Here is a 57,671-nt window from a genome sequence, read left to right as displayed (position 1 = left end):
TATTATCAAAGAGATAACATTTGAAAAAAGCGTGCAGGTAAATAAATAGACAATCCATTTCCCTTCACTTTCTCCAAAAAAATTTGAAGCAGCTTTCCATAAAAAAAATGTTGTGAGAGTGACAGAGCACACTGCAAAAAAACGGATTCCAAAAGCCGTTTCTCCAAACAGGGCTGAGCCTGCCTTAATCCAATACGCAACCATTGGCGGGTGATCGGGATAACCTAATTGTAAAGAGTGAGACCATAACCAATAATAAGCCTCATCTGGCGTTAGCGGAAAATTGGCTGAAATATATAAATGAATAAGAAAAAAAATCAGAATAAAAACAAAACAAAAATATTTTTTAAAAATATCCTCTATATCCTTCATTTTATTTTTTTTCTGGATCATAGGGGTATTTTATCCATTTATTGTGCAATACAAGTATGATGATATGACAATGCTTGGCAAAATAAAAATCCTACATTTTTAAAAAATTAGTGGAATAATATTTCTTCCAAGAATCATAATTTTGTTTTTTCTATCTGGTGACTGTTTGATTTTATATGTCTACGACTGACTCTCTCAACGTAAAAGTACTTATTATTGGATCCGGCCCTGCTGGTTACACCGCTGCCATTTATGCAGCACGTGCAGGACTTTCTCCCCTTCTTATTTCAGGCCCTCAGCCAGGCGGGCAACTCACAATAACCTCTGATATTGAGAATTACCCTGGATTTGCCACCCCTATCAGTGGCCCCGAATTAATGGAAAATATGAAACAGCAAGCACTGGCTGTTGGTGCTGAAATTAAAGAGGATATTATTATCACCTCCTCTTTGGATAAAGAGGCAAATGATGGAAAGCATTTTGTTTTGACAGGATCTTCTGGGAAGACATACAAAACAGAATCTCTCATCATTGCGACAGGTGCGCAAGCTAAATGGCTTGGATTAGAAGACGAAAAAAAATACCAAGGAAAAGGTGTTTCTGCCTGCGCCACTTGTGATGGCTTTTTTTACCGCAAGCAAAATGTCGCTGTCGTTGGTGGTGGAGATACCGCTGCTGAAGAAGCTTTATTTCTATCTAAAATTGCCTCTAAAGTTTATATGGTTTTTCGCCGCTCACATCTAACAGCGCAAAAAATTATGCGTGACCGCATCGAAGCTTCAGAAAATATTATCCTTGTACCTGAATATAATGTTTCTGCGATCAAAGGTGGTGGTGAGCATGATCTCGTTGAAGAGCTTATTCTTACCCATGCCGATAATGTACAAAAGAAACATTTACAAGTGACAGGTATTTTTGTCGCTATCGGGCATGTACCGAATACGGGCCCCTTTAAATCACAGTTAAAATGCAATGATTCTGGATATATTTTAACGAAACCAGACTCAACCAGCACCTCTATTCCGGGTGTTTTTGCCGCTGGTGATGTACAAGACAGTATTTTCCGCCAAGCCATCACAGCTGCTGGCAGTGGCTGTATGGCAGCAATGGAAGCCGAACGTTATCTTGAAGAATAACACGACTTCCTTAGCAAAAACTTCCTAAACTTCTTAAAACTCATTGCCATCAGGCAATGAGTTTTTTGACTCTTTCCAATGCTAATGAAAGACGTTCTTTTTCCTCTTTAAAATTTGCCAGACGCATTTTATTCTCCGCAACAACCTCTTGCGGTGCACGTTCTACAAATTTTTTATTACCGAGCTTTGATTCTGTTTTTTTCAACTCTTTTTCGACAGATGTATATTCTTTTAATAAGCGCTCATATTCCTTGTCGAAATCAATCAATCCTTTTAACGGCAAATAAAAAGTTTCTTCCTCTATCTTAAACTCTGCGGCCGTCTCTAATGAATCAGAATAAGAAGGAATCATTTCAAACTCTGAGATACGCCCCATACGATCAAGAGCCTCCTGCCAACGCCCTAGTTTTTCTTTAATCTCTTTTTTCTTTGCCTCCTGTGTCAGCGCCAACAGAGCGCCTTTGTTAGAAGGTGCGATATTCATTTCAGAACGAATTGTTCTAATTTTACCAATCACTTCAATCAGCCAATTAATTTCAGCTACCGAAGCGTCAATATTTAAAGCGATCTCTGACCTTGAAGCTTTTTCTGTATGAAGAGAAAGCTTATCGATGAGCGTTGCTGTTACAAAAGGAATAACAGGTTCAAGCAATTCTAAAATTTCTCTAAATAAATTACTGGAAAAAATTCTAAAAAAATTGGAAAGCGAATCATCTCTATTCAAAATAGGTTTTGCGAGTTCAACGAACCAATCACAAAAAACATCTCGTACAAAATGCATACAAATTTGCGCATAATCTGCAAAACGGTAATTTTCTAAAGAAGTTCTCGCTTTTTCTTGAGCTAAACGAAATTCTCCTTGAATCCATCCCATTAAAGTTTGGATCTGATGGAGGTAAGCGGAATCTGAAGATTGATTCTCTTCTGAAACTTCACTTAAATTATCAGAGAACACGTTATTCATCTCTAGGAAGCGTGCAACATTCCAAAGCTTCGTAATAAAATTACGGTGATCCTCAACAATTTTATTACTAATACGAATATCTCTTCCGAGCGTCACGCCAGCACAGAGTGCCAAACGCAATGCGTCTGCGCCATATTCATCAATAATTTCCAAAGGATCAATACCATTTCCCTTGGATTTCGACATTTTTTGACCATTTTCATCTCGAACGAGACCATGAATAACAATCTTTTTAAAAGGCGGTTTTTTTGTAAAATACAGCCCCATCATCATCATTCTGGAAACCCAGAAGAAAATAATATCAAATCCTGTTACGAGCGTACTTGTGGGATAATAAAAGTCTAATTCTGGTGTTTCTTCCGGCCAGCCCAAGGTCGCAAATGGCCACAAAGCAGAGCTAAACCATGTATCAAGAACATCAGGATCGCGTGTCAGTACGACATTCTTTCCTGCTTCTTTTTGTGCTTCCTCCTCTGTTTCAGCAACATATTCATTGCCATTTTCATCGTACCAAGCCGGGATTTGATGCCCCCACCAAAGTTGGCGACTAATGCACCAAGGCTGTAATTCTTTCATCCATGCGAAATACGTGTTCTCCCACTGTTTCGGCTCAAAACACATTTCACCGGCCTCAACGGAATGAACTGCAGCTTTGGCCATTTCAGGCGCATCGCAATACCATTGCATTGTTAAACGAGGCTCAATCACCGTACCCGTACGATCCGAATGCGGCACTGCATGGGAGTGTTCTTCTATTTTTTCAAGAAGACCAGCCTCCTCCAATGCTTGAACCGTTTTTTTACGTAATTCCTTACTGGAAATTCCCTGAGATTCACGAACCCAGTCATCAACTGCCTCTTGGCGGTTATCAAGATCAGACAGCGTAAAGTTCCCTGCTGTATCCAAGATAATTGGCATTTCCAAATTGTGACGCTTACCAACTTCAAAATCATTAAAATCATGTGCGGGTGTTATTTTAACAACACCAGTTCCTTTTTCCGGATCTGAATGTAGATCTGCAACAATTTTAATCAAACGATTTACAAAAGGAACCTTAGCAAATTTACCAATATATTTCTGGAATCTCTCATCTTCTGGATGAACTGCTAGGGCCATGTCCCCAAATAATGTTTCTGGACGTGTTGTTGCAATATTTAAAAAGCCACCTCCTTTCAAAGGATATCGAATATGATACAGCTTCCCTTGAAGGTCTTTACTTTCCACCTCAATATCTGAAACAGCAGATTGCAAAGAGGAATCCCAGTTTACCAAACGATAATCTCTGCGAATAAGACCGTCTTTATACAAACGCACAAAAGCCGTTCTCACGGCTTTTGATAAGCCCTCATCCATTGTGAAGCGTTCACGATCCCAATCTGCAGAAGCACCAAGACGTTTAAGCTGGTCAATAATGATTCCGCCAGATTCTTCTTTCCATTCCCAAACCCTGTCAAAAAATTTTTCTCTGCCAAGATCCTCTTTACGTTTATTTTCTTTTTCAAGCTGTTTTTCGATGAGTACCTGCGTCGCAATCCCTGCATGATCTGTTCCTGCTTGCCATAGAACATTTTTTCCAGCGGCACGCTGAGAACGAATAAGAATATCCTGAAGTGTAAAGGTCAAAGCGTGACCAATATGAAGCTTGCCTGTCACATTTGGCGGCGGGAACATAATTGCATATGCCTCCCCCCCATTTTCTGGAGAGGATTTATGCACTTTCTGTTCTAACCATTCTTTTGTTAAGGCTTTTTCATAAACAGTCGGTGTGAATGTTTTCCCTAAAGCTTCTTTGGCCATATCTATATCTGTTTCATTTTTAGGAAAATTATTTGACATACATTCTCTCTTATCTAATTTCTATCTTTTAACTTCTGAAAAGAAGTTCATTATTTAAAATAAAATTTTCTAAAACCTAGCGTCCCGGCTGGTTTTTTGAAAAATCACTCACACCAAAAGGAAGCCATTTAACTTTTTTGTAATAATCTGTCTCATCATATAATGGAACCGCAAGCTTTAAATCTTTTGCCGTTAAACGACCAATGGCAGTCGCCACAGCATAGGAATTTGTAACAGCACTAGCTAAAGAGCGAATTAAAGTCTGCTGGGCAGAGAATAGCATTTGCTGCTGCTGCAACATACTCAAGGTAGAGGCCGACCCCAGCAAAGCTTGCCGCTCCACACCAGCAAGAGCGACAACATAGGATGCAACGGCAGTCCGGTTGCTTGAAATGCTATCCTGCGCTGCCTGATATTGATCCCAGCTAGATGCGGCTAGTTGCAAAGCAGTACGGCGCTGGACATTAATTTCATGAAAGGCACCTTGCGCAACCTGTTTTGCACGTCTTACAGCAGAATATTCTTGGCCGCCTTGGTAAATTGGAAACTGAAATCCAAGGGTTGCATATTCATTTTCGCTAGTACTTCCACCATATCCTTGGTTCACACTATCACTATAACCAACATTTGCACTTACTTTTGGCAAAATCGTAGCCCATTGCACGGAAATATTATTTTTTTGTTCCGCTTCTGTGAATTGCGCTTGAATAACATTTGGATTGTTCTTAATGGCAAGCGTAACAGCCTCCTGCCTTGTTTTAACAGGCAAAACAAGTGGTTGAGGTGCCTCTAGGTCAAATGTTGGGGAAATCCCAATAACTTGCCGATAAGTTGCGCGTGCCGCCTCTAGATTTCCCCAGGCCTGCTGCCTTGCCGATGTCGCTGTCGCTAAATAACCCTGTGACTGCGCAACATCTGTTCTTGAAAGCCCCCCCAAACGAAAACGTGTATACACAGATTTTGTTTGCTCTCGTAAAACTTTTTCATTGGTTAATGCGACATTGTATAATTGCTGGTCTGAGACAACAGCAACATAAGCGCTCGCAGCCTGCATTAAAACCTGCTGTTCCGTTGAAATAAGATGGGCTCTCTCAGCACGAATCTGATTCTCCGCCATTTTAATACTGTTAACCGTTTTTCCTCCCTGAAATAACGGTTCAGAAATAACAACGCCTGCATTATAACCCGGAGTTGCATAATTATGATTTGTTTGAACAGTTCCGGTACCGGTTATACCATCCACTGTGCCACTTTGGCTAAATTTATAGCCACTACTCCCCTGATAATACGTTAAATTAATAGGGGCGGAAATTGTTGGATGCCAACCTGACATTGCTGTTGGCATCGCTTCATCTACGGCTCTTAACTGGGCTCTGGCTTCACGTAATTGAGGGTTTGTAAGATATGCCGTTTCCATTGCTTGTTGAATATTATGCGGCACAAAATCTGGATCATCGGCCCTTAAATTGGCTGGTGTGATTTTATGACTCTCAATCAGCGTTGTTTTTTCAACTTGTGAAATTTCCTCTTCGACTGTCTGCGCTGCCCTTGCGGAAGTCTTATGAATTTTTGCAACCTTGCTTGCTTTAGGCGGCGGTGCATTCTGCGCCAACTGCGCAACATTTCGTAGGCCAGAAATTTTTTGGTTATCTAAAGGTGCTGCAAAAAGAGAAGAGCCGAGAAAAAGAGAACCACCTAAAAAAGATATACTCAAAGATAACGTGAAACGCCGACTCTTACCGTATATTTCGCGATAATATCCTAATTTTTTCATGGGTCTCTCTGCATAAGAATGCTTTTAATGTCAGTAATCTCTTTTATCTCTTCTGCAAAAAAAGGACAAATTTATCCTTCATATTCAATATTTTTTATAAATTTCTAAAATTCATTTGACTTCCTCTGTAAAAATTTATAATTAGAACCTACCTCTTGTGATTTTGAAAAGATAGATCAGGTTCGGTGGCAGAGTGGCTATGTAGCGGACTGCAAATCCGTGTAGATGGGTTCGATTCCCGTCCGAACCTCCACATTTGGCTTTTAAAAGAAAACATTCAAAACCCCACTACTTCAATAAAGTAGAATGGGGTTTTCTTTTTTTGAAGCAAAAACTTATATAAAAAATTTCTGTCAAAAAATATATTTTTAGGGGGATTAAAAATCTTTTTCAAAAATTGGCTGGGAGACCTGGATTCGAACCAGGGCTGTCCGGGTCAGAGCCGGAAGTTCTACCGCTAAACTATCTCCCAACAGGCAAAACGATTTGATGGAGACCTAGATAGCTCTCTCGCCTCTTTATGGCAAGAGGAAATCTCTTATTTTTCTTTTAAAATAAACACAAAAGACATTTTTTCCTTTATAAAGTTCCAATGACTAAAAAATTTTTACATCATTTTATGGAGTTTCCCTGTGGTTCGCGCCCCTACTGTTAAATTAAAAAAGGCCCGTGGGCGTACAAACTCTCAACAGAGATGGCTTAATCGGCAACTTAATGATCCGTATGTCAGTGCAGCCCACGAAGAAGGATGGCGTTCACGCGCAGCTTTTAAACTCATTGAAATGAATAAAAAAAACCGAATCATTCCTGTTGGTGGCAATGTTGTTGATCTTGGCGCTGCTCCGGGAGGATGGTCTCAGGTTGCGCTTAAAGAAAAAGCTGGAAAAGTTATTGGCGTTGATCTTCTTCCTGTTGATAAAATTCCCGGAGCAGAAATCATTCAGGGAGATTTTACGGATCCCGACATGCCAGACAAATTACGTACACTTTTAAATGGTGGCGCCGATGCTGTCATTTCGGATATGGCGCCAAATACGACAGGACACGCAAAAACGGACCATATTCGAATCATGGCTCTTGCTGAACTAGCCCTCTTTTTTGCTGAAGAAATTCTAAATCCGGGCGGTAACTTTGTTGCAAAAGTTCTGCAAGGCGGTTCTGAAAGTGAACTTTTAAATAAATTAAAAAAGAATTTCAAAACGGTAAAACATGTAAAGCCACCAGCCTCCCGAAAAGATTCAAGAGAAATGTACGTTGTTGCACTCGGATATCGTCGTCAAGAGTAAGGCTTTAAGCCTTACTCTTTTACTGAAAGCTTTTGTAAAATTTCTAAAATTTTTCTTGAACGAGGAATCCGCTTAACATTCGTTAATTCGCCAACAAGCGCAAGCTTATGATCGGGACGAATACGAACCCCTGCTTTTTCTTTACGCTGCACCCACGCTAACAATTTTTCCGGATTAGAAAAACGGTTTTGAAAAAACTGTAAGACAAGTCCTTTAGGCCCTGCTTCAAGACGCTCTACCCCAGCCTGACGGCACATTCTTTTTAGCGAGACAACTTCTAATAGATTTTCTGCCTCTGGCGGTAATGGACCAAAACGATCCCCCAATTCTATCCGCATGGCTTCTGCTTCTTCTTCATTTGCAAGAGCGGCAATGCGGCGATAAAGACTCAAACGAGAAGATAAATCAGGCACGTAGGTTTCTGGCAATAAAACGGGCAGTCCAAGCATAATTTGAGGTGTCCATTTTTCATCGACATCTTCTTTTTCTCGATTTCTTTGCCGTAAATCTGTCACTGCCTCGGCAAGCATCTGCTGATATAACTCGATGCCAACCTCTCGAATATGCCCTGATTGCTCTTCCCCTAAAAGATTTCCTGCACCTCGCATGTCAAGATCGTGAGAGGCCAACGTAAATCCAGCACCAAGAGAATCTAATGTTTCCATAATTTCTAAACGACGGATAGAAGATTTAGAAAGATTTTGTTCCTGTGGCCATGTCAGATAAGCATATCCTCGATTCTTACCGCGGCCAACTCTGCCTCTTAATTGATAAAGTTGTCCCAAGCCAAAACGATCCGCATGATGAATAATAATTGTATTGACGCTTGGCATATCTAAACCACTTTCAACAATATTCGTTGAAAGTAAAATATCATATTCGCCATCAGAGAATGCCTGCATAATTTCTTCAAGTTCTTTTGGCAAAAGCTGGCCATGTGCCCTTGCAATACGTGTTTCCGGCACCGCAGCCTTTAATCTTTCCTCCATCTTTTCCATATCTCTCAAACGAGGCACAACACAAAAAACCTGACCGCCTCTCATACGTTCCCGTTGAAGAGCTTCTCTAATCATTAGCCTATCGTACGGAGAAATAAATGTTCTAACGGCTAGCCGATCAATAGGCGGCGTCGCAATCAAACTCATTTCCCTGGCACCAGAGAGAGAAAGTTGTAAGGTTCGTGGTAAAGGTGTCGCTGAAAGCGTCAGGACATGCACATTGCTGGAAATAGCTTTTAGCTTTTCCTTGTGCCCCACACCGAAATGCTGTTCTTCGTCAATAATAACTAAGCCTAATCGGTTGAAAGACAAGCTATTTGCAAGCAAAGCATGTGTGCCGATAACAATGTCAACGGTTCCTTCACTTAGCCCTTTTTTAATTTCACGTGCCTCTTTGGCCGGCGTCAGACGAGAAAGCTGTCCAATACGAACAGGAAGCCCCTCAAAACGGTCTAAAAATCCTTTATAATGCTGACGTGACAGCAATGTTGTCGGCACAATCACAGCAACTTGATAACCAGATAAAGCCACAATAAAAGCAGCTCTTAAAGCGACTTCTGTTTTACCAAAACCAACATCACCACAGATGAGACGATCCATTGGCGTCCCTCTTGCGAGATCTTGCAAAACATCCAAAACAGCTCGAGACTGATCTTCTGTTTCAACAAATGGAAAACGCCCACAAAACTCATCCCAAAGCGCCTCTGCCGGTTCTAAAACAGGCGCTGATTTCATCGAACGTTCGGCAGCCGTTTTGATAAGTTCACCTGCCATTTCACGCAAGCGGTTTTTCATTTTGGCCTTTCTTGCCTGCCAAGAAACACCCCCTAAACGATCCAAAGCGACATTACCAGGATCGGCTCCAAAACGGCTTAATAGATCTATATTTTCAACAGGTAATAAAAGACGCTGATCGCCTTCATAACTTATCGTCAAATAATCATGAATCAAACGCTCTTCTTTTACCGTTTCCAGACCAACATAACGCCCAACACCATATTCCTCATGGACGACAAGATCTCCTTCCTCAATTTCGCCAATTTGTGTAATGAAAGAGGCATCTTTTCTTTTTTTTCGAGGTGCTCTGGTTAATTTCTCACCAAATAAATCTTCTTCGGTAAGAAAAACCTCCCCATCACTTTGGAAACCATTAGGAATTTCTAAAGAAATTAAGGAAAGAATATTTGAATCATTCTTTTCCCTCTCTGACCATTTTTCAAGCTGCACAACAGGAATAGAAATTTCCGAGAACAGCTTGCTTAAACGCTCCCTTACCCCACGGCTAGAAGCAATCATATAAACTTTTTTTTGCTTTTGTGACCATTCAAGAAAAAACTGCTTAAAAAGTTGAAATATCTGCTCTCTACCCTCTTTTTCTTTTTTGAAAAAAGGCGACATTGCCCGATATCCAGCGTCTATTTGTTGACCATTTACCGGGGCAAAAGGTGTAAAAATAACGGTATTTTCTTTACTTAGAAGTGCCGCCAGCGCCTCTTTTCCGAGATAAAGCCGGTATGGCGGCAAGGCCCTGTAAATTGAGCTCTCGTCCTCTCCCGATGAAAGACGCTCTTTAAAATGATCTGCTATCATTTCCAAACGTGACGAAAAACTACCTTCTGCATCTCGATCAAAACTAATGAAAGGATGAGAAAAATAGTCTAATAAGCTCTCCATGTGATTGGTATGGTCATCAAAAAAAAGTGGAAGATAATGTTCAATACCGGCAAAAATTCTTTTTTCCATGACATTTTGGAAAAGGGAATCTTCCATCGCATTTGAGCCAAACTGATCAACCCACCCCGTACGAAAACGATTTAAAGAATCTTTATCTAGAAATAATTCTGACGCAGCACCGAAAATTAAGGAATCTGACGCACCGAGAGAACGTTGTGTAATAGGATCAAAAAAACGAATTTCTTCTACTTTATTGTCAAAAAAATCAATCCGTTGTGGCTCTTCTGTATCTGCACTAAAAAGATCTAAAATACCTCCTCTAACAGCGTATTCTCCTTGTTCTCTCACTGTATCAACACGGTGATATCCAGACTGTTCAAGCTTTAGGATAAGTGTTTGAGGATCAAGTGTATCTCCAACCGTAATGCTACCAGACATTTCACTTAAAAATTTTCGAGACGGTACACGCTGCAAAAAGGCTGGAACACTTGTTAAAACAATTCGACTCTTTTCAGAAGGCGGTGCCAAAAGTTTTAAAAGAGTTGAGGCTCGTTGTGCCAAAACTTCTGAAGAAGGCGAAACCCGATCATAAGGCAAACAGTCCCAAGCCGGAAAAAGGAAAATTTCCGCATCAGGTACAACCCAACTTAATACCTCTTTTAAAAAATAAATATTCTCTTCTCGTGACGAAACGTGAAGTAACGTCTTATTTTTCCCAATTTCCTCTAAACGCTTTGCCAACAAAAATGGCAGTGCCCCATCTGGTGCCCCCGCAATAATTTTTGAAGCAAAAAAATTATCTTTAAAAAGAGAAATGTTGGTATTTTGATTCATAGCATTTAGACTTGTAGAGAAGATATTCATAGGATGTTAGGTGCTGTTATTGTGGCTTATTTTCAAAATAAAGGGAAATAACAATTGTCGATTGCCCTTCCTCCCAGTCTCTTTCTCCCCCTTTTAAACCCCATCAAAGACCTGGAAGGTGTCACTGAAAAAGAAGCTTTACGTCTTTCAAAAGCTTGCGGTGGAGAAACGATTACAGACCTTTTATTTTCATTGCCAACAAAGATCATTGAAAGAAACAAAATCTTTTCCATAAAAGAGATATCTTCCTTAGATGAGGGGGATCTTATAACGCTTTCCGTCACCCTTTACGCTATTAAACGCCCGCCTCCAAGATCACGTGCACCATGGCGTCTTCTGTGCGGCGACCAAACGGGAAAAATTGAAATTTCAATTTTCGGGAAGGCCTATCATTCTCTTTTGCAACAGGGAAATGAAATTATTCTTTCTGGAAAGCTACGCTTCTTTAAAAATAAACCCATTATTTCCAATCCAGATCATCTTGTTCTTCGATCTCATAAAGAAATCTTCCCTTGGATTGAACCTATTTGGCCTTTAAGCGCTGGGCTACGTCCAAAAATAATTGAGAAGGCCCTAAAAAGTGCCCTTAGATTGACAGAAAAACTACCAGAATGGCACGACAAAACACTTATAGCGCAAAAACACTATCCTTCTTTTTCCGAGGCACTCTATTGCCTGCACCAACCGATCTCTCAACTCAAAAATGAAAAAAGACAGCAGGCCTTTTCCCTTGCACGTGAACGTTTACAGGCGGATGAAATTCTTGCCCATCAAATGTGCATCTCTATGGCACAATTCTATGCTCTGCGTCGAAAAGGACAGAGAATTATTGGCACCGGAAAATTAGAGGAGGAACTCTTCAAAAATTTTGGCTATACACCGACTTTAGATCAGCAAAAAGCAATCCGGGAAATTAAAAAAGAACTCTCAGCACCCTATCCTATGCAGCGCCTCCTTCAAGGAGACGTTGGAAGTGGGAAGACATTTGTTGCCTTTTCTAGCATGATTACAACGATAGAATCAGGGAAGCAGGCTGCTATTATGGCACCAACAGAAATTCTTGCGCAGCAACATTTTCAAGAGGCCCAAAAAATTTCGCCTGTAAAACCGGTTCTCCTTACAGGAAAAATATCGTCTGAAAAACGAAAAGAAGTCATTGCTGCTATTAAAAATGGCAAGGCGCGCTTTATTATCGGAACACATGCCTTATTCCAAAAAGAAATCATTTTTCACGAACTCGGCTTGGCAATTATTGATGAACAACATCGCTTTGGTGTTGAACAACGTATTTCCCTTGGTAAAAAAAGCGACGGTGTCAATTTACTTTTAATGAGTGCCACACCTATTCCTCGAAGTATCCAACTCACACGCTGGGGGCAAATGGGCGTTAGTCGTCTTCTTCAACGCCCGCCTGGCAGCGGAAATATTACAACGACACTTCATGATATTTCTCACGGCATAGATCTTATTAAAGATTCTCTTCGCAGAGTTCTAAAAGAAAATAAACGGATTTACTGGGTCTGTCCTGCCGTCAAAGAAAGCGAAATGAGCGCTGCCGCAGAAGAGCGCTATAACGATCTCCGAAAAACATTTGGAGATGAAATCGTTGGCCTTGCCCATGGCCAACAATCAGGGGATGAGCAAGAAGAATCTCTTCGAAAATTCAGGGATGGCAAAATAAAAATTCTCATTTCTACAACCCTCATTGAAGTTGGTGTAAATGTGCCCGAAGCCTCCATTATGATTATTGAGGATGCTCAAAGATTCGGCCTTGCTCAGCTTCATCAGTTACGTGGGCGCGTCGGCCGTGGGAGTCTTAATTCCTATTGCTTATTGCTATATCGCCAAACAGAATCCGGAAACGGCTTGCAACGTCTTTCCCTCCTCCGTGAAAGCTTGGATGGTTTTTACATTGCTGAGGAGGATTATAAACAAAGAGGCGGCGGAGAGATCACTGGCAACCGCCAATCTGGCCTTCCTCATTTTGCTTTAAGTCAGAATAATGTTTCAGATATTTTAATTTCCCAATCGTCTCAAGAGGCTGCATTAATCCTCAATAAAGATCCGAGACTTTCTTCTAAAAGAGGAGATGCTATCCGGGGGCTTATGTATTTGTTTAAAAAAACCTCTCCTGAAACAGTGCTTTTATCAGGATAACTCTCCTTTCAAAAAAAATGTGCGCTTTTTAAGCCACTTTTTATGCAAATACTCAGTAATAAATTTTCAGAACGCTTAATCTATTTACACCCTAAGCATAGTTATGCTTCACTTCTTAATGCCGTTATAGGTGTCGGCTATATTGAACTATATATTCTTTATCTTCCGGCCAAATGATCTGAAATTTTTTAACTTATAAGATTTCCGATCAAATAAATTTGAAGTCCAAATATTGTGGAACCAGTGCGTTGAATAATAATAGAAACGACCGTAATAATTTCTCTTCCCGCCGTGGAAGTTTTGAGCCAGATTTTGCTGATGCTGGCCATTTTTACGATAACTCAGGCGGCTTTGGTGGCCGCAACTCAGGAGGTTTTTCTCCTTCTCCCCGCGGTAGTGCGGCTCCATCAGGCCCGGAAATCAACGGTACTGTCAAATGGTTCAATGGTGAACGTGGATTTGGTTTTGTTGGCCTAGATGATGGTAGCGGAGATGCTTTCCTTCATATCAATACATTAAACGAAGCTGGCTATCAGGCACCTGAGCCTGGCACAACGTTACGCGTTAAAATTAGCCAAGGTCCAAAAGGCAGACAGATTGCCCAAATCACTTCCCTAGATGCAAGCACAGCAACACCGGAAGCTGCAGCAGCAGGTGCTAAATTCATGCGTCCTGCTGGCGGTTCCCCTCAACAACGCCCACCTCGTTTTACACCAGATCTTTCTACTGCTGAAGAAAAATATGGTGAAGTCAAATGGTACAATGCAACAAAAGGTTTTGGTTTCATTGCACCAGAAGATGGCGGAAAAGACGTTTTTGTTCACGCCTCTGCACTCGGTAAAACAGGTTTGCAGGAACTTCACGAAGGCCAAAAAGTTTCTATGAAAGTTGCACAAGGTGGTAAAGGCCCAGAAGCCGTTACTGTTGATGCTGCTTAATTAGAGCTTGATTGTAAAGAAAAGGAGGCATTCTTGCCTCCTTTTTTTATGCTCTTTTAAAAGTCCTTTGCTGAATTTCTAAGCAATCGGGCCTTATCTCTTTTCCAATCTCTTTCTGCAATTGCATGACGCTTATCTACTTTTCTGCGCCCCTTTGCGACTCCTAAAGTCACCTTGGCTCTACCTCTTTCATTAAAATGAAAATCAAGCGGGATAACAGAAGCGCCAGCCTTGCTAATTTCTCCCATAAGAAATCTTAACTGCTTTCTATGAAGCAGTAATTTTCTAGGGGCCTTAGAATCAAAAATAGATAAAACACCCCCCTGATAGGGCGGAATATAAGAATTGAGCAGCCAAAGTTCCCCCTCTCTTTCCATTGCATAGGCATCCGTAATTGTCGCACGTCCTAGACGGAGACTCTTTACTTCGGGACCTTTTAAAACCAAGCCAGCTTCAAATTTTTCGCCAATTTCATAATCATGATGCGCTTTACGGTTTTGGGCGGCAATTCCTGTTGTTATCATGGAATTTTTTCCTGTCTTTTTTTTACTCATCGTCTTTTTTCTCCATCAAATGAAGTTTTGTTAAAATTTTTCTGATGGCTTCTTTCGAGGGGGATTGAACAGGTACCAATGGAAGGCGTAAATTCTCTGATATCAAACCTAGATCCGCCAATGCTGATTTTGCAGGGGAAGGACTACTTTCCATAAACATTGCTTTGTGCAAAGAAAATAATGCCCGTTGTAATTTTTGAGCTTCTACAATGTTTCCCTTTTTCCAATATTCGTACATTGCAACACATAGATGCGGTGCAACATTCGCTGTAACACTAATACACCCATCTCCGCCTGCTATAAAATACGGCAAGGAAAGAGCATCCTCTCCCCCTAATTGAGAAAAATCTTTTAAGATTTCATTGGAAAGCACAATCGGCTGTTCAAGATCTCCTGTGGCATCCTTGATACCAACAATATTAGCATGATGCGACAGACGTTTAATCGTTTCTAAAGAAAGCCTTACGCCTGTTCTTCCTGGAACATCATATAACCAAAGCGGAACTGAGGTCGCATCGGCAACTGTCATGAAATGACGATATATTCCCTCTTGGCTTGGACGATTATAGTAAGGTGTAACCACTAAAAGCGCATCTGCCCCTTCTTTTTCTGCCTCTTTTGCCAAAGCAATTGTATAGGATGTCGTATTTGCACCGACACCAACCATCAATGGAATGCTATTTTTTACCTCGGAACGTACATCTTCCATTAAAAGACGCCTTTCCTCTAAAGACAAAGACGGAGATTCCCCTGTTGTTCCTGCGACTAAAAGTCCATGTATACCGGCGTCTTTCTGTGCTTTGACGATTCTTCTGAAGGACTGCCTATCAAGCGTTCCATCCTCTAGAAAAGGAGTCACTAATGCGGTCGTATAACCTTCAAATCGTTTCATTTTGTATCCTTTATTTTCACGCCCATTTTGTCATAAGCGATCCGAACATTTTCTAAATCTTGAGGAACATCAACAGAAATAGGCGCCAATTCTATTCTTCGGCAATCTATACGCATCCCAAGTTCCAATGCACGTAATTGCTCTAAAGACTCTTGTTGCTCCAGCAAAGAAGGTGTAGCGGCAACAAAACGCTCCAAAGAAGATCTTCTCCAAGCGTAAATACCAACATGTTCCCATATTTTTCCAGCACAAGGAACAATATTACGAGAGAAATATAACGCTCTAGCATTCTTATCATGATCCGTAAAAGCACAAGCCACTTTAACTTTTGAAATCGCTTTTGCGGCCTCAAGCGAAAGCGGCGCAACGAGTGTGCCTAAATCCACGGATTGAGAAGAGAGAGTTTTTAAAACTTCTTGTATCAAACAGGGTGAAATAAAAGGCATGTCCCCCTGCAAATTAATCACAATATCAAAGGCTTTCTGAGGATCCACCTTATCTAAAAGCCCTTGAATACGATCTGAACCACTTTGATAAGATTTTTCTAATAAGATTCCTTTAACATTTTCAATATCTTTAATCGCCTCTAAGATATAAGGATGATCGGCAACAACAAAAACAGGGTAGATACCGCCTTGAGAGGCGGCCTCTGCCACATGCCTTATCATCGGTTTTCCACCAATATCAGCCAGCATTTTTCCGGGTAATCTTGATGAATTCATTCGTGCTGGAATGCAAACAACTGGCGGCATCTGTTCAAAAATTTCCTATATATAAAATTCTGAAATTTATAAAATTTTCCTAAAATCCATTAATTTAGAAAATATAGTAGATTTTCCTTTTGTAATATCTAAAAAATCAGTATTTCCTTAGTATCATGGAAAATTCATCCACTGGCTCAACAATAGCTTTTATTCATAGTTTTACATTTCAAGGAATCGATGCGATTCCAGTCACGGTTGAGGTACAGCTAACGAAAGGATTGCCTGCCTTTATTATTGTCGGCATGGCAAATCGTGCTGTTGCCGAGGCAAAAGAACGTGTCCGTGGTGCGCTCAATGCCATGAATCTCTCCCTACCAACAAAACGTATTTTAGTTAATTTAGCACCGAGCAACTTACCCAAAGAAGGTGCGCATTTAGATTTGCCTATTGCTCTTGCCCTTTTAGCGGCGATGGGCGTCATTCCTCTGGATATGATCCATAATACCGCAGCCTTAGGAGAACTTTCTCTTACGGGTGAAATTAAAAATGTCAGAGGTATTCTCTGTGCATCTCTAGAAGCAGCAAAAGAGGAACTTTCTTTTATCTGCCCCCAGCAGCAAGGGGCAGATGCTCGATGGGGGCATTCAGAAATGCCTGTTTTAGCAGCGCCAACACTTCTTAGCCTTGTAAATCATTTTCATGGTAGACAAATATTGCCTCCTGTGGGTGATCCCTTACCTCAAAAACGTCATAAGGGATTGGATATGAAGGACATCCGAGGGCAAGCCCTTGGACGGCGTGTTATTGAAATCGCTGCGGCTGGACGACATTCTCTTCTTATGTCCGGCCCACCGGGTGCCGGAAAATCCATGCTGGCCTCACGTTTACCCAGTTTATTACCCCCGCTAACAAAAGAGGAAATCCTTGAAGCCAGCCGTATACATAGTATCGCAGGCACCTTAGAAGCAGGACATCTTGTTTCGTTTCCTCCCTTTCGATCTCCCCACCACACAGCATCCGGTGTCGCTTTAACAGGTGGGGGAAATAAGATTATTCCAGGCGAAATAAGCCTTGCCCATAAAGGTGTTCTTTTTTTAGATGAACTCCCAGAATTTTCACGCTCTGCTTTAGAAGCGCTTCGACAGCCTTTAGAAGAAGGAAAGATTACCGTTGCACGTGCTTCTGGCCATCTTACCTTTCCGGCTCGTTTCCAATTCATTGCGGCAATGAATCCCTGTCGTTGTGGTCATTTAGGCCTTCCCGGAAAAGAATGCTCCAAAGCACCACGCTGCGCAGAAAGTTATGCCTCAAAAATTTCAGGCCCCCTTCTTGATCGAATGGATATGCGGATTGGTCTTATGCCATTATCCCCGACAGATATTACACACTCCCCCATGGGAGAGGCTTCTGAACCTATTCGACAAAGAGTTGAACAAGCACGGCAAAAACAATATGAACGGCAGAATATTGTTAATGCTTATGCGCCCATTGAAAAACTTCTTCTTAGCTGTTCCGCTAAAAATTTCACTGAAAAGGCTTCAAAAAAAATGGGGCTTTCAGCGCGTGGCATCACACGGCTTTTACGGGTTAGCAGAACAATTGCAGATTTAGATTATTCAGAAAAAATTGAGATAAATCATGTTGCTGAAGCCCTTAATTATCGTCTTTCATAGCTTATAAGGCTAAAAATGCTTTCCTCTCCTAAAATTCGTATTCTCAGCTGGAATCTTCTTCATAAAAAAGGTGCTTCCGTTGATGATATTTACAATGTTATTGAAAGAATCAATCCAGACGTTTTAACCCTTCAGGAAGCACGTCTAAACATTGAAGAAATTCAAAATAAATTAGGCGGTTTTTTTATCCGGACAGCGCTACCTGGAAGGGAACATGGGCTTGCCTGTTGGAGTAAATTAAGTCCAATTTCCCCCCCTATTTCTTGCACATTGCCTGCGGGAATTATCGTAAAGCGAACAGCTCTCATTCTGAAGTTTGAAAGTGCGATTGGCCCTATTTCCATTGCAAATGTTCACCTCTCACATGGACAATTACTGAATCGTCGGCAGTTGAGAACAATTGCCCCCTACCTTGGTAATCCCGGTGTTATTATTGGTGATTTTAATCTTATTGGCCGTATTAACTTAAAGGGCTTTAAGGAAGTCGGCCCACACATCCCAACACACCGAATGCTTAACCATTTTCCACTACGCTTAGATCGTTGTCTTGTTAAGGGCCTTCAAAGTATCCAAGTTGGAAGATTACCAAAACTAGGATCTGATCATCATCCAATTATGATTGATCTCTTGCCGACCCCCTCAAACTAAATTTTTATAAGTAAGGTTGCAGCAAACGACAGGCTGAATCTCTTAATCTTGAAATAAGATGCCTACTTTTAATATCTTTTAAAGTAAGAGGCTGTGCCGAAAAACGATACATATAGTTTTCAATATCAGATGCGAGATCACTACTGTATATTTCTACATTCACTTCAAAATTGAGTCTTAATGAACGTGCATCCCAATTTGCACTTCCAATACAGCTCCATAAACCATCAACGACCATGAGTTTTGAGTGATTAAAAGGCGCCGGCATTTGCCAAATACGACATCCTGCCTGTAGGAGCGGAATAATTCCACCATCACGGGCATAATCTAGAAAATGATGATTGCTTTGTTTTGGAAAAATAATATTCACCTCCGCACCACGTAATGCAGCTAATCCCAAAGCCGTTATAAGACGGCTATCCGGTAGGAAATACGGTGTCATAATCAATATTTTTTTCTGAGCCGAAGCAATCGCTTGTAACCAGACATATACCAATTTCTCTAAATCTGTATCTGGTCCAGAAGTAATCGTTCGCATTGGCGTCTCGCCTTCCAAATCCACTGCTGGAAAAAAGGCATCACCAGAAAGATGTTCTTTTGTTGTAAAGGCCCAATCACGTTCAAAAACTTCGACAAGCTGTCGAATAATAGGTCCCTTGATATGAAAATGTGTATCATCAACACGATCTTTTGGATGAAGAAAACTTTCTAAATTTTCACTGCCAATATTAATACCGCCGACAAATCCTTCTTTACCATCAATTAAAAGAAGTTTCCTATGATTTCTTAAATTTAAAAACGGCGTTTTCCACGGTAGAAAAGAATGCAAGAAACGTGCGCATGGCACACCCTGTCTCGTTAAAGACTTTTTTATTGCTGAGACAAAATATCCACTACCGACGCCATCAATAAGAACACGAACTTCAACGCCTGAACGATGTGCCTGTGCTAAAGCCGAAACAAAAAGCTCCCCTTCCTCATCTCCCCTAAAAATATAGGAGGTCATTAAAATGGATTTTTCTGCGCGTGCGATCGCCGCAAGCATTTGTGGATAAATCTCACTTCCACCGGAATAAAGTCTTATATTGTTTCCTTTAAGAAGCTGCCTGCCTGTAACCTTTTCCCCCATATCTGCAAGACCTTGCCAGCGCCCCTCCACCTTATGGATAAAACGACTATCCAACAGATGCATTTCGGTATGCTCACCAGACATCAAACGAATAGCACGCCGCCTGACCCTGTTAATGCCAAATATCCAGTATAGTCCCGCCCCTAAAAGGGGGCTAAACCAACAAATACCCAACCAACCGGCTGCCGTTGCCGAATTTAAGCGTGTTAGCAAAACATGGATTGTCACGCTTACAACAGCCGTAATACGCAACAATGTCAGAAAAAAAAGGCTCCACCAAACAGATTGGAGAATTTCTATGCTCATTTAAAAAAATCCATGAAGCCTAATAAAAAAGTAATTTTTTCAAGAGAAGATTTTAAGCCCAATCAGGAGATCTCCTGCCCTGTTGCCCTCTATTCGCAATCCAAAGCTTTAAATCTTTTTCTTTTTTCAAGGCACCTTTTTCTTTCCAAGCCAAACCTTTTTCAAGATTAAATAATCGAATTGTTTTTATACGTGCGCCTTTTGTTTTCTGGAGAGAAACACCTTTTCCACGTTGCATTCTTGGAATTTGATTAAGCGGAAAAATAAGCATATTCCCTGCTTTTGTTAAAAACAAAGCGTGATTTTCATCCTTAATTGGAAAGATAAAGGAAAGTTGATGATCTTTATCTGGATTAAAAACTTGCCTTCCCGTCCGTTTCTCACTGCTCAAAATATCAGCAGTCACAATCATGCCTCTTGCATTATTACTAACCAATAAAACCTCTTGGATTTCTTTCACTAAGGGTAAAATACCAATAATTTTTGCATCCACAGCAATTTCTACAAGCGTTCTAACAGGAACGCCAAACCCTTTTCCACCAGGTAATTCTCCAGCAGAAATTGTAAAAACACGCCCAGAACTATCAAATAAACAAAATTTATCCGTCGTTTGAATTTCTATTGCAAAAGCGTGTGAATCTCCCTCTTTAAAACGCCACGAGGAATGATCCAATTCGTGGCCTTTGAAAGCTCTTAACCAGCCCTCTTCCGAAATCGAAATTGTAATAGGTTCTTTATCAATTTCTTCTAAACCACTCAAATCAAGATTTTCAGGCGGCAATTCAAGTTCAGTGAGACGTTTATCTTCTTTTCGCTTTTTAAAGATTTTTTCAAGCTCAAAAAAATTACTGCTAACACGCTGTAATCTAAGATCACTAGAGGCAAGCAATCTTTCGAGATCCGCTTTTTCTTTTAAAAGCCCACAATGCTCCTCTTTAATCTGTGTTTCTTCGAGACGACGCAAAGAACGCAAACGCATATTTAAAATATATTCTGCCTGTAAATCCGTAATGTTAAAGATTTGAATCATCCGTTTTTTAGGCTCATCCTCCTCACGGATAATGCGAATAACCTCATCTAAATGAAGGAATAACTTTAAGAATCCCTCAAGAATTTCAATTCGACGATTAACAGCCTCTAAACGATAATTACTCCGGCGCACTAAACCTTCATGAACATGATCAATCCAAGATTGTAAAACATCTTTCAAGGACATGACCTTTGGAATTCTACCATTTTCCAGAACATTCATATTCAAACTAAAGCGATTTTCCAAAGCACTTAATTGAAAAAGCCGCTCCATAATTTGTTTTGGATCCAGCAAAGAACTTTTAGGCTCTAAAACAATACGGATATCTGTAGTACTTTCGTCCTGTATATCCTCTAAAAAAGAGATCTTACGCTGTTGCATTAAATCAGCAATTTGTTCAATGAGACGCGATTTCTGAACCATATAAGGCAGTTCTATAATCACAATCTTCCAATTTTTCGGTGTCTTTTTTTCGACAATCCATTTTGCTCTTACGGTAAAACTGCCCCGTCCTGTTTCATAAGATTCAACCATTTCCGCTTGGGAGGTTGTTAAAATACCTCCTGTCGGGAAATCTGGGCCTTTAATATATTTCATTAAAGACTGAATATTCATCTCTGGCTTTTCAATAAGCTTTTGAGCGGCTTTATATAATTCTGCGGCGTTATGTGGTGGAATGCTTGTCGCCATGCCAACAGCAATCCCTGCAATCCCATTGGCGAGAAGATTGGGAAACAGAGAGGGTAGAACAATTGGTTCACGATCTTCATTATCATAAGTCGGACGTAGATCTACGGCATTGTTATTTAAGCCCTCAAGCATCAGCATTGCTGTTGTCGTTAAACGGCTTTCCGTATAACGCATAGCCGCTGCCCCATCACCATCCACAGAGCCGAAATTTCCCTGCCCTTCAACGAGCGGATAACGTGCGGCAAATGTTTGAGCCAAACGAACTAAGGCATCATAAACAGAGGCATCCCCATGAGGATGAAATTTACCAATAACATCCCCCACCACACGCGCACATTTTTTAAAACCATTTTCAGGATTAAGGCGAAGCTCATGCATGGCATAAAGTAAACGACGATGTACTGGTTTCAAACCATCTCTCACATCGGGCAAAGAACGCGACATAATGGTTGACATGGCATACGCAAGATAGCGCTCACTTATTGCTCTTGAAAACGTACAATCTTCAATATGCCCAATTGTCAAATTACCCACACCATTCTCCTATGTACACGCCAAGTTAAACTACAAAAAATAAGAACCTATACCAAGTAAATATTCTTTTTCTACAATAATGACTTTAATTACTTAAATTATCTTTTACTTCTTCAAATGTTTTTAGAAGGAATTTTCGTTCTAATGGCAATTCTGAATGTCTCATTTCAATAAAGATTTTTTCTAAAAAATGCCCTGTTAAAGCCAAGCCCCATTCTATTGAAAGCGGATCTAACTCCTGCCAACTTCCTCCCATAATTTTTGGCAAATGAAAAAGTCTCTTTTTCCATTCCTCTGCTTCTCCTGCCGCAACGGCAGCACCTGTTTTTGGTGAAACATATAACAGATTATCTTTCCTGCCGCTCAGAATACAGGAGGAAAGAGAAAGACCAAAGCCCATATAAGCTAATAAATTTTTTTCCCAAAGAATATATTTTTCTAACAAAACAAGATCGCAAGCAGAAGCTGTCAGTTCTAAAAAATCAAGTGTTTCCGAAAAAAGATTTGGTAAAGGGTCCTCTTCTGGCATTGAAAGATTCAGCAAGACAGACAGACTGCTAATAAGTGCCAACACAAGGGCTCTGTCGTAAATCGGCGCTGTGTAGTTGCGTACAACCTCAATTGAAGCTGTTCCTAAATTACTTCTTAAGTGAGTTTTCCAATGTAGCTGAACAAGGTTTCCTTTTTGCCAAAGAGATCTATTTTTTTTTGAAAAAACACCATAGGCAAAACTATATTTTAATCCATAATCTTGCGTAAAAAAACTAACGATAGCACCTCTTTCACCATATGGACGAAGCGTTAAAATCAGTGCTAGAGAAGTCCATTCTTTCATAAAAGAGCCCTATATCTCTAAGAAAATAATCTATTAGAAATTTATAGATAATAAAAAATCCTTTGCCAAATATGACAAAGGATTTTTTAGGATCTTATTTAAAGCAAAAAGAGCTTTTTATTGACCAGCAGCTTTTGCAACCTCTGCTGCGAAATCATCTTCTGCCTTTTCAACACCTTCACCAAGCTGGAAACGTTCAAAAGCTTTTAAAGAAATATTTTCTTTTGAAAGAACTTTATTTACTTTGCTTTCGCCGTCATGAACCCAGATCTGCTCTAGCAAAACAACTTCTTCGTAAAATTTACGAACACGCCCATCAACCATTTTTTCAATAATGGCTTCTGGTTTACCGGAGGCACGTGCTTGCTCACTTAAAACAGAGCGTTCATGTTCCAAAGCTTTTGGATCTAGATCTTCGATACATAGAGAAACAGGACGCGCTGCGGCAACATGCATCCCAACTCTTCTACCTAAATCCTCGATGACTGAAGCTTCTGACGCGCCTTCAAGACCAACCAAAACGCCAATACGGCCAACGCCCGGTTTCAAAGCGCCATGAATATAGCTAGCAACTGCACCTGTTGAAACTTCGATAACTTTGGCACGTCTCAGAACCATGTTTTCACCGATTGTCGCAACAAGATGTGTCAACTCATCAGCAACAGTACGGCCAGAAGCTAATTTTGCTTTAGAAATTGCATCAAGATCTTCACCAACTTCCAAAGCAGCTTGTGCAACTTGCTCAACAAAATTTTGAAATGACTCATTCCGAGCCACAAAATCTGTCTCTGCATTGATCTCGACCATTGCCCCACGGGTACCGTTGCTTGCAATGGCAACGAGACCTTCTGCAGCAGCTCTGCCAGACTTCTTAGCGGCTTGAGAAAGACCTTTTGTACGAAGCCAATCGATTGCCTCGTCAATATTCCCATTGCTTTCAGAAAGGGCTTTCTTGCAATCCATCATCCCTGCGCCTGTACGTTCACGCAGATCTCTCACTAATTGAGCTGAAATAGCAGCCATTATTAACTCCTATGAAGAATAAAATCTTTTACGTTTTTAATATTTCTATGAAAGAAAAAGCCTTAAGAAGCGGCTTCTTCTTTTTCTTTAGAAGTTTCTTCAACGTTTGGGATTTCTTCTCCGATATTTTCAATTTCACCCAAATCGGCACCAGAGGCAGCCATTTCTGCAGAAATTCCGTCAAGAACGGCACCTGCCATGAGATCACAGTAAAAATTGATAGCACGAATAGCATCATCATTTCCTGGGATAGGATATGTAATACCAGATGGATCTGAGTTACTATCCAAGATAGCAGCCACAGGAATATTCAACTTACGAGCTTCTTCAATCGCCAATTTCTCACGATTTGTATCAATGACAAAAAGAAGACTTGGCAAGCCGCCCATTTCTTTAATTCCGCCCAAAGAACGCTCTAATTTGTCACGTTTACGGGTAAGATCAAGCAACTCTTTCTTTGTTAAACCGACCTCATTTTCGCCTAAAGTCTCTTCAATTGAGCCTAAACGACGGATGGAACCTGTGATCGTTTTCCAGTTCGTCAACATACCACCTAACCAGCGGTGATTGACATAATACTGACCACATCTTTGTGCTGCATCTGCGATTGGCTGTTCCGCAGCACGCTTTGTGCCAACAAAAAGAACACGTCCACCTGCAGCAGCAACATCACGTGCAGCTTTTAGGGCTTGGTTCAGCAAAGGCACTGTCTGCTGAAGATCAAGGATGTGAATGTTGTTGCGAACACCAAAAATATATCGACCCATTGCTGGATTCCAGCGACGTGTATGATGTCCGAAATGAACGCCAGCTTCTAATAGCTGACGCATTGTAAAGGCGCGATCTGCCATTTTTTATTTCCTCTGGTTAAGCCTCTGCACAATAATCAAGCATTCAAAAAATGCCACCAAAAATAAAATTGCGCATGTGTGTTTAGGCAAACTAATCTATTAAGATTTTTTCTTTATAACGTTTCCAGTCAAAAAACAAGAGGAATCTCTCGCAAATACTCAGAAACACACTCTTTTTAAATATTCTTTCATTGCCTTCTGTGCCAAATAAGCATTCCTACCCAATTTAAGTAAATCTGATATTTGTGAAGGATTTTTCCAGAGAGAATGCAAGATCAATCGTAAAGAGGGAGCCCCACGTTTATTTAAAGGAACTAAGGCAGCTGGTGGTAAGATCTGCGTCACTTCATCACAAACCACCCGTAAAACAGAAAACGGCAAGCCACTTGTCGCCGCAACGCCGCTTTCCATATCAACAGAAAAAGCCCCCGTTTTCTGGTGTAAAAATTCCTTTTCCACTGTACTTGCAATAATCTTTTCGACAGCTAGTAACGGAACAGAAAGAGATTTTGCTTTAGAAATATCCCAAGGAAGCGATTTTGAAGTCTCTATCCTTTTCTCACCAACCACGATACTCCGAGGCACTAAAATATCACCAACAGACATTTTGGAACTCAAGGCTCCCGCACATCCAAAAGAAAGGATATGCGTCACCTGCTTTTTTTTAAGATATTCTATCGCCTCAAGGGCGCCCTGATGTCTTGAGTAACTCATTACAATCAGGGCATCAGGGAAAAAATAACGTGCAATTTTAGCCTCAGCTCTTAAGCCCGTAATAATTCCCAGCATATATTCAAATCCCCCAGCTTGTACTTTTGATATCATTCTCTTTCAGATTTTTAAAACGTGAGAGAGCGAGCAAGGGGAAGAAATGTTTATACCCATGATAGCGCAAATAAAAGACTCTCGGAAAACCAACAGCATTATGAAAACTCTCTTCCCATTCCCCATTTTCATTCTGTGTTGAAAGCAAATAATCAATTCCACGTTGAACGACTTCTGAATGGACTTCTCCCACAGCCATTAATGCCAATAATGCCCATGCTGTTTGCGTTGGCAAACTACGGCGATAGCTACCCGGTTCTGCCCCTTCATAGCTGGCGCAGTCCTCTCCCCATCCGCCATCCTCTCTTTGCACTTTTTCTAACCAGCGAACTGCTTTTTGGATCGCTGCGTCATCATGTGGAAGTTCCGCAGCATTAAAAGCGGAAAGGACAGACCATGTTCCATAAATATAATTCGTGCCCCAACGCCCAAACCAAGAACCATCTGCCTCCTGCTCTTTACGGAGATAAGCAATCCCTCTTTCTAGACTTTGAATATCCTCATCTTTACCAACCTGTGCTAAAAAGGAAACACAGCGTGCCGAAACATCTGCCGTTGGCGGATCTAAAAGCGCACCATGATCTGCAAAAGGTGTTTGGTTTAAAATATCAAGATCATTATCGATATCAAAAGCACCCCATCCCCCGTTTGTAGATTGTAGGCCCTTAACCCATTTTCTAGCACGCTCAATTGCAAAAGAATTCTTTTTTGCATCTAAACGATGAAGGAAAATACCGACAACGGCTGTATCATCTACATCTGGATAATAGGGGTTTTCATATTGAAAAGCCCATCCACCCGGCTCAATATCTTTTGCTGTATTGACAGCCCAATCCCCTCTGACATCAAGAATTTGACGCTCTTTTAACCATTCGGCCGCCTCTATGAGATGCTTTTTGGTTTCTTCTTTTAAGACGGTATCGTTTCCATCAAAAACTTCAATAAGCGCTACACTTGCAAGTCCCGTATCCCACACAGGCGAAACGCATGGCTGACAATAAATTTCTTCATTCTTTTCAACGAGTAAATCCTGGATACTGTCCCACGCTTCACGGGCTAAAGGATGGTTGTCCTTAACTCCCAGAGCCCTGTACATCATGACAACATTAGCCATTGCAGGATAAATCGCCCCAAGTCCGCCCTCACTTAATCTTTCCTCAATAAAAGCAATCGCTTTTCCAATAGCACGGCGACGGGTACGGCGTGGGAAAAAAGGCTCTACTTTACGAAGAACGACATCTAAAGCTTTGAAAGCATATCCCCACCAAGAGCGGTACGGACCCCGTATCCAGTCTTTAATTTTAGAAGGGCGTGTTCTAAAGAGTTCATCAATATGAACATTTTTTGGATTAATAGCCAACGGACGCAAAGCTGCCAAAACAAGTAATGGCGCAATCACGGTTCGAGACCAGTAAGACATGTTCCATATTGAAACAAATGCCTTACGTGGCAAAAGTATAAGCTCAACGGGCATAACGGGCACGGCATCCCAAGGAACCTGACCATAAAGAGCCAAAAGAATACGTGTAAACACGTTACTTCTTTCAGCACCCCCATGCCTTAAAATGGCTTCACGGGCTTTACGCATATGTGGTGCATCTGGAGAATCACCAATCACCTTCAAGGCATAATACGCCTTTACACTGGCAGATAAATCAAATTTTCCATCATAATAAAGCGGCCATCCACCGTGTTCTTCCTGCCGATCACGAAGATATTTAGCAATTTTTTCTTCTTTTTCAGGATCAATACGGTCAACATAATGTTCCAGTAAAACATATTCAGCAGGAATAGTGGCATCCGCCTCAAGCTCAAAAACCCAATGTCCATCTTTATTTTGATGCTTAAGAAGAGCATCCTGAGCCGCACCAAGCTTCTTTTCCAACAACTCTAAAAAAGACTTTATTTTAAAGGCCGGTTTTACTTCTTTTAAAGTTTGCTGTTCTTTCGTTTTAGCCATTATACTCTCCGAAAAACGATAAAATGATAATTGTTTAGACTTTTCTAAGCCGGATGGTATCCCTCTGAGATCGCAGATCGAAAACCAAGCTCACCGACTGCCGCCAATCCGGAACGAACAGCCCCCTCCAATGTCGAGGGGAGACTTGTTGCAATCCAATCTCCTGCCAAAACAAGATTAAGAAGCGGCGTTGAAGTCCCAGGTCGCTTTGCATTCTCTAACGGTGTTGCTTCAAAAGTAGCTCTTTTTTCATTAATCAAACGGCAAGTGGGCATTTCTATTTCAAATAAATCCTGCTCAATCACTGTCTTCAGTGCAAAACACAACTCTTTCCACACCTGCTTTATAAGCGAATCCTTTGATCTGTCGCTGTAACGATTAGCAGCGCTGATGGTTACGGAAAGAATTCTATCTTTCACAAATATCCATTCGGCAATTCCACCGTTAAGACCTAAAAATCCAGACTGCGCTATTGGCCCTTTTAACAAAGGTAAAAAAGGCAAGGAAAAATGAAGGTTTAAAATACTTTCATAACGATCAGGCCCCTGGATTTCAGGCAGAAGTTCTCTCGTTACATGACTTGGCGTGGCTAAAATAACAGAATCCTCATCAGAAATCGGAATGAGTTTTTTACCAATGCGCAGTCCCGTAACCCGCCCCTTTTCTGAAATAATTTCCTTTACACGTGCATTGAAATTTAAATGTGCCTTGAAACTTTTCAAGTAAGAAAGTGCGGGATCGATAAAAGCATCCGCCAAATTTTTGACAGGATATAAGGGATGACATCCTTTTCCGCCCTTCATTAAACTTTCTTTTATAATATTTGCAAAAAGTGCAGCACTTCCTGATTGAACAGAAGTGTTTAAAGCTGAAATTGCCAACGGTTTCAGCAAAAGATCTGTCAATCCACCACTTTCTAAACACTCACTGACAGTTGTTTCTGGCCCTGCTTTTAGAAATTTTAAAAAAGCAGTCAACTCTTTTAGCTTCATATTTGGTGGACGACAGGAAGCAGAAAAAAGCCAAAAAGGTATTTTTCCAGAGGAAAGCGATAAATTCCAAGCTTTTTGCCTCTCAAGATCAAAAAAGGGGAAAAAACCTTTTCCCTGATCTTTTAAACGATCGCGAGACCCAATGAGATCTAGATAACGCAAGAGATATTGGTTTCCAGACAAAATCAAATGATTGCCGTTATCTATGTAGGATTCTAATTGGGAATCATAAAAAGAACGTGCACGCCCGCCACAAATAGCAGCAGCCTCATATAGAAAAATTTCTGCCTGTGGCGCTAACTCAACAGCGGCGGATAAAGCGGCTATTCCCCCACCAACGATGTGAACACTGCTCATTTCCCAATCAAGGCCTTCACCAAGAAGAAAATTTTCCAAAAAGGTGACTTATTTAAAGGCGCACCGCTATGCATCCAGCCACGATTTTCTAAGCGTTTTAAAGTTGCCTTGTAAGAGGCTGCCATTAAACGTGCAGGAAGCATGGTTTTAGAAGGACAACACTGCATATAATACTCTGACCTACGAAAACTATCCTTGGCCCGCATAGCCAAAATTTTACAAATATCGGGAAGCTTCTCTGAAGAAAGGAGTAGGCTCAAATCCCGTGAAATCTGAAAACGATCTGCGAGTTCCTTAGGGAGATAACAACGTCCGAGATGAAGATCCGTTTCAATATCTCTTAGAATATTCACCTGCTGCAAAGCTCTGCCGAGATGATAAGCAACCTTTAAACCATTTTCACCTTCAGCACCAAAAATTCTAATAGAAAGCCGTCCAACAGCCGAAGCAACACGGTCAAAATATAAATCCAAAGTCTTTTCATCCGGAAAAACAATTGGACCATTCAGATCCATTCTCATCCCTTCGATAATCTCCTGAAAATCTCTTTCATCAAGATCATAACAGGAAATAGCTGCCAGCAGAACACGCTCTAAAGACGTGTCTGCATGACCTTTATAAATTTCACGAATTCTTTTTGACCAATGATCTAAAAGCGCAAAAGACTTTTCAATATCCTTACCTGCTGGGCTATCGCCATCAGCAATGTCATCCAGCTCTCGACATAAGGCATAAATAGCGTACATCGCCTCACGCCGTGCACGTGGTAAAATACGCATCCCCTTATAAAAAGAAGTCTGAGCCCTTATAATCTGCGCCTCTACTGCTTCCATATCTTGATAAGCGCAAGGAAGACCATCTTTTTCTAAATTTACATCTTGCAGGTTTTTAGAAAAAATCTCTGAGGTACCTTGAAACAACGCCTTAAGCTTATCTGCTAATCTTAAAGAAACATTTTGCATTAAAGGGTCTTCTTCTCTCAGTTTTTTAGCCAAAGAATGTGCAAGATTTACAATCACAGCAGCTTCCATCTTTAAGCGTTTATCCGTAATTTTCTTTGGAAGCTTAGAAGCCTCCTTATTCAAAAGATCAACATGATCTAGAACACGGTTAAAAACTTTTCTCAAACCTGTCGAAGATTTTGCATCTAACACACTTTCAAGCGGAACCCCTTCTTCCTTCATCCAATCCAGAGGAAGATAGCACCTATCTAAAATACGCAGATCTGACTGCACGTCCTGTAGATGATTTAAAACCTGCAAAGAGGCGCACAATGCATCAGAAGCGCTATAGGATTCCTCTTTCTCACGATGAATCGCTAACAGGAAACGTCCAACAGGCGCTGCTGAATTGGCGCAATATCCCATAAGATCGTCCCAACTTTGATAGCGAGACTGCTCCGTATCTTGAATAAAAGCCTTTAACAGATCGCCAGCAACAGAAAGCGGAACCTTTCTCTTTGTAAGTTCCCGACCTAAATCAGCGGCGATAATCTGTTTTTCATCCGAAAAAACACCTGAATTCAAAGCCTTTTCCAGAGATAGAAGTTGCTCTTTTTTGGTTGATGCAGAGAGTTCCTGGCTGTCAGAAATATCATCCGCCATCCGTGCAAAATTATAATAAAAATGTACAATTTTACGCAGTTTAGCTGAAATCAGAAAAGATCCAACTGGAAAATTTTCACTCTTTCGATCCCGAGATTGCGCCATATTCATAGAAGACACGAGCCTTATATCCAATCAATTTCACAAAGGTTAAGAAGGATGATTTTCATCATAAGTACGCTGGTGCCATTCGACACCTTTTCCAAAATAGTGATTATAGGCAGAACCTAGCGTCGCTAAACTATAAAAAAACGCAATGAAGGGAAGCGGTAAGGCTCTCCATAATGGTAAGCGAAACCATTTTAAGGTGGGGATAAAGGTTGCACACGCAATAAGATAAGCGGAAATCCCTGCAAAACGGGATGATTTCTTTCCTTTGATCGCTGCGACAAGAGGGCCAAACCAAATGAAGAGCATCCCAAACAAAACAAGCAGTAAAAGAATAGGAGAATAACGTAGTTGGACATAGGCTGTCCGTGCAATCATATTCCAAATTTCTTTAATATTGTCGTAAGAACGTAAAGACCACGCTTGTTGACTGCACCCTAAATAGAGATGCCCGCCCATTCTTTTTACGCGAGCGGCTAAAGTACAGTCGTCAATTAAGGCGCCACGAATAGACGCAACCCCACCAATACGATCCAAAATTTCTTTTTTCAAAAGAACAGTACCGCCTGCAGCACCCGAAATGATTGAATCTGGATTAGAAATTTTACGAAACGGATATAAAAATGCAAAGAAATAAACAAATGCAGGAATGAATGTCTTTTCAAGAACATTGTTACACTGCAACATGACCATTTCCGAAACCAAATCCAAGCGCTCATGGAGCGCTTTTTTCACCAAGGAGTCTAGGTGATCAGGGGCATGTAAAATATCTGCATCTGTAAAGAGTACAAAGCCATTTTCAGGTATCTCATGCCCTCTTGCATTTATCCCTTGATGAAGTGCCCACAGCTTACCGCTCCAGCCCGAAGGTCTAGCTTTACCCTCGATAACGGTTAACGCTGGGTAATCCTTTGCAATCTCAAATGCTTGCGCTCTTGTTGTATCTGTACTTTCATCATCAACAACAACAACACGATATGTTCCTTGGTAATCTTGATTTAATAAAGATTTCAAACTAACGGCGATATGCTCTTCTTCATTCCTTGCTGGAACAATGATAAGAACTTCAGGATATTTCTGCGTTTGTAAATTCTCTTGAGATGAAAGAAAGGGACCTCCCTGCCAATAACGCCCCCAAAAGGCAACAAGAAATCCCCATATTCCCAAAGTACTATATGATAGCCAGCGCATAAACTGCCTTTTACAATTGTTTAAATTTTTGAAACCACTGAACCGCTGAAGTAACAGCCTGTTCTGCTGAAACGGGATTATACCCTAACTCTTTCCGTGCCTTGCTTGAAGAAAAATACATAATTTTTTTAGCCATTGTTAAGGTATCACGGTGTAGCCTTGGTGTTTTTCCTGAAATACGTGCAAATAATTCAGAAAAAATAGCAAATGGATAAAGCCAATCCGGATTTAAACGCCAAACAGGTGCTTTAACGCCTGCTTTACGTGCGACAAGAGAAAAAAGATCGCCTAATTTAATATCCTCGCCGCCCAGAATATACCGCTCACCGATACGTCCTTTTTCAAAAGCCAAAACATGCCCAAGACCAACGTCATCAACATCCACAACATTTAAACCCGTTTCGACATAAGCAGGCATTTTCCCCCGAACGCAGTCAAAAATCACCTGCCCTGTTGGTGTTGGCTTAATATCTCCTCTCCCTATAGGTGTTGATGGATTAACGATAACAACCGGCGCTTTTTCCTCTCTAACCATGCGCAACACTTCTTGTTCCGCATGATATTTAGAACGCTTGTAAGCGCCAACAATTTTTGCTTCTGTAACAATATCCGTTTCTATTGTTGGACGACCATTTAAGGCTGTGGGCATTGTCGCAACAGAAGAGCAATAAACAATTTTAGTTACCTTCTCCTTTAGGGCCTCTTTAATAATATTGCGCGTTCCCTCAATATTAATTCTGTTCATTTGAGAAGGGTTTGGAACCCAAAGGCGATAATCAGCTGCAACATGGAATAATGCGCCAACACCAAGCATGGCTTTTCTCAAAGAAGCCGGATCATTGAGGTCACCTTCTACAATTTCCGCATCTAAATTTTTAAGATTTTGTCGATTGGCATTTTTCCTGACCAAAAGCCGCAACGGGTAGCCACGTTCTTGCAATGCACGCGCAACAGCAGCCCCAACAAATCCAGTTGCTCCTGTAACCAAGGATAAGGGTTTTTGCGCATTCATTTTTTTGTGATCCCTTTCCTAGTAAACCAAAACATATAAGAAGAAAGTCTCTTTCATAAAACATGCCAGCTCTATTTTTAAAATAAAAAATAAATTTAATGTTTATATCTAAAGGATGAAACGCTATTTCTTTATTATATTCAGATCTGAATAATCATTTTCATTTGATTGAGAACCCATTTTTTTGAAAAAATATCTTCCCTTACTGTTTTTTGTTGCCGGCTCGATCTGTTTTCTTTATTTGGCTATCAACCACGATATTAATGCCATATTTCACTCTCTATTACGAGTAGGCTTTGTCGGCTTTTCCTCTCTTCTGTTACTAAGCTTACTGAATTATCCAATTTTAGCCTTAGCGTGGAAACGTACAACACCTGAACTTGGATTTTTTCAACTCTTATGCTCTCGAATCATACGAGATTCCGCTGCGGCATGCCTTCCTTTTTCACAAGTTGGCGGTATTCTTATTGGTACCTATGCAACCATTACTTTTTTTTCCAAAAAACAATCACGCTTCTTGAGCAAGAATGAAAAACGTAATATTGCAACTGCGTCAAACCTCATTGACATCACAATAGAAGCAATGGCGCAGGTCATCTTTATCCTCACAGCGCTTTTTCTTTTATGCGTTACCCATCGCAGTGAAGACACTTATTTTAAAACTGTCGGTGCCAGCGCCCTTATCCTTGCCATATCCCTTTTGCTTTTTGCTTGGCTTCAAAGCCATTTCGGTCATTTAAGCCGATTTCTTATTCCTAAAATTCGGAATCAAAAATGGAAGCGGTTTTTTAAACAAAAATTATTACGTCTTGGCATTCAATTTTCCAAAATATGGGACAAACCCTTTCAAATTATACAAGGTCTTTTTTTCCACTACCTTGCATGGATCTTCAGCGCTAGCCTTACTTGGGTAGCTTTATTTTTACTCTCTTCTCATATTTCATGGTTGAATTGCTTAATTTTAGAAGGAATTTCTTGCGCAATCATCTCAACTTTCTTCTTTGTACCAACCTCTATTGGGGTTCAAGAAGGTGCCTATATCAGTTTAGGACTTCTCTTTGGAATCCCTGCGGAAATTAGTTTTAGTCTTTCTCTCCTCCGGCGCGGCCGTGAAATTTTTGTTGGTGTCCCGGCGCTGCTCTGGTGGGAGGGGCATGAGATTATAAAAAACTCGCGGGGAAAATAATTTCCGCCGCGAGCTCTTTAAAATCAATTATGAAATGAATTAAGCGTTAATTAATTTCAAACCTGAAATCTGACCCTTCTCTTCTTCAAGAGAAAGCGCAGCGCCCTGATGATCCTGATTTTTAAGCTTCTCACTCAACCATTTCTCAACAGAGAAATTGCGAATGATAGACTGAGCAAGTGTTTTTTCTTGCGCCCAAACACCCCAGTAAAGGCATAGACGACGCGCTTCAGCAGCATCTGTAAAAGAAACGATCTTTGCAAATACCCTTTTATTGGAAAGTAATCTTGCATATTTCACATCATCAGATTCAGTGATAATCGCAGATAATGGGTAGACCTCAGAAATTTTTGCAGCACCTTCCAAAAGCGCACCTTCAGCAGTGAGCTCAGGTTCTGGACGCATATTTTTCATGCGAGAACGCCACTCCATATCTGTTTCAACCTGACGGATAATCCGATCCATTGTTGCAACAGCTTCAAATGGGAAGCTTCCAGAAGCACTTTCTGCTGAGAGCATTGTTGCATCTGCTCCATCATAAACAGCCTGCGCAACGTCAGAAACCTCTGCACGGGTTGGTGATGGCGCTGTAATCATGCTCTCCAACATCTGTGTTGCAACGATAACAGGGCGTCCTTGTCTGTGCGCTTCTTTCAAAATACGCTTCTGACTTGCAGGGACACTTTCTGGTGGACATTCAACCCCAAGATCACCACGAGCAATCATAATACCTTCAGACAAGGCAACGATCTCGCTGATTTCTTCAAGCGCCTGAGGTTTTTCAATTTTACTGATAATTGCTGCACGCCCTTGGATAATGTCACGGGCTTTCTGCACATCTTCAGCCGTCTGGACAAAAGAGAGCGCAATAAAGTCAACACCAAGAGAAAGGGCAAAATCAAGATCTGCACGATCTTTCTTTGTTAAAATAGGAATAGGAAGCGTAACGTCAGGAACGTTCACACCTTTACAGCCTGAAAGTTTACCACCAACAAGAACTTCTGTTTCAATGGAAGCATCGGTTTTACCCGTTACTTTCAAAACAAGTTTCCCATCATCAAGCAACAAACGGCTACCAATTTCAGCCGCTGAAATAATTTCTGGATGTGGCAGGCAAACTCTTTGCTGTGTACCAGGTGTTCCATCCAAATCAAGCGTAAAAGCCTGTCCGTTTTCCAGAACGACAAAGGAATCTGCAAAATTTCCAACACGCAATTTAGGCCCTTGCATATCGGCAAGAATACCAAGAGGACGACCCAGTGTCTTTTCTGCGGCACGAATATCATTATAGCGATCTTGATGATCCTGATGCGTACCATGAGAGAAATTTAGACGGAAAACATTTACGCCCGTACGTGCGAGACGTTCAATTTTATCAGCACCAGAAGTAGCAGGCCCAACAGTCGCTACAATTTTAGTATTTCGAAAGCGAATATCCATTCACATTAATCCTTCAAAAAAGAAAACATTGCTAAAATGTTTTGTATGATTCTGTTTTTCTAAAATTTCTTTCGCATTTACTTCAATGCCAAGTCCTCATCCAAGGCGCCCCAGAGATGGGATCTTTCAATCCACCCTTTATACCCAGCGACATTGACCTGACACCAATTTTTCCATTCCCCACCGCATTTTACCACCCGACCAACTGCACCAGGCAGAAGAAGAGCAACGGGTCGATCTCTGGAGTCTGGTGCGGAGTATATAGGAAAGGTTTGAAAAGCACACCTTTTATCAAAAGAAGCGCAGTAACTCACAACATGTGCATCATATTGCTTGGATAAATCCACCTTATTTATTTTAGAATCCGTTGCCGAAAAATGAAGCTCTTCTTTCATTTTTGAGGATGGTACAACAACAAAATTGCGCGATGAGCGAAGCGTTGCTTGATGCATCCAGCCTTTTTCTCCAAAATTATCTTCTACTTGGCACCAGTTCTGAAATTCGCGTGAAACTTTTACAGGCAGTCCTCGGCGGTAATAAACCCAGTCAATAGGATAATTAACACCAGGACCTCGCCGCATATAAACCTTACTTCCCCTTAAAGCGGCAAAATAAGGCTTAAAAGATGCGTCACCATTGGGAGGGGGTGGTAAGGAAACAAGCTTAGGAGGGGCCTGTTTATCCGATATATCGGATACCTTTTCCGGCCTTACGTTCGGCTGTGAAGCCTTTTTCTGCTTCGCTGGCACGGGGGAATGATGTGGCACAACGTGATGCGTTTCCGGAGAAACGGGATGTCCATACACCGCCCCCTCCAACAAAGAATCTGTTGCAGCACATGCAGAGGAAGCTAAAGCCCCCCCCACAATCCCCACACACAAGAGAGGGAAAGCATAAACCAACCTGCATTTAGAAAAAAAGTTTTTTTCCATCACCCTCACCTTCACAAATTCCCCTTATTCCCACTCAATTGTTCCAGGTGGTTTAGACGTAATATCATAAGTCACACGGTTAATTCCCCGCACTTCATTAATAATTCTACCAGCAACACGTTCCAAGAAGGAAATGTCAAATGGATAAATCCGTGCCGTCATTCCATCAGAGCTTGTAACCGCTCTCAGGGCGCAAGCTTGATCATAAGTTCTTGCATCCCCCATAACCCCCACCGTTTTAACGGGAAGAAGAACCGAAAATGCCTGCCAAATTTTGTCATACAAACCAGCTTTTCTAATTTCATCCAAAAAGATGACATCCACTTTTCTAAGAAGTTCAAGCTTCTCAGCCGTAATATCACCAGGGATTCGAATCGCAAGACCAGGCCCCGGAAAAGGATGGCGTCCGACATAAGAGGCAGACAAACCTAACTCTTTTCCTAAAATTCTAACCTCGTCTTTAAAAAGATCACGCAAAGGCTCGACAAGACGCAAATTCATGCGCTCAGGAAGTCCCCCGACATTATGATGCGATTTAATTGTGACTTCACTTCCACCAGCAAGGCTTACGCTCTCAATAACATCCGGATAGAGCGTTCCCTGCGCTAAGAAATCAACGCCTCCAATTTTCTTGGCCTCCTCCTCAAAGATATCAATGAATAACTTCCCAATAATTTTACGCTTTTTTTCAGGGTCTGTGACATCTTTTAGTGCTGAAAGAAAACGGTCTGTCGCCTGACAATGTACCAAGGGAATATGAAAATCATCTCTGAAAAGTTGAATGACATTATCTGCCTCACCATGACGCAACAATCCCGTATCCACAAAAATGCAAGTGAGACGGTCCCCTATTGCCTCGTAAATCAATTTTGCAGCAACAGCACTATCAACGCCTCCGGACAGTCCACAGACAACCTTGGCCGTCTCACCAACCTGCTGACGAATACGTGCGATCTCGGCCTCACGGAAAACCTCCATGCTCCAATCGCCCTTACATTTTGCAATATTTAAAGCAAAATTTCGTAGAAGTTCTGCCCCATCTGGCGTATGGACAACCTCTGGATGAAATTGCACAGCGTAAAGAGGACGCTCTTCGTGCGCAATAATTGCAAAAGGAGCCCCTTTAGAAGCTGCTAAAGCCCTAAAATCAGAAGGAATGGAAGCCACGCGATCCCCATGGCTCATCCAAACTTCGTGTTTTGTGCTCTTTTTCCAAGAATTTGGGAAAAAAGGAGATTCCTCTTTAATCGTAATTTCTGCGCTTCCAAATTCACGATGGTGATGGGTCTCTACTTTTCCACCCAGCATATGACACATAATTTGTTGACCATAACAAATACCCAAAAAAGGAACTTTGAGGTCAAAAACTTCCCTTTGAAGCATTGGCGCTTTTTCTTCGAGAACGCTTGCTGGGCTCCCTGATAAAATAATGCCTTTAGGATCAAATTGTTTAATCTTGTCGATGGAAGCATTAAAGGGCCATATCTCACAATATACCCCACACTCTCTAACCCTTCTTGCAATCAGCTGTGTAAACTGACTACCAAAGTCCAAAATTAAAATAGAATCACTAAATCCGGATTCTCCGATAGTCGAAGTAGATGCTGCGCTTTGCTTCACGAGAATATGATACCTTTAAGCTTTCGTTAAAAAAGAATTTAATAAATTGTTTTACAGTAAAATATAAAATCAAGGAGATAATTCCTATCTTTTTTTCTGATAAACGCTAAAAATTAAACGAATTTACACCTTGCCCCTGTTTGAGCATGAGACATTGTACGCATGAACAAAAAAATATTTCTCACTTCTATTTCTCTTGTTCTTGCATCCTGCAGTCCTGATCTAGCGACGCCAGATCCCTACGGCACTTGGTTCGGGACCCTTCAGACAGATGAGGGATTCTGCCCGACGAATGCGCCATCCACACTGCGCATTTATGGAAAGGAAATGGTCTTTGCTGCCGCAAACGGCCCGCTTATTTTGCACGGAAAGCATCTTCAGAAAGAAACACATTTCATTCTAAGCCTTACCAAAGAAGGCATGGATGGCGTCCCCTTCCACATGCTTTTTAACGGATGGCCAGATGGTGCCACCATTAAAGGTGTTTATGCGACACCACGTTGTCGTGCGCATATCACACTTCGAAGATGGTAAAAAATTTAAAAAATGAAGAAAAATTCATTTTAGGAGTTGCGGGAACATTCAAAACCCCATATAAACGCTTCCTGTAAGCACCCGTAGCTCAACTGGATAGAGCACCTGACTACGAATCAGGAGGCTAGAGGTTCAAGTCCTTTCGGGTGCACCAACTTTTTAAGTTGTCGAAAATATAAGCACCCGTAGCTCAACTGGATAGAGCACCTGACTACGAATCAGGAGGCTAGAGGTTCAAGTCCTTTCGGGTGCACCATTCCCTTTATAAATAAAACATAATGATCTTTCGAAAGATTTTACTTTCCTAATACTTACCCTATAAGTTGAGTATGTCTTATTCTGATCTTACAAAGAGCGTCTTAGCGGCGATTCTAGCTCCTCGTGGCCTTTCTTATAAAAATGGCAAACTTGCCTTAGATTCTTGTCACCTATCTAAGATAGCAACACAGATAGGCACGCCTTCCTGGATTCTGTCTGGAGATATTTTACGTCTTCGAGCACAAAATTTCTGCGATATGATTGCCAAAGCCTCCCCGCATGCTTTTTGCCATTTTGCGGTAAAATCTTTAGATCATTTAGCTGCTCTGAAAATTCTAAAAGATACAGGCATCGGTCTCGATATTGTCAGTAGTGGTGAACTCTCCAGAGCGCTCTATATTGGCTTCGATCCTAAAAAGATTGTTTTTTCAGGTGTTGGTAAAACAGATTCAGAGCTGGCTTTTGCTCTAAAGCATCATATCGCTCAAATTAATGTAGAAACAATTGGTGAGCTTGAGCGTTTAAATAAGATTGCACTCTCAAAAAACTGTCTTGCTCCTGTTGCAATCCGTATCAATCCTGAACTTGGATATGGTGGATGCGATAAAATCACAACAGGCAATAAATCAGATAAATTTGGCATTCCTTGGACTGAAATTTCTCGTCTATGGCCTTTAATTTCTAAAAAAATGTCTGGAATAAAATTACAGGGAATTGCCGTTCATGGCGGCAGCCAAATTCTTGATGAAAATAAATTTCGTCATTTTTATCAACATATCGCCCGGCTTATAACCAAATGGCAATCAGAGGGTTTGAAGATTGAAAGTTTAGACTGCGGAGGAGGTTTTGGTATTCCGTATAGCTTCCAAGAGCAGGAAATTTCTCTTACAAAACTTCAGGAAATTATTTCAGAAACGCTTGTTTCTCTTAATATAATTCTCAGATTTGAGCCTGGACGCTATATTAGTGGCCCCTCTGGTCTTCTTTTAAGTCGTGTTATTGAGATCAAAAAAACAGATTCACACAAGTTTCTTATTCTTGATGGCGGTATGAATGATCTTTTGCGTCCTGCCTTATACAACGCAGCGCATGAAATTATTCCTATTTCCTATCCTGACGGAAATACACCTTTAGAATCTTACGATATTGTCGGGCCTATTTGTGAAAGTAGTGATTTTTTTAGGCGCAACTATACGATGCCTCGCCTTCAATGCGGCGATATCGTTGCTATTCTTGATACAGGAGCTTATGGCTCCGTAATGAGCTCATCTTATAACAGCCGCCCTTTATCCCCCATTGTCTTAACCTCTGAAGGAAAATGGGATCTCATTAGGGAGCGACAAACGATTGAAGAAATCATATCAACCGAAACGCTCCCTAAATGGCTATAACACTACATCAACCGACTTTATAAAAAGGATTGGGCAATAGAAAAGTTTTTCCACCATGTCCACCGGCTAAGTCTGTTTTTTGGTCTCCCATATTCAGAATAATCTGATAGCCCTGCCCCTCGATTTGTTTTCTAATAGGCGTTTTATAGTCACTTGCCGAACGTTTATCTCCAATATCGCGCATATAAAGACCCGTCCAATTATTGATCTTTTCTTTATGTAAATTCCGGATCATATGATGGCGATATTTGACAGACCTTCCCGTAATAAAAAAGACTGCGACATGGTTTTTTTGCGCCTCTTCAATAAGGGAGCGCGTTGAGGGAAAAGCTGTTGCGGCCTCTTTCCTAACCCATCCCGTTTCAGGACATGGCCCCTTTGGCAAATGGCAAGTAGCGCCTCGTTTAAAGTAAGCAAACTGATTAGCCTTAAGGGCGGGCCATTGTGATAAGGTTGTCTCATCAATATCCAAAACAATGGCTTGATGCTTAGAAGGATTTGCTTCTTTTTGCAGATATTTGATCGCCTGGTTAGCCACACGATCAAAATCTCGCTGATATTGTCCGTTATCATGATAACGGACAAGGGCTGCGCTAAGGTCAGAAATATTTTGAAGTGGCACATCCTGCGCCACTGTATTCGCAAAAGCAGATCCTATAGAGCAAAACGAGACCACAGCAAGAGAAAGATAAAACGCTCTAGAAAAGCCGTTTTTCTTTATTCTTTTCAAAATATTTTCTGACATCTTACCTACCCTTTATTGGTGAATATCAACATGTGAGAAGAAAAAACCTGTTTCTTTAGCAGCATTTTCAAGAGAATCAGATCCATGAACAGAGTTGGATTCAATATCTTCTGCATAGGCTGCACGAATTGTACCTGCTTCAGCCTCTTTTGGGTTTGTTGCCCCCATCAATTTACGATAATCTTCGACAGCATTTTCACCTTCGAGAACCTGGACAACGACAGGGCCGGAAGTCATAGAAGCAATCAAGTCTTGGTAGAATGGGCGTTCTTTATGAACTTCATAAAAAGCACCAGCTTGCTCTTTGCTCAAACGAATACGACGTTGACCAATGATGCGGAAACCTTTTTCCTCAATCATTGCATTGATCTTACCTGTAAGATTGCGACGTGTTGCGTCAGGTTTAATAATAGATAATGTACGTTCAATAGCCACGCTAAATAAATCCCTTGTTAAAATAGAAATATTAAAATTCAGACCTCATTGTCTCTTGGATCATAAATATACGAAAAAGCCCAATAAATACAAAAGAATTGTCTTTTCTCTTTAAGATAGAGCCTGTTTTTCAGCAAATTGGGTCAAGACTTCGACAACTTTCTCAAGCTCTTCCAAAGAAAGATAGGCATGTATCGGAAGGGATAAAACCCTATCACAGAGCCATTCAGAAACTGGCAAAGCCAATCCATTATGAAATTTTTCGTAAGCTTTCTGACGATGCAGGGGTTTTGTATAATAAACGGCATTTTCAATACCGGCTTCACTTAAAAAATGACGGCACTCTTCTCTATTTATTTTTTCAGGAAGTAAAATTGTATAAACAGACCAAACACCTTTCCCATTTTCTAAACAAGAAGGACGTATAAAAATATCCGGTAAAAATTCATTATAAAATGAGACATTTTTTCGACGTTTTACACATTCCTCTTCAAAAGAATGAGTTTTTGCCAATAAAATAGCGGCTTGTAATGTATCTAAACGCGCATTCAAACCGACATCAACAATATCATAAGCATCTTTTCCACACCCATGAGAGCGAATGGATCGATATTTTTCGGCCAGATGAAAATCATCTGTTAAAATTGCCCCGCCATCTCCATAGGCCCCTAAAGGTTTTGCCGGGAAAAAAGACAATGTTGTTGCACGTGCTAATTTTCCAGAGGCCTGCCCCTTATATTGGGCACCAAAAGATTGCGCTGAATCATCATATAATTTCAAATCATATTTACAGGAAATTTTAGAAAGTTCAGACCACGGCGCAGGTTGCCCAAAGAGATCAACGGCAAGAATAGCCTTTGGGATAAAACGATTTTCCTTTTTGACAACTTTTATTTTTTCTTCCAAATCCTCAACAGACATTTGATAATTTTGAGAATCAACATCTACAAAAATCGGCTGAGCCCCTAGGAGCAAAACAATTTCAGCCGTTGCAACATAAGTGAAAGAAGGCAGAAAAACAGCATCTCCCTGCCCAATCCCATCTGCCATCAATGCCATAATAAGCGCATCGGTTCCTGAAGAGACCCCCACAGCAAATGAAAAGCCTGTATATTCTTTCAGCCAAGCTTCAAAATCCTCTATCTGCTTTCCGCCAACGAAATGAGAATGCGTTAGAACCTCCTCTATCATCGCCTCAACTCTGCCATCTAAATATTTTCGCTGTCGATACAAATCAAGCATTCTAACAGGAAGCAAGGGACTCTTTATTTCTTTTTTCACACGATAACTCCCTGAAAATTTCTTATAAAAAAGGGAAATCAGGCAAAATCTGCGGCACCTGTTTTAAAAGACGATCTGGATCAGATTTTCGACTGGCCTCTTCAATGTGTAATATTTTTTTATCTATTTCTTCTGGTAATTTAAACGCTCTTGAAAATGAAATATGAAAAAGATTTGTGCCCAAAATAGGAGTCATTTTCTCTCCTGGGTTAAGGAGATCTTCATTTATTTTCTCCCCCTTTTCTAAACCTGTAATATTAATTTGAATATTTTGCCCAATTTCTTTTTTTACTTTTGAGATTAAAAAATTTGCGACATCAATAATATGAACAGGCTTTCCCATATCTAAAATAAAAAAAGGCTCTTTTTGAGGATATTTTGTACTCACCAATGCTGCTTGCAAAAGCGAAAAAACAGCCTCTTCGCAAGTGATAAAATAACGCTTTGCTTCCTTATGGGTTAAGGTAATCGGTCCACCTTGTGCAATTTGATGCTCAAATAACGGAATAACAGATCCAGCAGAACCCAAAACATTTCCAAAACGCAGAATTGCAAAAAAAGTTTTAGAAGGCTTTTCATTTAAATGCTGCAACCACAATTCAGCAATCTTTTTAGAAGCTCCCATACAGCTTTTAGGTTTTACCGCCTTGTCCGTTGAGAGAAAAATAAAATTCTCAACCTCATAAAGAACCGCAAGCTTGGAAAGAATTTTTGTCCCAATAATATTTGTTAAAAACCCCTCACAAGGATTTTCCTCAACAATTTTCACATGCTTTAAGGCGGCGGCATGAAAAATAATTTTTGGATTTGTTTGTGAAAAAATCTTTTCCATTCTTGTCAGGGAAGTCACATCTGCCAAATAAGGTGTAATTTTAAGAGATGGAAACTTTTCTGATAATTCTATCCTGATTTTCCAAAGAAAATATTCATTATTATCAACGAGAATAATTTCACTTGGATTGAGAAAACCTAATTGTCGGCAAATCTCACTGCCGATAGAGCCTCCCGCACCAGTTACTAAAATGCTTTTCTGAGAAAAAAAATCTCCCAAAATTTCTTTATTTCTTAAAAAGTGAAAACTTCGTGCAGAAAGCTCCTCTATTAAGTCCTCTGACCTTGAGCTAAAAACAAAATTATTGGAAAATAAAGACAAGAGAGTATAAAAATCCTATTTTAAATTTCATAAAGATGACAGCGTTCACAAGTAAATACGGAAAAATATATATTCTTGATATATTAAAATTGGATAAACCCCCTGTCTACTCTATTTCTTTTTTCCCTTCCTTGCCTCATAACAATTTTTGTCTGCAATAGTTTGCTCTTCCTTATCCCAAAATTACAAATATGGGATATTCCACAAGCACGCAGCGCACACAGCTACCCAATTTCCAAAGGCGGCGGAATAGGCATTTTGGCGGGTTTCTTCACAGGATACTTTTTCTGGTATGTCTGTCATCCTGCTGTAGAGCTCTTATTTTCTCAAATTTATGCATTATCTGCCCTCTTATTCCTGGCAATTTTTTCTCTCATTGACGACATACGTTCTCAAAATGTTTGGCTAAAACTTGGTGTGCAGATTATCTCTTCTTATGTCGCAATGTTAAGCCTTTCCTTAAGTCTTCCCTTAACACTTTTTTTTAGCCTCATTTGCGTCATCCTTCTTAATGTTATTAATTTTATGGACGGATTAAATGGTCTGGCTTCTTTAAGCATGATTATTTCGAGTGCTTTTCTATTAAAAGCACATGCGCAAATTGCGATTTGTCTTCCGCTGATTGTTGCCCTGCTTTGCTTTCTGCCGTGGAACTTTCCCAAAGCACGCCTTTTTATGGGAGATGTTGGTAGTCAAAGCTGTGCGCTTATTCTGTGTCTAGCGGCAGGATCACTTATTATAAGCCATCAAAATCAGCCCATTGATATTCGGATTATCCTTCTTTTTCCTGCCCTTTTAAGCGGTATGATTTTTGATGTTTTTTTGACCTTATGCCGTCGATTTTTCAAAAAGGAATCTCTTACAAAAGCTCACAACACACATCTTTATCAACTTGCGGCAAGAAGCAAATTACTTCCTCCCGCTTACATTTCCTTACTCGAATGCGGTTTTGTTTTTTTGGGAGGGATCATTGATCTCTATGCTCCTTTATCGCTTATCGTTACGCTTTTACTTATTCCTCAAATCATTTGGAGCTTCATTGTCCTTCACTTTTGGAAAATCTCTCAAGCCCGTTAAGTGAAAAAAACTTGCCTTGATAAAACCAAGAAACTATCACTCTAACTAGAAGGGCTTTAAGACTCTACAAAGCAATCGCCCGATAAAAAGCCTTAAACATAGATAATGTTTATCTACTTGTTTATCCGAATAACCTGACAGCAGGAGAGTTAAAACAATGACCTATGTGGTCACAGAAAATTGTATCCGTTGTAAATTCATGGATTGCGTAGAAGTTTGTCCCGTTGATTGTTTCTATGCAGGAGAAAATTTCCTCGTTATCAGTCCAGAAGAATGTATTGATTGTGGTGTATGCGAACCAGAATGTCCCGCTGAGGCTATTCTTCCAGACACCGATGATGAAGCGCAAAAATGGCTTGATGTGAATACAAAATATTCTAAATCTTGGCCCAATATTACCAGGAAAGGAACGGCTCCTTCCGATGCAGAAGAGTGGAATGGTAAACCGGATAAAGAACAGTTTTTATCCCCCAACCCCCATAAATAAATCATAAAAAAGCTCCCTTTAAAAAGGGAGCTTTTTTATAACTCTTTTTCATTTAATTTTTAATCATTTCTGCTTGGTGTTCCAAGAAAACGAATTAAAAACTGAAACAGATTAATAAAATCTAAATAAAGTGAAAGCGCATCATAAATCCCCTGCTTTGCAACAGCTTCTTGCGGCATCCAAGTCAAATATTGCTGATAAGAAACTTTAATACGCTGCGTATCATAAGCCGTCAGACCAGAAAAAATCAAAACACCAGCAAACGAAATGGCAACATCAAAATTATGGGATGGCAAAAAGATATTTACAACACTTGCCAAAATCAAACCAATTAAGGCCATAAAAAGAAAAGTACCAAATCCGCTCAAAGAACGCTTTGTTACATATCCCAAAAAAGAAATGCTCAAAAACATTAGAGCCGTGATCAAAAAGGTACGCACGACAGATGAGGCCGTATACATAATTAGCAGGTTTGAACAGCTAATTCCCATACAAATGCTAAATAACACAAATAAACCGGCAGCCGCTGGGCGAGATAGACGGTTAATTCCTGCGGACAGAACGAAAACAAATACCAACGGCGCAAGAGCTGCAAGCCAGCCCATCCCTGTAAGCTGCAAACCATGCTGTGAAAAATGGAAGAAAACTTGGCGTAAGGATGTATTGACAACACTCCAAGCAGAAATTGCTGTAATAAACAACCCTAACCCCATCCAGTTATAAACACTGCGCATGTAGGCTCTTAGGCCCAAATCTAATGCATCGGCATTTTCTTGTGCCCTTGCATTGTTATATTGAAAATCCTGATTAAAGTTCATTCCCCTGCTTCCCATTTTTAGCGAACAAAATTGACATCACCATATAAGCACTGATTTAAGAAGAAATTTGGTGACATCAAGCGTCCAGAAATATTTCCAAAGAGAAATATTAAAAAAATACGTCCATCTTCGAACCAAATTACTCTTTTGCTGAAATCTCCACTCTCTTAATTTCTCCCTTAGAGTATCCTTCTTCATTAAGAAAATGCAACAGAGATGAAATTTGCGATGGTGAAATGTAAAAAACCCGACCATCTTCCCATAAAATAGGTTCTAAACCTAAATTTTTAAGAATGCGTTTTCCCATTTCCCAATTTGAATCTTGCTTCATCAACCATCCCAGAGCACTCCCCTCCTGTATCGCAAGGTCTCTCATTCGCCAAACCACCGAAGAAAAATACTTTTGATCTCCGTAGGGGCCACCCAATACCAAAAGAATACGATGATCCCATTTTGAATCTAAATGAAGGCAAGGGCTCCATGCTCTCCCTGATGATTCAACAAGAAATCCATCTGGGACAAAAGAACCAATTTGATAGTCTGCTTTTTTTTCCTCATCCGGCCATGTTGAGAGATGTATCCGTGTCCTTCTAAAAGCGAAGAGAATAGCAAACACACAAATAAGCGCTGCCAGCGCTAAGGCAATGGAGGTAATATCTTTAGAAAGCCACAAAATTTCCCCAGAGCGACGTTCTAATGCCGTCCATGCCGTTCCGGAAAGAATACCAATAACAACGAGAAAAGAGGCGACACCCCCAGGAAGATTGGGGAAGGCAACCATATGCGCCTCCCGGTAGTAATAGCGCCTAAAGGGTAAAATAATCACAAGAACGATAATTTCAGAAAGAGAAATAATCCAGTCAACTTGCAAAAAGAAAAGAACTGGGAGCAATCCCAATAAGAGAATAATAGAGGCCCGCCAGGCTGCAAAAACCTTTTGACCAAGACTAAAGGCAAGACCCGTGATAAAGGCGCCAATAAAGAAAAGAACAATATCTAATAATGAAATGCTTTCTTTTCCTGGAAGTCCCAGTAAGGCATAGGCAGAAAAACCAAGGCCAAAGATCATCTGAACAAAGGCGCCTACCTGCGTTGTAAAATCACCATCTGCAAAATGAATACCATCTTGAGCCAAAAAATCTTCTTGATCTTTTTTAAAGAATTTTAAAAAAACTTCATGGCCCGCAAATAAAATTCCGGCAAGCAACAAAGGTATCAAATAATAAAATGACCGAAAAATAACCAGGCCACCTAAAATTTGCGGCGCAGAAAACCAAGGCAAGAGTAAAGTTAATAAGAAAGCGTCAAAAACCCCGACCCCGCCCGGCACACTTGATAGCAATCCGGCGAGATAAGCCATCAAATAAAGACCAACAAATCCTAAAAAAGTTAAAGGCGGTAATGTCGAAGAATGTAAATTCCCTAGAACACACCATAGAATAAGCGCTGTAACCCCTAAATCAAGAGTACTTACTAATAATTGGCTCAAAGCAAATAAGGGATTGGGCATCTCAAGTTCCCAATTTCTTATTTTTAATTTTCTATTCCGAAAAGAAAGTACAAAATAAATAAAAACAACCAAGAGACAAAGAACGCCTAAGGGAATTGCAATTGAAACGGTTATCCATGGAATTGGTAGGGAATTTGGTTGTGCCAATAAGGCAATACCAACTAAAAATAACATCCCCAGACTGCATGCCCAGGTGCAAAAAACAACCATACGGGCAATATCGGCAACCGACATTCCCCATACCCGATATAACCGATAACGAACCGCCGCCCCTGAAATTGCCGTACATCCTAAATTATGGGCAAAAACATAAGAGCAAAAAGCAGCCAGAGCAGATTTTAACCAAGGCTGTGGATCTCTTGCATACCAAGCCCCGAAATAATCATAAAAAGAAAGTAAAAAATACGCTAAAAACGTTGCCGCCGCTGCCTTAAACAAGGCAGACGGTGGTAACATCCATAAAGCCTGCTTTATTTCATGGATAGAGAAATGGGAGGCCTCTCGAAAAAGAGCAATCCCCCCAATAACCACCAATGTTAAAGCAATACCAAAAGGCAGAGCACGCAATAGCAATGCTCTTAATGCCTTTTTTTGTTTTAAAAGACTCAGACGCCCCTCTGCTCGAAAAGAAGCATCTTGAGACGAAATATCATGCTTTTTGAACCGTTTCACAACTCTTCCCATCAGGATTCAAAACCTGATTTATTAACGCAACGACTTCTGGAAGACCGTAGAGAGCAACAAAGACACCAAATCTAGGCCCTTCCGAACGGCCAAGTAAAACCTCATATAAGCATGAGAACCAAGTTCTTAAGCCTTCCTGACCAAAATATTTCTTTCCAACGGAATAGGTCAAATTCTGAACGACCTCTGCTGTTGATTTTTCTGCTTCCTCTAGATTAAGCGCAACCAAGGAATCTCGCAATTCTTCAATTGCAAGACGCTCTTTTTCCTCAGGTTCACGACACTTTCTAGCCCCTGAATCCTCCTGTTCACGAACATGCTCGAGAACATAAGAAAGAAGTTTTGCTAAAAATGGCTGTGTTTCTGCGCTTAAATTTGGATCATAACGACGCAAAAATTTCCATAATGTTTCTTCATCTTTAGCACCTAAAGCTGTTGCAAGATTTAACAGAAGTGAAAAAGAAACAGGTGCGCCCTCCCATTCTGGTAAATTACCTTTATGAAGGAACCAAGCAATATGCTCTTCTGGTGCTTTATCAGAAGTTTGAAGACGCTCCATACCACTCAGATAATCATCAATTGAACGGCCAATAATCCCTTTATGGAGACGTTTTGCACGTTGTGGCTGATGGAACATAAATTGTGCGAGAGATTCCTCTGGCCCAAGCGATAACCATTCCTCTAAAGAAAGTCCATTTCCTTTTGACTTACTAATTTTCTGCCCTTCTGCATCCAAGAACAGCTCGTAAATCAAATTCACAGGAGGAACACCGCCTAAAATACGACAAATTTTAGAAGATAATTTGACACTATCCGTCAAATCTTTTCCGGCCATTTCATAATCAACACCGAGCGCATACCAACGCATCGCCCAGTCGCCTTTCCACTGCATTTTTGCACCACCGCCAAAAACACAGGTTTCAAATTCCTCCCCTTCATAATCGGACCAGCGAATCATACCTGTTTCGGAATCAATAACCTCTACAGGCACCTGCATCACTTCCCCCGTACGTGGGTGAAGCGGTAAAATAGGTGCATAGGTCGCTTTTCGGGCATCACGAAGCGTTGGTAAAACAACTTTCATAATCTTTGGAAATTCTTCTAAAACACGCTTCAAAGCCTTATCGAAATAACCGCTCGTATAATATTGTGTGGCAGAGGCGAATTCATAATCAAAGCCGAACTGATCCAAGAAAGTGCAAAGACGTGCATTGTTATGCGCCGCAAAACTTTCATGCGTTCCGAACGGATCAGGTACTTTGCTCAAAGGCTGGCCAATATATTTTGCAAGCATTTCTTGCTGAGGCACATTGGTAGGCACTTTTCTTAGCGCATCCATATCATCGGAAAAGGCCAGCAAGCGTGTTTTTCGCCCGGTTAGTCTTTCAAATGCCAGACGAACCCAAATGGTTCTCAAAACCTCTCCAAAAGTCCCAATATGCGGTACACCTGAGGGCCCATAGCCTGTTTCAAAAAGGATTGGTTCATCTTCAGGACGATTCTCTACTCTTTTTGCAAGTTTTGCAGCCTCAAGAAATGGCCATTGTGAAGAAATTTTATTTAAAGAAGATGATGTTGCTTTATTTGTCATGTAAGATCAGGAAGGTAACAACGTTTGTCTTTATGCTTTAAGTTTAACCCTAAGGACGTCGCCCTATCTCTCTCTCCCTTTTTCTACCGCCTGCCCTGATTATTCAAGGAACGAAGGCTTTAATTTTAACCTCAGATGGGGAACTCCTAACACGCGAAGGCTCTTCACTTTTGAAGTTCCTCAGTGTGGCCCCGCCACCCCTTTTGGTGCATGGTGTGTCATGCTGCGAAACGCTTGGAATTACCATTCCATCCCCGCCCCGTCCATGGCTTGACCTTTTAGATCTATTTCTTTTTGTGAAACCCGCCACTTCTCTTCCTTCTCCCACTCCAGAAGGACTTGCGCAAGCTCTGAATCTTCCTTTTCGAAATACGCCAGACTTCTTATATGATATAGCACACGCCCTTTTATCAGAAGTGAAACTTTTAAAAGAAGATTCTAAAGGCGTTTTTTTACGCCAACTCCTTGCTTTCATGAAATATGGCAACTGGCAATGGGAAGCTGTTTTAAAAGAATATCTTGGCGAGATTTCTTCCGATGAAAAAAAGAAAATGTGGCAAAAACTCCAAATTTGGAACGATTTGCCAGAATGGGAAGATTCGCCCGCGCCAGCACCTTCCAAAAGAATTCCACTTTCTGAGGATGAATCTCGAACATCTCTTTTAAAACTTCTTAGAGAAAACGAGGTTCGTCGACCTGCACAGGAAAATTTTTCTGAAAAAATTGCTGAAATTTTTTCCCTTCCGAAAAAAGAAGCCTCCCCTTTCCTTTTGCTCGCAGAGGCAGAGACGGGAACAGGTAAAACATTAGGCTATCTTGCTCCTTCCCATCTTTGGGCAGAAAAAAATGAAGGATGTGTTTGGATCAGCACCTATACCAAACATCTTCAACGGCAAGTCGAATCTGAACTTTCCCGCTTTTATCCTGACAAGGCTTCTCGCAATCAAAATATTGTCGTTTTAAAAGGACGTGAAAATTATTTATGCCTCTTAAAACTCCAAGAAATCATCTTACCTCTTTTCCTACGTGTACAAAGCAACCCAAATACACAACTCCCCTCTGCCGTTCCTTTTGCGCTTCTCCTCAATTGGATAAAATCAACAAATGAAGGCGATATGAAAGGCGGTGATCTTGCTGGATGGTTTAGCCATCTTTACGGCTTTTCCTATCTCTATCAACTCACGGACAGAGAGGGAGAATGTTTACATAGTGGCTGTCTGTTTTATCAGCGCTGTTTTTATGAGCATATCAATCGAAAAGCGCTCTATGCGAAACTCGTTATCTCCAATCATGCTTTAACGCTTATCCGTCTGGCTCAAGCTGCTGAAAATGAGAATATTCAACAGCTTCCAGCACAGCATTTTATCTTTGATGAAAGTCATCATCTGCAAATGGCAGCAGATAATGTCTTCGCCTTAGAACTTTCTCTTAAAGCGCTCTCAGATTTCCGAGATCGTCTTCTTGGTAGTCCTTCTCATAGCAAAAGACGAAAATTTAAAAGTTTACATCATTACCTAAAACCTCTTTTTTCTGAATTTTCTGAATTAGAAACCTCTCTTTCTGAAATTGAAACAAAAGCAAGAAAAATTCTTCCCTCTGCGGCAACATTAAATAAATTTTTTATTTCAGAATCAGAAGAGAATAAGGAAGAATATTGCTCTCTTGAATTTTTTAAAGCCATTTCCGATCAACTTGATGCCTATGAACCAACAGATGCGGAAACGGGTACCTTCGAAAGAGAGACAAACTTTTATCCTTCAATGGAAGAAGTTATGGCCATCTCTAAAGAGTTTTTGAAATCACTTGAAAAATTCTTAGAAAAATTCACAAAATTTTATAAATTTTTATCTCATCTTCCATTACAGGAGGAAACAGAAGAATCTGAAACGAGAACCGCCGTTGAAATTACCTGTAATCGCCTAAAATATTATCTTCTTCCAGCTCTTCAGGCTTGGGTTTCCATGCTAAAACCCCTCCCTGAAATTGAGGCGCAAGCAGGAGGACGGATACGCATTATCCGTGGCGACTGGGAAAGCTCTGATGATTTTCATAAAAGATGGAAAAATGTGCGCCTGTGCGAAAACTGGATTGACCCGACCCTTCCCCTTTCAGCCCTCTTAAAAAACCAAGCGCTGGGCGTTGCTTATGTTTCTGGAACTTTTCGCCCCTACAAACCGATCTTGATTGAAAATGAAGTGGAAATTTCTTGGCAACCTGCAAAAAGGCGTACAGGAAGTCTCCACATTAATGGCATGACCGACTATGACTTCCAAAAAAGCCCTTTTAATTATAAAAAACAGGCAAAAGTTTTTGTCATTACCGATGTTGGTTATAGCATCAGGGAACTTGCAGATGCCTATCAAAAACTTTTTATTACGGCGCAAGGGGGCGCTTTAGGATTATTCACGGCTATTGCTCGCCTACAGAAAGTCTATCATTATATCGCACCTCATCTCTCTAAAGCTGGCATTGATCTTTATGCTCAGCATGTGAGCGGCGCTGATAATACACAGCTTGTCGATGTTTTTCGTCAAAATGAACAAAGTTGCTTATTGGGTACAGATGCAATGCGAGATGGTATTGATATTCCTGGACGCTCTTTACAACTTGTCGTCATGGAAAAAGTGCCATGGCCCCGTAGTGATATTCTCCATCGTGAGCGCAAAAAACAAGTTTACATACATGAAAAAATAAAATTAGAAGAAGAGGAAGCAGCCTTACGTTTACGTCAGGCTTTTGGCCGCCTTATCCGAAACTCAGAGGATAAAGGCGTTTTTGTTCTTCTTGATAGAAGAACCCCTTCTCGCTTACTCAAAGCATTGCCAGAGGAAATAGAAGTAGAGAAAATTCCCCTCCAAGAAGCTCTTGAAAAAATAAAAATTTTTTTAGAAACCATATAGTAAAAAAGAGCCTCTCCCGATCGGAAGAGACTCTTTTTTATAAAACGATAAAAGCGAACGCTTAGGTTAGAAACCCATGCCGCCGCCCATACCACCCATGCCACCCATATCTGGGGCAGGCATGTCACCTTTCTTTTCAGGAAGGTCAGCAACCATTGCTTCTGTTGTTACCAACAATCCAGCAACAGATGCGGCATCTTGAAGGGCTGCACGAACAACTTTCGTTGGATCAATAATCCCTTCAGCAACAAGGTCTTTATACTCACCATTCTGAGCATCAAAACCAAAGCTATAGCTATCATTTTCCAATACTTTGGAAGCGATAACAGCACCGTCTTCACCAGCATTTTCTGCAATCTGGCGCAAAGGAACTTGAACTGCACGGCGAACAATTTCAACACCAGCTTGTTGATCTTCGTTTGAAAGTTTCAAATTCGCTAGACCAACACTTGCACGTGCCAAGGCAGCACCACCACCTGGGACAATACCTTCCTCAACCGCAGCACGTGTTGCATGAAGTGCATCGTCAACACGGTCTTTACGTTCTTTTACTTCGGTTTCTGTGCTTCCACCGACACGAATAACCGCAACACCACCAGCTAATTTTGCTAGGCGTTCTTGAAGTTTTTCACGGTCATAGTCAGAAGTTGTATCTTCAATCTGCTGACGGATCTGTGCTGTACGGGTTTTAATTTCCGCTTCTTCACCAGCGCCTTCAACGATTGTTGTGTTGTCTTTGTCAATATGGATTTTCTTAGCAGTTCCAAGCATATCCAATTTAACATTTTCAAGCTTAATACCAAGATCTTCAGAAATCACCTGACCTTTTGTAAGGACAGCAATATCTTCCAACATTGCTTTACGGCGATCACCAAAACCAGGTGCTTTAACCGCAGCAACTTTCAAGCCACCACGAAGTTTATTAACAACCAATGTTGCCAACGCTTCGCCATCAACATCTTCAGCAATAATCAAAAGCGGACGCCCAGATTGAATGACACTCTCAAGAAGAGGTAAAACAGGCTGTAGAGAAGATAGTTTTTTCTCATAGATCAAGACATAAGGAGTGTCTAAATCAGCGGTCATCTTTTCGCTATTTGTCACGAAGTAAGGAGAGATGTATCCACGATCAAACTGCATGCCTTCAACGACATCCAATTCTGTTTGAAGACCTTTTGCTTCTTCAACTGTGATAACGCCTTCTGTGCCAACTTTTTCCATGGCTTGCGCAATCATGTCGCCAATTTCTTTTTCGCCGTTAGCAGAAATTGTACCGACCTGAGCAATTTCAGCTGTACCGGAAATTTTACGGCTATTCTTTTTAAGCTCTTCAACCACAGAAGCAACCGCAATATCGATCCCGCGTTTAAGATCCATCGGGTTCATACCAGCCGCAACAGACTTTGCACCGCCACGAATAATCGCCTGTGCTAAAACGGTTGATGTTGTTGTACCGTCTCCAGCAATATCATTTGTTTTAGAGGCAACTTCACGGATAAGCTGCGCACCCATATTTTCGAACTTATCTGCAAGTTCGATCTCTTTCGCAACAGAAACACCGTCTTTTGTAATTCTTGGAGCCCCAAAGCTCTTTTCAAGAACAACATTACGTCCTTTTGGACCCAAAGTTACTTTAACCGCATTTGCAAGTGTATCCACACCACGCAACATACGCTGGCGCGCATCTGCACCAAATTTTACATCCTTGGCAGCCATATCAAACTAACTCCAATAAAAATTCTTTAACTTAAATAAGGGAAATTCCCTATCTATTTATGGGGTGTTAGGAATTAACCTAAGATCCCCATAATATCGCTTTCTTTCATGATCACGAGTTCTTCACCCTGCAAGGAGATCTCTGTCCCTGCCCATTTACCGAAAAGAACACGATCATCTTTTTTAACATCGAGAGGAATGATTTTCCCTTCGCCATCACGTGCGCCTGGCCCGACAGCAACAACAACACCTTCCATAGGTTTTTCTTTAGCTGTCTCTGGAATGATGATTCCACCAGGGGTCTTGTCTTCACTGTCTAAGCGACGGACAACTACCCGATCATGAAGAGGACGAAAGTTCGCCATGAAAAAACTCCATTCAACGCCGGCAAGAAAGCCGGTAAGTTTTGATAATTTAAAATAATTTGCTCTTCACTCTTTCGAGAAAGAGGATAACTTCTACCTAAGAACGCAGCCGTGCAAATCAAGAAGCTGTTATGCTTTTTTTATTCGCAAAGCCCTTCAATTTCTAATTGTGTTTTGCCAAAACGATCAAAACCCAAACAGGCTTTAATACCATATGCCTCAGCCAAAACCTCTGAGGTTGTCACCGCACAAACAGGCCCTTGAGCAATCACGGTGCCTTTTTTTAAATAAATTGCATCATCTGCATATCGCAAAGCGATATTGAGGTCATGTACAACAAGAAAAGTAATCAAAGAGCGATTTAACGTCTCTTCTTTAATCAAATCCATCACTTGAATCTGATGTCGCATATCCAAAGCGCTCAAAGGCTCATCCAAAAGCAAAACCTCTGTTTTACGCACCAATGTCTGGGCGATCCCAACCAACTGCCGCTGTCCACCTGAAAGCTCATTTAAATATCGACTTGCAAGATTTTCAATCTTGAGACGTTTTAAAACCTCAAGACTTTCATCTATCGCCTTTTCTCTTGAGTAACTGGATCGTCCTGCCTGACAAGCAACCATCAGTGCTTCAAGCACTTGCAATCGAACAGCAGGTGGTAGAATTTGGGGGCAGTAAATCGTTTTTTTGGAACGTTCTACCATTGGCAAGCATGTAATATTTTTTTGACCTAAACAAACTTCTCCTGAAGAAATTTTCATCAGCCCCGCAATCGCACGAAGTAAAGTCGATTTTCCGGCACCATTCGGGCCAAGAAGAGCAACAATATGCCCTTCTTTCACAGGCTTTATATCAACGGAAGAAAGAAGTGTTTTTTTTCCAACTTTAACTTCCAACGAGTTTGTTGCAAAAATTTTCTTCATTCTTTAGCCCCCTTTAGAATTGTCCCTAAAAAGAAAGGAATCCCTACCAAGGCGGTAACGATACCAACGGGGATAACGATCCCCGGCACAATATTTTTAGCTGCAATCGAAGAGAGCGACATAATAAGCGCACCACATAAAGCAGAACCCGGCAAATAAAAACGATGATCTTCTCCCAAAAGCTTTCGGGCGATATGCGGCGCTACAAGACCAATAAAACCGATTGTTCCGACAAATGAAACGGCTAAAGAAGAAAGAATACTGACACGCAAAAGTCCCATCATTCGCACACGACGAACATCCACCCCGTAAGAGGCGGCACGCTCTTCCCCAAGCCGCATTGCCGTCAGCGAAGGCGCAGAGAGCCATGAGAAAGGCAAAATAATCGCACAGCACGCCCCTAAAATTCCTACCTGTGTCCAGTCTGAACGCGTCAAACTTCCCATTGTCCAAAAAACAAGCTCCTGCAAGGCATCCTCATCCGCCACAAATTGCATCAAAGAAACCAAAGCCTGAAAACTAAAAACAAGAGCAATCCCAAAAAGCACCACCAATGAGGTGGAATGTTGACGCAAGCGTGAAACAAGCTCCAAAAGGAGTACAGAGCCTAAAGCACATAAAAAAGCCTCGACAGGAATTGTCCACTTCCAAGGCACACCAGGAATAGAGAGATGCAATACAATCGCTAACGAAGCGCCGAAAGCGGATGCTGCCGAAACCCCCAACGTAAATGGACTGGCCAAAGGATTATCAAGAAGCGTCTGCATTTCGCCGCCGGAATTGCCTAAAGCCAATCCGACAAGAACCGCCATGAGGGCATAAGGAAGACGAATATCCCAAACAATAATCCCCTGCATTCCTGCTTGCGCAGAATGGAAAAGCGCAAAAAACAACTGTCGGATTGTAAGTCCCGCAGGGCCTAAAGAGAAATCCAGTAATAAAGAGAGTAAAATAACCAGAAAAAGCGCTAATAGCGTCCATTTTCGACGACGCTGTAAAAGCTCAAAATAAGCCGGCAAACCCCTTTTAGATTTTTTTTGGAAATCCATCGCATTCATAGATAAGAACTCTCTCAATAAGATTTTTTAGAGGCAGACTTATCTTTTAAAAAAACGGGTTCCTCTAAACTGGTCCAATAGGTTCCACCACTGCCAATCGAGGTAAAGCGGTTTTCAATCAGATTAAGATCCGCATCTGGGTCTAAATCAGCAAAAAGATCTGGATGAAACCATTTTGCCATAGCTTCTATTGCCACAATATTAAAAGGATTATCGTAGTAGCTGTGCCAAATGCCGTAAATATGTTTTTCCTTAGAGGCCTTTAAATTTGCCAATGCTGGCATTTTTGAAAGCTGATTTAAAGAATTTCGTGCATCATCCGGATTAACTAAAGCCCCCATCCGTAGACCAGGCCCCTCAGCCAAAGGCCCTCTTGTTCCGTCCATCACAATAAAATCTGGATTACTTGCGATGACTTGTTCAATTGAAACCTCACCGAAAACCCCCGGCAAAAGTGCAGCAGCAACATTTTTTCCACCCGCAGCATCCACAAAATGTCCCATATTCCCATTTCCTGCTGTATGACAGCATGGCCTTGCACCTGCAAGCATATCCAAGAAAACAGTAGGACGTTTAGAAACAGGCAAATCTTTGAGACGGCTTTGAATAAGATCTAAGCGTTTTTTATAAAAATCCGTATATGCTTTGGC

45 protein-coding genes and 4 tRNA genes (2 of these 49 running past the window's edge) are annotated in these 57,671 nt (G+C 40.9%); 15 read left to right on the top strand and 34 right to left on the bottom strand.

Features of this window, described 5'->3' with window-relative positions; genetic code table 11:
- A protein-coding gene (locus FAI41_09145; GenBank protein QCE33720.1) for a glycosyltransferase family 39 protein crosses the window boundary here: on the bottom strand, positions 1 to 393 show its start. It extends 1,041 nt beyond the left edge of the window; the window shows 393 of its 1,434 coding nt (coding positions 1-393); it begins with the start codon at positions 391 to 393; its stop codon lies off the left edge, out of view.
- 155 nt (positions 394 to 548) lie between these two features.
- On the opposite strand from FAI41_09145, the gene trxB reads away from it, so the two are divergent.
- Positions 549 to 1,508: a thioredoxin-disulfide reductase gene (gene trxB, locus FAI41_09140; GenBank protein QCE33719.1), complete on the top strand. Its 960-nt coding sequence runs from the start codon at positions 549 to 551 to the stop codon at positions 1,506 to 1,508.
- Between the two features lie 49 nt (positions 1,509 to 1,557).
- Here the strand turns inward: trxB and FAI41_09135 are convergent, their stop codons facing one another.
- Both FAI41_09135 and FAI41_09130 read right to left on the bottom strand, forming a co-directional pair.
- Complete coding sequence (locus FAI41_09135) at positions 1,558 to 4,269, bottom strand: valine--tRNA ligase (GenBank protein ID QCE33851.1); 2,712 nt, start codon at positions 4,267 to 4,269, stop codon at positions 1,558 to 1,560.
- A gap of 115 nt (positions 4,270 to 4,384) precedes the next feature.
- Positions 4,385 to 6,082: a secretion protein gene (locus tag FAI41_09130; protein ID QCE33718.1), complete on the bottom strand. Its 1,698-nt coding sequence runs from the start codon at positions 6,080 to 6,082 to the stop codon at positions 4,385 to 4,387.
- A 179-nt stretch (positions 6,083 to 6,261) separates the two neighbouring features.
- Between FAI41_09130 and FAI41_09125 the strand changes: the two genes are divergently transcribed.
- Positions 6,262 to 6,335, top strand: a tRNA-Cys gene (locus tag FAI41_09125).
- A gap of 145 nt (positions 6,336 to 6,480) precedes the next feature.
- Here the strand turns inward: FAI41_09125 and FAI41_09120 are convergent.
- A tRNA-Gln gene (locus FAI41_09120) sits at positions 6,481 to 6,554 on the bottom strand.
- A 139-nt stretch (positions 6,555 to 6,693) separates the two neighbouring features.
- On the opposite strand from FAI41_09120, the gene FAI41_09115 reads away from it, so the two are divergent.
- Positions 6,694 to 7,368: an RlmE family RNA methyltransferase gene (locus FAI41_09115; GenBank protein QCE33717.1), complete on the top strand. Its 675-nt coding sequence runs from the start codon at positions 6,694 to 6,696 to the stop codon at positions 7,366 to 7,368.
- 11 nt (positions 7,369 to 7,379) lie between these two features.
- Here the strand turns inward: FAI41_09115 and mfd are convergent, their stop codons facing one another.
- Positions 7,380 to 10,874, bottom strand: coding sequence for a transcription-repair coupling factor (gene mfd, locus FAI41_09110; GenBank protein QCE33850.1), 3,495 nt, complete (start codon positions 10,872 to 10,874; stop codon positions 7,380 to 7,382).
- Between the two features lie 84 nt (positions 10,875 to 10,958).
- On the opposite strand from mfd, the gene FAI41_09105 reads away from it, so the two are divergent.
- Positions 10,959 to 13,061, top strand: a complete 2,103-nt coding sequence (locus FAI41_09105; protein ID QCE33716.1) for an ATP-dependent DNA helicase RecG — start codon at positions 10,959 to 10,961, stop codon at positions 13,059 to 13,061.
- Positions 13,062 to 13,309: 248 nt separating this feature from the next.
- Positions 13,310 to 13,999: a cold-shock protein gene (locus FAI41_09100; protein QCE33715.1), complete on the top strand. Its 690-nt coding sequence runs from the start codon at positions 13,310 to 13,312 to the stop codon at positions 13,997 to 13,999.
- A gap of 56 nt (positions 14,000 to 14,055) precedes the next feature.
- On the opposite strand, the gene smpB is transcribed toward FAI41_09100, so the two are convergent.
- From smpB to FAI41_09085, 3 genes are read right to left on the bottom strand one after another with little or no spacing between them, the layout of a single operon-like run.
- Complete coding sequence (smpB, locus tag FAI41_09095; GenBank protein ID QCE33714.1) at positions 14,056 to 14,553, bottom strand: SsrA-binding protein SmpB; 498 nt, start codon at positions 14,551 to 14,553, stop codon at positions 14,056 to 14,058.
- Positions 14,546 to 15,445, bottom strand: a complete 900-nt coding sequence (locus tag FAI41_09090) for a 4-hydroxy-tetrahydrodipicolinate synthase (GenBank protein QCE33713.1) — start codon at positions 15,443 to 15,445, stop codon at positions 14,546 to 14,548. The genes smpB and FAI41_09090 overlap by 8 nt, the downstream gene beginning before the upstream one ends.
- Positions 15,442 to 16,197, bottom strand: a complete 756-nt coding sequence (locus tag FAI41_09085; GenBank protein ID QCE33712.1) for a 3-deoxy-manno-octulosonate cytidylyltransferase — start codon at positions 16,195 to 16,197, stop codon at positions 15,442 to 15,444. The genes FAI41_09090 and FAI41_09085 overlap by 4 nt, the downstream gene beginning before the upstream one ends.
- 125 nt (positions 16,198 to 16,322) lie before the next feature.
- Here FAI41_09085 and FAI41_09080 point away from each other — a divergent pair, with 125 nt between their 5' ends.
- Complete coding sequence (locus FAI41_09080; GenBank protein ID QCE33711.1) at positions 16,323 to 17,822, top strand: ATP-binding protein; 1,500 nt, start codon at positions 16,323 to 16,325, stop codon at positions 17,820 to 17,822.
- 15 nt (positions 17,823 to 17,837) lie between these two features.
- Positions 17,838 to 18,470 (top strand): endonuclease/exonuclease/phosphatase family protein, encoded by a 633-nt coding sequence (locus FAI41_09075; protein ID QCE33710.1) that lies wholly within the window; start codon positions 17,838 to 17,840, stop codon positions 18,468 to 18,470.
- A 4-nt stretch (positions 18,471 to 18,474) separates the two neighbouring features.
- On the opposite strand, the gene cls is transcribed toward FAI41_09075, so the two are convergent.
- The 11 genes from cls to FAI41_09020 all read right to left on the bottom strand — a co-directional run bounded on the left by cls (position 18,475) and on the right by FAI41_09020 (position 32,917).
- Complete coding sequence (gene cls, locus FAI41_09070; GenBank protein ID QCE33709.1) at positions 18,475 to 19,905, bottom strand: cardiolipin synthase; 1,431 nt, start codon at positions 19,903 to 19,905, stop codon at positions 18,475 to 18,477.
- A 52-nt stretch (positions 19,906 to 19,957) separates the two neighbouring features.
- The gene (gene parC, locus FAI41_09065; GenBank protein QCE33708.1) at positions 19,958 to 22,159 is read right to left on the bottom strand and encodes a DNA topoisomerase IV subunit A; all 2,202 of its coding nucleotides are present in this window, start codon (positions 22,157 to 22,159) and stop codon (positions 19,958 to 19,960) included.
- Between the two features lie 85 nt (positions 22,160 to 22,244).
- Entirely contained in the window at positions 22,245 to 22,994 is a 750-nt protein-coding gene (gene recO, locus FAI41_09060) for a DNA repair protein RecO (GenBank protein QCE33707.1), read from the bottom strand.
- 117 nt (positions 22,995 to 23,111) lie between these two features.
- Entirely contained in the window at positions 23,112 to 24,017 is a 906-nt protein-coding gene (locus FAI41_09055; GenBank protein ID QCE33706.1) for an elongation factor Ts, read from the bottom strand.
- Positions 24,018 to 24,079: 62 nt separating this feature from the next.
- Positions 24,080 to 24,868 carry a 30S ribosomal protein S2 gene (gene rpsB, locus FAI41_09050; GenBank protein ID QCE33705.1) on the bottom strand — a complete coding sequence of 263 codons (789 nt, stop codon included), beginning with the start codon at positions 24,866 to 24,868 and terminating at the stop codon, positions 24,080 to 24,082.
- Between the two features lie 159 nt (positions 24,869 to 25,027).
- Positions 25,028 to 25,693 carry a hypothetical protein gene (locus FAI41_09045; GenBank protein QCE33704.1) on the bottom strand — a complete coding sequence of 222 codons (666 nt, stop codon included), beginning with the start codon at positions 25,691 to 25,693 and terminating at the stop codon, positions 25,028 to 25,030.
- Positions 25,662 to 27,653 carry a squalene--hopene cyclase gene (gene shc / locus FAI41_09040; GenBank protein QCE33703.1) on the bottom strand — a complete coding sequence of 664 codons (1,992 nt, stop codon included), beginning with the start codon at positions 27,651 to 27,653 and terminating at the stop codon, positions 25,662 to 25,664. The genes FAI41_09045 and shc overlap by 32 nt, the downstream gene beginning before the upstream one ends.
- Positions 27,654 to 27,697: 44 nt before the next feature.
- The gene (locus tag FAI41_09035; protein ID QCE33702.1) at positions 27,698 to 29,002 is read right to left on the bottom strand and encodes a hypothetical protein; all 1,305 of its coding nucleotides are present in this window, start codon (positions 29,000 to 29,002) and stop codon (positions 27,698 to 27,700) included.
- Positions 28,999 to 29,964, bottom strand: a complete 966-nt coding sequence (locus FAI41_09030; GenBank protein ID QCE33849.1) for a squalene synthase HpnD — start codon at positions 29,962 to 29,964, stop codon at positions 28,999 to 29,001. Before FAI41_09030 ends, FAI41_09035 begins: the two co-directional genes overlap by 4 nt.
- Before the next feature lie 792 nt (positions 29,965 to 30,756).
- A complete protein-coding gene (locus FAI41_09025; protein QCE33701.1) occupies positions 30,757 to 31,905 on the bottom strand; it encodes a glycosyltransferase in 1,149 nt (382 codons plus the stop codon).
- Positions 31,906 to 31,915: 10 nt separating this feature from the next.
- A complete protein-coding gene (locus FAI41_09020) occupies positions 31,916 to 32,917 on the bottom strand; it encodes an NAD-dependent epimerase/dehydratase family protein (GenBank protein QCE33700.1) in 1,002 nt (333 codons plus the stop codon).
- Positions 32,918 to 33,095: 178 nt separating this feature from the next.
- Here FAI41_09020 and FAI41_09015 point away from each other — a divergent pair, with 178 nt between their 5' ends.
- Entirely contained in the window at positions 33,096 to 34,103 is a 1,008-nt protein-coding gene (locus FAI41_09015) for an HpnL family protein (protein QCE33699.1), read from the top strand.
- Between the two features lie 39 nt (positions 34,104 to 34,142).
- On the opposite strand, the gene pyk is transcribed toward FAI41_09015, so the two are convergent.
- The 3 genes from pyk to guaA form a co-directional block, all read right to left on the bottom strand.
- Positions 34,143 to 35,543 (bottom strand): pyruvate kinase, encoded by a 1,401-nt coding sequence (gene pyk / locus FAI41_09010; protein ID QCE33698.1) that lies wholly within the window; start codon positions 35,541 to 35,543, stop codon positions 34,143 to 34,145.
- A gap of 77 nt (positions 35,544 to 35,620) precedes the next feature.
- Positions 35,621 to 36,475, bottom strand: coding sequence for a hypothetical protein (locus FAI41_09005; GenBank protein QCE33697.1), 855 nt, complete (start codon positions 36,473 to 36,475; stop codon positions 35,621 to 35,623).
- Positions 36,476 to 36,499: 24 nt separating this feature from the next.
- Positions 36,500 to 38,101 (bottom strand): glutamine-hydrolyzing GMP synthase, encoded by a 1,602-nt coding sequence (guaA, locus tag FAI41_09000; GenBank protein ID QCE33696.1) that lies wholly within the window; start codon positions 38,099 to 38,101, stop codon positions 36,500 to 36,502.
- A gap of 156 nt (positions 38,102 to 38,257) precedes the next feature.
- Between guaA and FAI41_08995 the strand changes: the two genes are divergently transcribed.
- The 4 genes from FAI41_08995 (at position 38,258) to lysA (ending at position 40,278) form a co-directional block, all read left to right on the top strand.
- Entirely contained in the window at positions 38,258 to 38,629 is a 372-nt protein-coding gene (locus FAI41_08995; protein QCE33695.1) for a hypothetical protein, read from the top strand.
- 77 nt (positions 38,630 to 38,706) lie between these two features.
- A tRNA-Arg gene (locus tag FAI41_08990) sits at positions 38,707 to 38,783 on the top strand.
- A 25-nt stretch (positions 38,784 to 38,808) separates the two neighbouring features.
- Positions 38,809 to 38,885 (top strand) — tRNA-Arg (locus FAI41_08985).
- A 73-nt stretch (positions 38,886 to 38,958) separates the two neighbouring features.
- A complete protein-coding gene (gene lysA / locus FAI41_08980) occupies positions 38,959 to 40,278 on the top strand; it encodes a diaminopimelate decarboxylase (GenBank protein ID QCE33694.1) in 1,320 nt (439 codons plus the stop codon).
- Between the two features lie 7 nt (positions 40,279 to 40,285).
- Here the strand turns inward: lysA and FAI41_08975 are convergent, their stop codons facing one another.
- The 4 genes from FAI41_08975 to FAI41_08960 form a co-directional block, all read right to left on the bottom strand.
- The gene (locus tag FAI41_08975) at positions 40,286 to 41,023 is read right to left on the bottom strand and encodes an acid phosphatase (GenBank protein ID QCE33693.1); all 738 of its coding nucleotides are present in this window, start codon (positions 41,021 to 41,023) and stop codon (positions 40,286 to 40,288) included.
- 12 nt (positions 41,024 to 41,035) lie between these two features.
- Entirely contained in the window at positions 41,036 to 41,458 is a 423-nt protein-coding gene (locus FAI41_08970; GenBank protein ID QCE33692.1) for a nucleoside-diphosphate kinase, read from the bottom strand.
- Positions 41,459 to 41,569: 111 nt separating this feature from the next.
- The gene (locus tag FAI41_08965; protein ID QCE33848.1) at positions 41,570 to 42,700 is read right to left on the bottom strand and encodes a DegT/DnrJ/EryC1/StrS aminotransferase family protein; all 1,131 of its coding nucleotides are present in this window, start codon (positions 42,698 to 42,700) and stop codon (positions 41,570 to 41,572) included.
- Positions 42,701 to 42,761: 61 nt separating this feature from the next.
- Positions 42,762 to 43,892, bottom strand: coding sequence for an NAD-dependent epimerase/dehydratase family protein (locus FAI41_08960; protein QCE33691.1), 1,131 nt, complete (start codon positions 43,890 to 43,892; stop codon positions 42,762 to 42,764).
- A gap of 93 nt (positions 43,893 to 43,985) precedes the next feature.
- On the opposite strand from FAI41_08960, the gene FAI41_08955 reads away from it, so the two are divergent.
- A complete protein-coding gene (locus FAI41_08955) occupies positions 43,986 to 44,969 on the top strand; it encodes a hypothetical protein (protein QCE33690.1) in 984 nt (327 codons plus the stop codon).
- Between the two features lie 157 nt (positions 44,970 to 45,126).
- A complete protein-coding gene (locus tag FAI41_08950; GenBank protein ID QCE33689.1) occupies positions 45,127 to 45,456 on the top strand; it encodes a ferredoxin family protein in 330 nt (109 codons plus the stop codon).
- Positions 45,457 to 45,515: 59 nt separating this feature from the next.
- On the opposite strand, the gene FAI41_08945 is transcribed toward FAI41_08950, so the two are convergent.
- From FAI41_08945 to FAI41_08935, 3 genes are all read right to left on the bottom strand, one after another.
- A complete protein-coding gene (locus FAI41_08945) occupies positions 45,516 to 46,274 on the bottom strand; it encodes a Bax inhibitor-1/YccA family protein (GenBank protein QCE33688.1) in 759 nt (252 codons plus the stop codon).
- A gap of 139 nt (positions 46,275 to 46,413) precedes the next feature.
- A complete protein-coding gene (locus FAI41_08940; protein QCE33687.1) occupies positions 46,414 to 48,468 on the bottom strand; it encodes a lysylphosphatidylglycerol synthetase family protein in 2,055 nt (684 codons plus the stop codon).
- Positions 48,434 to 50,059 carry a lysine--tRNA ligase gene (locus tag FAI41_08935; protein QCE33686.1) on the bottom strand — a complete coding sequence of 542 codons (1,626 nt, stop codon included), beginning with the start codon at positions 50,057 to 50,059 and terminating at the stop codon, positions 48,434 to 48,436. Before FAI41_08935 ends, FAI41_08940 begins: the two co-directional genes overlap by 35 nt.
- A 185-nt stretch (positions 50,060 to 50,244) precedes the next feature.
- Between FAI41_08935 and FAI41_08930 the strand changes: the two genes are divergently transcribed.
- Positions 50,245 to 52,959 (top strand): ATP-dependent DNA helicase, encoded by a 2,715-nt coding sequence (locus tag FAI41_08930; GenBank protein ID QCE33685.1) that lies wholly within the window; start codon positions 50,245 to 50,247, stop codon positions 52,957 to 52,959.
- Positions 52,960 to 53,025: 66 nt separating this feature from the next.
- On the opposite strand, the gene groL is transcribed toward FAI41_08930, so the two are convergent.
- The 5 genes from groL to FAI41_08905 all read right to left on the bottom strand — a co-directional run.
- A complete protein-coding gene (gene groL, locus FAI41_08925; GenBank protein ID QCE33684.1) occupies positions 53,026 to 54,675 on the bottom strand; it encodes a chaperonin GroEL in 1,650 nt (549 codons plus the stop codon).
- A gap of 74 nt (positions 54,676 to 54,749) precedes the next feature.
- Entirely contained in the window at positions 54,750 to 55,040 is a 291-nt protein-coding gene (locus FAI41_08920) for a co-chaperone GroES (protein ID QCE33683.1), read from the bottom strand.
- Between the two features lie 140 nt (positions 55,041 to 55,180).
- A complete protein-coding gene (locus FAI41_08915; protein ID QCE33682.1) occupies positions 55,181 to 55,963 on the bottom strand; it encodes an ABC transporter ATP-binding protein in 783 nt (260 codons plus the stop codon).
- Entirely contained in the window at positions 55,960 to 57,012 is a 1,053-nt protein-coding gene (locus FAI41_08910) for an iron ABC transporter permease (protein QCE33847.1), read from the bottom strand. The genes FAI41_08915 and FAI41_08910 overlap by 4 nt, the downstream gene beginning before the upstream one ends.
- Positions 57,013 to 57,035: 23 nt before the next feature.
- Positions 57,036 to 57,671: the 3' portion of an iron ABC transporter substrate-binding protein gene (locus FAI41_08905; protein QCE33846.1), read on the bottom strand. 552 nt of this gene lie beyond the right edge of the window; the window shows 636 of its 1,188 coding nt (coding positions 553-1,188); the start codon falls outside the window, past its right edge; the stop codon is at positions 57,036 to 57,038.

This window comes from Acetobacteraceae bacterium (assembly GCA_004843165.1).
GTDB lineage: Bacteria > Pseudomonadota > Alphaproteobacteria > Acetobacterales > Acetobacteraceae.
This window is presented reverse-complemented; position numbering and strand designations above follow the sequence as displayed.

Coding starts and splice junctions, on each gene's coding strand:
- trxB (QCE33719.1), top strand. CDS start 549: ATGTCTACGACTGACTCTCTCAACGTAAAAGTACTTATTATTGGATCC.
- FAI41_09135 (QCE33851.1), bottom strand. CDS start 4,269: ATGGCCAAAGAAGCTTTAGGGAAAACATTCACACCGACTGTTTATGAA.
- FAI41_09130 (QCE33718.1), bottom strand. CDS start 6,082: ATGAAAAAATTAGGATATTATCGCGAAATATACGGTAAGAGTCGGCGT.
- mfd (QCE33850.1), bottom strand. CDS start 10,874: ATGAATCAAAATACCAACATTTCTCTTTTTAAAGATAATTTTTTTGCT.
- smpB (QCE33714.1), bottom strand. CDS start 14,553: ATGAGTAAAAAAAAGACAGGAAAAAATTCCATGATAACAACAGGAATT.
- FAI41_09090 (QCE33713.1), bottom strand. CDS start 15,445: ATGAAACGATTTGAAGGTTATACGACCGCATTAGTGACTCCTTTTCTA.
- FAI41_09085 (QCE33712.1), bottom strand. CDS start 16,197: ATGCCGCCAGTTGTTTGCATTCCAGCACGAATGAATTCATCAAGATTA.
- FAI41_09080 (QCE33711.1), top strand. CDS start 16,323: ATGGAAAATTCATCCACTGGCTCAACAATAGCTTTTATTCATAGTTTT.
- FAI41_09075 (QCE33710.1), top strand. CDS start 17,838: ATGCTTTCCTCTCCTAAAATTCGTATTCTCAGCTGGAATCTTCTTCAT.
- cls (QCE33709.1), bottom strand. CDS start 19,905: ATGAGCATAGAAATTCTCCAATCTGTTTGGTGGAGCCTTTTTTTTCTG.
- recO (QCE33707.1), bottom strand. CDS start 22,994: ATGAAAGAATGGACTTCTCTAGCACTGATTTTAACGCTTCGTCCATAT.
- FAI41_09055 (QCE33706.1), bottom strand. CDS start 24,017: ATGGCTGCTATTTCAGCTCAATTAGTGAGAGATCTGCGTGAACGTACA.
- rpsB (QCE33705.1), bottom strand. CDS start 24,868: ATGGCAGATCGCGCCTTTACAATGCGTCAGCTATTAGAAGCTGGCGTT.
- FAI41_09045 (QCE33704.1), bottom strand. CDS start 25,693: ATGATATCAAAAGTACAAGCTGGGGGATTTGAATATATGCTGGGAATT.
- shc (QCE33703.1), bottom strand. CDS start 27,653: ATGGCTAAAACGAAAGAACAGCAAACTTTAAAAGAAGTAAAACCGGCC.
- FAI41_09035 (QCE33702.1), bottom strand. CDS start 29,002: ATGAGCAGTGTTCACATCGTTGGTGGGGGAATAGCCGCTTTATCCGCC.
- FAI41_09030 (QCE33849.1), bottom strand. CDS start 29,964: ATGCAAAATGTTTCTTTAAGATTAGCAGATAAGCTTAAGGCGTTGTTT.
- FAI41_09025 (QCE33701.1), bottom strand. CDS start 31,905: ATGCGCTGGCTATCATATAGTACTTTGGGAATATGGGGATTTCTTGTT.
- FAI41_09020 (QCE33700.1), bottom strand. CDS start 32,917: ATGAATGCGCAAAAACCCTTATCCTTGGTTACAGGAGCAACTGGATTT.
- pyk (QCE33698.1), bottom strand. CDS start 35,543: ATGGATATTCGCTTTCGAAATACTAAAATTGTAGCGACTGTTGGGCCT.
- FAI41_09005 (QCE33697.1), bottom strand. CDS start 36,475: ATGGAAAAAAACTTTTTTTCTAAATGCAGGTTGGTTTATGCTTTCCCT.
- FAI41_08995 (QCE33695.1), top strand. CDS start 38,258: ATGAACAAAAAAATATTTCTCACTTCTATTTCTCTTGTTCTTGCATCC.
- lysA (QCE33694.1), top strand. CDS start 38,959: ATGTCTTATTCTGATCTTACAAAGAGCGTCTTAGCGGCGATTCTAGCT.
- FAI41_08975 (QCE33693.1), bottom strand. CDS start 41,023: ATGTCAGAAAATATTTTGAAAAGAATAAAGAAAAACGGCTTTTCTAGA.
- FAI41_08965 (QCE33848.1), bottom strand. CDS start 42,700: ATGCTTGATTTGTATCGACAGCGAAAATATTTAGATGGCAGAGTTGAG.
- FAI41_08950 (QCE33689.1), top strand. CDS start 45,127: ATGACCTATGTGGTCACAGAAAATTGTATCCGTTGTAAATTCATGGAT.
- FAI41_08945 (QCE33688.1), bottom strand. CDS start 46,274: ATGAACTTTAATCAGGATTTTCAATATAACAATGCAAGGGCACAAGAA.
- FAI41_08940 (QCE33687.1), bottom strand. CDS start 48,468: ATGGGAAGAGTTGTGAAACGGTTCAAAAAGCATGATATTTCGTCTCAA.
- FAI41_08935 (QCE33686.1), bottom strand. CDS start 50,059: ATGACAAATAAAGCAACATCATCTTCTTTAAATAAAATTTCTTCACAA.
- groL (QCE33684.1), bottom strand. CDS start 54,675: ATGGCTGCCAAGGATGTAAAATTTGGTGCAGATGCGCGCCAGCGTATG.
- FAI41_08920 (QCE33683.1), bottom strand. CDS start 55,040: ATGGCGAACTTTCGTCCTCTTCATGATCGGGTAGTTGTCCGTCGCTTA.
- FAI41_08915 (QCE33682.1), bottom strand. CDS start 55,963: ATGAAGAAAATTTTTGCAACAAACTCGTTGGAAGTTAAAGTTGGAAAA.
- FAI41_08910 (QCE33847.1), bottom strand. CDS start 57,012: ATGGATTTCCAAAAAAAATCTAAAAGGGGTTTGCCGGCTTATTTTGAG.